Raw genomic sequence first — 55,298 nt, 5'->3', positions numbered from 1 at the left:
GGCGCCCTGCCCGCTGAGCGTGGAGGTGGTCGCCGGCCGCGCCCGCAGACGCATCGCCGCGCGGCCCCGGCCCACGGTCAGGTCGAGGTCGACGGCGTCCAGCGACCGTACGGTGAACTTCAGGGCCCGGACGGTCCCGGTCCCCGCGCGCAGCGAGACCACCCCGCGGAACCGCGCGCCGCGCAGGACGAGCCGGTCCGCACGCAGGACGCAGGGGGCCTTCGCGGCGCGCACCGGGGGCGTCGTGCCGAGCCGCTCGGCGGCAGCGCCCGCACCGCCGCCGGCCGGCCGCCCCACGTCGAGGTGCGGGAGCAGGGCGAGGCAGGTCACGGCCAGCGCGGCCGCGAGCGGCCGGGCCACCCGGCCGGGCACGAGGCGGGCGGTACCGGTGCGCGAGTCAGCCGCCACCGCACTCCTCTCCCGTGGCCGTCGGCTCGTCGGCCTGGGGCGGCAGCCAGGCACAGGCCAGGGAGCCGCCGACGAGGCCGGAGGCCACGCCGAGGAAGAGGCCGCCGAAGTTCGCGACGGGGAAGGAGACGAGGGCGAGCAGCAGGGTGGCGATCCCGGCGAACACCCGCAGATGGGGGCGGCAGCAGAGCCCGATCCCCAGAGCCAGGAGCAGGGTTCCGATCAGCAGGGACCCGGCGCCGGAGGCGGTCGACAGGGCGAGCGGGATCCCGCCCAGGGACAGGTGGGCGTACGGCCAGTAGAGGATGGGCAGCCCGGCGGCGAAGGTGAACACCGCGGCCCAGAAGGGGCGTTCACCACGCCAGGCGCGGAACCCGCGCCGGAACGCCGGTGCCCCGTCGAGCAGTCGTCGGCCGCTGCCCCGGAGGCGGGTGAGCACAAGCCTTGTCCTGGCCGCGGGGGTCAGAAGCATGGGTGGTCGCCCTGTTCGAGCCGCACCCGCAGGCCGGGGACGCTGAACGTGCCGGCGGAGACCGCGACCGCGCTCACCCGCACGTCGTTCAGGGTGGTCGACAGCGCCTGCTGGGCGACGGCGTCGGGGTCGAAGAACTGCGAGTTCCGGTCGCCGGACCTGACCGGGCCCTTGGTGAGGGCTCCCTGGGCGACGCCGACGTCGAGGCCGCTGAAGTTCGCGTCACCGACCGACTCGGCCGTCGCGTCGATGAAGAAGTCCGAGGTCTCGACCGGCCGGCCGCCACCGCCGGTGAGCCGCAGGGTCTGCGTGCCCAGCACCGGGACGTCGACGACGACGGACTGGCACAGTCCGTCGATCGTGGCATGCCGGAACCCGGTGACCACGACGGGGACGAGTTCGTGTCTTCGCGTCACGTCGACCATGCCGTAGAGACTGAACCCGCGGGCGGTCAGGGTGTCGGCGGCGAGCTGGAACTGCCGGCCGGAGATGAAGAACGAGGCGGCCAGGACTCCCTGCGCCATGGCGACGCCGACGGCCGCACAGGCGCCGACGCTGGGCACCAGGACCACCGCGAAGCGTCTCCAGCGGGTTCTTCCGGCGCGGTACGACACCCGTCTCCTCCGGTCGTGAGGTCCGTCCACCCAAGCCGGCAAGGCAGCCGCCCCGCGGTTCGTCCGGGGACGGATCCTAGGCTCCCCGGCGCGCCGACCGGCCGCACGCCGGGCCCGCCGGACGGGTGACGTGTGCTGCGCTGCTCCCTTCGGGCGACCGCGTCCCGGTCACAGCCGGCGGAGCAGGGTGCTCAGCGTCTCGATCTCCGCCGCGGAGAGCCGGTCCGTGAAGTGGCGGCGCACCGCGGCTTCCAGGCCGGGATGCACGGCGGCGACGGTCCGGCACCCGGCGTCGGTGAGGGCGACCGTGACGCCGTCGCCGCGCTCCCGGGCGACCAGTCCGCGCTTGGCCATGCGGGTGAGCTGGTGGGAGATGCGGGTGCGGTCCCAGCCGAGCGACGCGGCGAGTTCGCTCTGGCGCAGGGCGCCGCCCGCCTTGTGGAGGTTGACGAGGATCGTCAGGTCCGGTTCGGACAGGCCCGCCGCCTCGGCGGTGTCCGCGACCACCCGGGTGCGGACGAGTTCGTGGGCGCGCTTGAACGCGGACCAGAGCTCGACGGGTTCCGGCAGGGCACCGGCCGATGACGTTGACATATCAACACACCTCTTTCTAGTGTTGAGATGTCAACGCTAGCAGTCGGCGGCAGCGCCCCCGCGTCGCCCCTGCTCGACAGCGAGCGCGGCACACAGCCGCGAGAAGAGGTCTCCGCATCATGAACACATCCGGTTCACCGCTCGCCGAGCTGGCCATGTCCGGCAAGCCGATCGGAGTCGGCATCGTCGGACTCGGCGCACACGGCAGCTGGGCCGAACGCTCGCACCTGCCGGCTCTGCGCGCGGTACCCGGTTACGAGCTGAGGGCACTGAGCACGAGTGCGAAAGACTCGGCCGAGCGCTCCGCAGAGGTGCACGGGGTGCCCCGTGCCTTCGGGTCGGCCGCCGAACTGGCCGCCTGCGACGAGGTGGACCTCGTGGTGGTGGCGGTGAAGGTGCCGCACCACCGGGAACTGGTGCGGACCGCGCTCGACGCCGGCAAGAGCGTGCTGTGCGAATGGCCGCTGGGCAACGGGCTCGCCGAGGCCGAGGACATGGCGCAGCGGGCGCGGAGCCGCGCCGTGTCCACCGCGGTCGGGCTCCAGGCTCGCTCGCACCCGGCCCTGGTCCACGCGCGCCGTCTCGTCGCCGACGGTTACGTCGGAGAGGTGCTGTCGACGACGGTCGTGGGGTCGGGCGGCGCCTGGGGCGCGACCGTGAGCGCCCGCGACCACTACGTGCTCGACCCCGCGAACGGCGCGACCCTGCTGACCGTTCCGTTCGGCCACCTGCTCGACGCCCTCGCGTGGGTCCTGGGAGAGCCCGAGGAACTGCGGATCCGGCAGACCCGCCGGCGTACGTCGGCCGTGGACCGCGAGAGCGGCGACCGCGTGCCCATGACGGCCGCGGACCAGGTGGTGGCCTCGGGACGGCTGCCGGGCGGCGCGGTCGCCACCGTCCACTACCGCGGTGGGATGTCCCGGGGCACCAACTTCCGCTGGGAGATCAACGGAACCGAGGGCGACCTCGTCCTCACCGCTCCGGTCGGCCACCTCCAGCTCAGCCCGGTCACCCTCGAAGGCGGCCGCTCCCCGTCCACCGACCTGGCTCCGCTGCCGGTGCCCGGCTCCCTCACCCGCGTCCCCGCCCTGGACGCCCGGACCGACGCCCCGGCCTACGCGGTCGCCCACGCCTACCGGCAGTTCCTGGACGACCTGCGCACCGGCGGGACACCGCTCGTGCCCGACTTCGCGCATGGCGCCGCCCGGCACCGCAGCATCGAGGCTGGCCTGGCCGCACCCTGACGAGGCGGCAGCCGCCGGGCGCACCCGCCGGACCGCACCCCTCAGGACGCGAACGGCACCTGCGCCGCGGACGCCTCGCCCGTCCCGGCGGGGTGCCGCCACACGCCCTGCGCGGCCAGCCGGGGCAGCACCCCCTCCCCGAACCAGTACGCCTCCTCCAGGTGCGGGTACCCGGACAGCACGAACTCCTCGATGCCCAGCGCGGCGTACTCCCTGATCCGTTCGGCGACCTCGTCGTGCGAACCGACCAGGGCGGTCCCGGCGCCACCCCGTACCAGGCCGATCCCCGCCCACAGGTTCGGGTGGATCTCCAGCGCGTCCCGCCGGCCGCCGTGCAGCGCCAGCATCCGCCGCTGCCCCTCGGACTCGCTGCGGGCGAGCCCCGACTGCACCGACCGCACGGTCTGCGGATCGAACCCCTCCAGCAGCCGGGCCGCCTCGGCCCACGCCTGCTCGGCCGTGTCCCGGGTGATGGCGTGCAGCCGGATCCCGAACCGCAGGGTGCGCCCCCGCTGCGCCGCGAGCCCCCGGATCCAGGCGATCTTCTCCGCCACCTGGGCCGGCGGCTCCCCCCAGGTCAGGTACACGTCCACATGGCGGGCCGCGACCTCGCCCGCGACCGGCGAGGACCCTCCGAAGTACACCTCGGGCACCGGCTCCGGCAGCCGGGCCAGTCTGGCGTCCTCGACCCGCAGGTGCGCACCGTCCAGATCGACCGTCCTGCCCTCCCACAGCCCGCGCACGATCTCCAGGAACTCACCGGTACGGCGGTACCGCGCGTCCTTGTCGAGGAAGTCCCCGTAGGCCCGCTGCTCGTGGCTCTCGCCCCCGGTCACCACGTTGAGCAGCAGCCGGCCGCCGGACTGCCGCTGGAAGGTGGACGCCATCTGGGCGGCGAGCGTCGGCGAGACGAACCCCGGCCGGAAGGCGACCAGGAACTTCAGCCGCTCGGTGTGCCGGCTGACCATCGCCGTGGTCAGCCATGCGTCCTCGCACCAGGCGCCGGTCGGGGTGAGTGCCCCGACGAAGCCGAGGTCCTCCGCCGCCCTCGCGATCTGGCTCAGATAGGCCACCGTCGGCGGCCGGTCCCGTCCGGAGGCCGTCGCCGGGGTGCCGTGGCCGCCGCCGACGACATGCCGGCTGTCCCCGTTGGTGGGCAGGAACCAGTGGAAGGTGAGGGACACGAGGGGGTCTCCGTTCGTGAGTGCGCGTCAGAGCAGGCCGTGGCGGGGCGGCAGGGTGCCGCTCAGGACGTACCGGCCGATGTGCTGGATCTTCCAGCGGGCCGGATCGTGCAGGGTGTGCGTGCGGGCGTCCCGCCAGTGCCGGTGCAGGTTGAGGGAGTTGAGGGCCGAGCGGGTGCCGGACACCTCGAAGAGCGCCCCGGCGACGGTCACGGCCGTCTCGGCCGCCTGCACCTTCGCGGCGGCCACCGCGACGGACGCCTCGGCGGCCGAGCCGTCGGTGAGTTCGGCCCCGGCCGCGTCGACCGTGCGGGCGGCCTCCCGCAGCAGTGCCTCGGACGCCCTGGTCCGGACCGCGAGTTCACCGAACCGCTGGATCAGCAGCGGGTCCTCGGCGGCGGTCTCCGCCCCGCTCTCGAACCAGGGCCGGCTCCGGGTCCGTACGAACTCCGCGGCCTCGGCCAGCGCTCCCTGGGCGATCCCCACGTCGATGGCGGCGTGCAGCAACTGGGCGACGGCGCCGTGCAGCTGGGGCCCCCGGAAGGTCAGGTGGTGCGGCAGCACGCGGTCGGCGGGCACGCCCACGCCGTCCAGCCGGACCGTGCCGCTGGCGGTCGTCCGCTGCCCCATGCCGTCCCAGTCGTCGACGACGGTGAGGCCGGGGGCGTCCCGCGGGACGTACGCCACGTGCAGTTCGTCGTCCTCGGCGCGGGCCAGGACCGGGATCCAGTCGGCGAAGAGGGCGCCCGTGGAGTAGTGCTTGACTCCGGTCAGCAGGTGGGAGCCGTCGGGCCGGCGCTCCAGCCGGGTCCGGATGTCCTGCACGTGCCGGGTACCGGCCTCGGACTGGGCGTTGCCGAAGCGGCGGCCGGCGAGCAGTTCGGCGAAGAAGAACTTCCGCTGTTCGTCGGTCCCCTGACGGCGGATCACGTTGACGTACACGAAGTGGCTCTGCGGGATCTGGGCGAGGCTGCCGTCGGCCGAGCCGAGGACGCGGAAGATCTCCGCGAGGGTCAGGGCGTCGACGTCGGCGCCGCCGTACTCGGCCGGCACGGTGACGCCGAGCAGCCCCGAGGCCGACAGGCGGTCCAGCTCGGCGCGGGGCAGCCGGCGTTCGGCGTCCCGTTCGGCGGCCCCGGCCCGGAACTCGTCGGCCAGGGCCGCCGCCACGGCGAGCGCCTCGGTGTCGTCGGCGATGACGTGGGCGGGCATCGGATCAGCTCGCCGCGGCCAGGACCGGCGTGCGGCCGAGGAGCGCCGCCGAGAACTGGTCGACGACCGGGGCGAGTGCCTCGGCCGCGGCCGGTGCCAGGAGCAGCGTGCCGTCCTCCCCCACGGTGATGTCCTTGTCGAGGGTGAACCAGCCCTGGACTATGTGGGCGGCGCCCATGGAGGTGAGGACCGGTCGCAGCGCGTAGTCGATGGCGAGGACGTGCGCGACGGAGCCGCCGGTGGCCAGCGGCAGCACGGTCTTGCCGCTGAGCGCGTACTGCGGGAGCAGGTCCAGCAGGGCCTTGAGGACACCGGAGTACGACGCCTTGTAGACGGGGGTGGCGACGACGACCCCGTCGGCGCGGGCGAACAGTTCGGTGGCCTCGACGATCGCCGGGTGCCGGAAGTCTGCGCCGAGCAGGGCTTCGGCGGGGACGGTGCGGACGTCGAGCGGGATCACCTCGTGGCCCTGGGCGGCCAGCCGCTGGTCCAGGTGGCGCAGCAGGCGGCCGGTGCGGGAGGAGGCGGAGGGACTGCCGGAGACGGACAGGACGGTGGCCATGGAGCTGCCTCTTTCGTGACGTCGCAGGGGGTCAGGCGTGGGCCGGGGCGGGCTCGGGCGCGCCGTCGGGGAGTTGGGCCTCCAGTTCGCGGACCAGGGGCAGTACGCGCCTGCCGAAGTACTCGACCTCCTCGTGGTAGTGCAGGAAGCCGAGCAGGAGGAGGTCGACGCCGAGCTTCTTGTAGGCGACGATCCGTTCGGCGATCTGTTCCGGGGTGCCGATCAGGCCGGTGCGGAAGCCGTCGTTGTACTGGACGAGGTCCTCGAAGGTGGAGTCCTGCCACATGCCCTTGCCGTCGGCGGCGGACCGGCCGGCCTGCCTGACGGCGGCGCCGAAGCCCTCGACGGCATCGCGGTCGGCCTTGGCGATGATCTCGCGGAGGGTGTCGCGCGCCTCGGCCTCGGTGTCGCGGGCGATGAGGAAGCCGTTGAGGCCGAACTTCGGTGCGGTGCGGCCCGCTTCGGCGGCGGACGCGCGGACGTCGTGGAGCTGCTCGACGACGCCGTCGATGTCCTTGCCGTTGGAGAAGTACCAGTCGGAGACGCGGCCCGCCATGGCGCGGGCGGCGGTGGAGTTGCCGCCCTGGAAGATCTCCGGGTGCGGGCGCTCGGGGGTGCTGAGCGGCTTGGGCTTGAGGGAGAAGTCCCGCAACCGGTAGAAGTCACCGGCGAGTTCGGTGTGGTCCTCGGTCCAGATCTGGCGCAGCGCGCGGATGAACTCCTCGGCCCGCCGGTACCGTTCGTCGTGCTCAAGCCAGGGCTCGCCGAGCGCGGTGAACTCCCCCTTGAACCAGCCGGACACGACGTTGACGGCGAAGCGGCCGTTCGACAGGTGGTCGGCGGTGGCGCCGAGTTTGGCGAGGACGCCGGGGTGCCAGAGGCCGGGGTGGACGGCGGCGATCACCTTGAGGCGCTCGGTGGCGAGCAGCAGGGCGAGGCTGAAGCTGGTCGACTCGTGCTGGTACTCGGCGCCGTAGCTGGCCATGTAGCGGACCTGGCTGAGCGCGTAATCGAAGCCGTTGTTCTCGGCGAGGACGGCGAGTTCGCGGTTGTACTCGTATCCCCAGTCGGTGCGTTGCTCGATCGTGCTGGTGACGAGTCCTCCGCTGACGTTGGGAACCCAGTAGGCGAATTTCACGGGCGCGGCGGGCATGCGGAACTCCTGTCGCGGGTTTCGGGCACGCCGGGATCCGGAAAGGGGTGCGCGGCGCGTCGAAAGCGCTGGCACGGTGAATTCCGGCGGCAGGAAGAGGAAGGGGGGAGAGAGCGGCGGATCTCGGGGAGGCGATCAGGCCGCGGCGCGACAGGAGGCGCTGGAGACGCGCGCGAGGTCGACGTGGCGTCGCCGCGTGAGGTCCAGTCGCATCTTCATGCCGTCGATGGTGGCAGTCGGTACGGAAGACCGTCAAGGAAAACCCGACCGTTCTCGCATCGCGGACCATTGAATTTCACGAACGTGTGACAGGGAAACCCTTGAACGCGCCCCGGACGACGGCGCAATCTGCCGGGGTGCGGACCGAACAGCTGGAATACATTGCGACGGTGACCCGGCTCGGCTCGCTGCGCCGGGCGGCCGACGAACTGCGCCTGTCGCAGCCCGCGTTGAGTGAGACCGTGCGGAACCTGGAGCGGGAGCTCGGTGTCGACCTGCTGGAGCGCAAGCGCACCGGCGCGACGATGAGCGCGGCGGGGCAGGAGTTGATGCCGCACATCGTCCAGGTGCTGGAGGCGGTGGACCGGTTGCGGGTGGCGGCGGGCGAGCAGCACCGCATCAGCCGGATGGTGCGCGTCGGCACGGTCAACGCGGCGACCGTGCCGCTGCTCATCCCGGTGCTGCGGGACTTCCGGGCCACGCATCCGGTCACCCAGGTCGAGGTGGTGGGCGCGCAGCAGACGGAGATCCAGCGGGGCCTCGCCGAGGGCGGTCTCGACCTGGGGCTGGTGAACCATCTCGACGGCGACGACGTGCCGGCCGGCTTCGAGGCCACCGAACTGCTGCGCGGACGGCCGGTGGTGTGCGTACGGCCGGACAGCCCGCTGGCCCGCCGGGCCGAGGTGTCGGCCGACGACCTGCTCACGGTGCCGCTGATCGCCATGCGCACCGGCTATGTGATGCACCGCTATGTGCACCGGCTGCTGGCGGACCGCACCCCCGTCTTCTCGTACTCGACGGACGGTGCCGAGATGGGCAAGCTCATGGTCGCGGAGGGGCTGGGCGCGACGGTGCTGCCCGACTTCAGCGTGGTCGGGGACCCGCTGGAGCGTGGCGGGACGATCGTGTGCCGGCCGCTGGCCGGGGACGCCACCGAGGTGGTGCTGATGCTCCAGCGCCGGCGGGCGGAGTCGGTGCCGCGGGCCGCGGGGGACCTGTACGAGACGTTCGTGCGCCGGGCGGCCGACCTGGGCGGCACGGTACCGCGGCAGCCGTGATGCCGGCGGCCCGCCCGGGGCCGGTTCGCCGCGGTGGCCGGGTCAGTGGTCGCGGGCGGCATGACGGGTTCCCTCCGGGCGGTGCGTCTGTCTCTTGCCTTGCGCCTGCGGCGGGGGACTTCCCGGCGTCTGCCCGGACGCTCGTGGGAGCCCTGCCGTCACCAGCACCATGATGGCGGTCAGCAATTCCCCGGTGGTGAGAATGTCTTCGGATTTTTCCATGCCATTCCCGGCGTCGTCGAATACCGACCGTTTCCTTCGGCACATCCGCCCGGAGAAATCTACCTGCCCGCAACAGTAAGCCGCCTCACTCTTTCTCACGAGATACGGGACAGGCCAGAAAGCCCACACAACGGACCATTAGAACGACTAACAGCCCACCGCCTGTCCTATTTTATGCAGAACTCCGGCCGGTACCCCCGGAGAGGCGAGCGGACCCGCCCATTATTCCAGCCATCCGAAAGGGGAAGTCCATCCGCGCCTCGCACCGGCTCATCGGCGGACCGGCGTCACTCAGCGGGCCCCGGGCGAGGTGATCCAGCCCAGTGACCGTTCGACGGCCCGCTGCCAGTTGTCGTACTCGGACTCCCGGTGGCCGGGGTCCATGGCCGGCAGCCAGCGGGCGGCCGGGTGCCAGTTGCGGCGCAGGACCTCCAGGTCGGACCAGTAGCCGGCGGCGAGCCCGGCGGCGTAGCCGGCCCCCAGGGACACCGTCTCGGAGACCATGGGCCGGACGACGGGCACGTCGAGCACGTCGGCGACGAACTGCATGAGCAGGTTGTCCGCCGTCATGCCGCCGTCCACCTTCAGCTCCTTCAGGGCCACCGAGGAGTCGGCGTTCATGGCGTCGACGACCTCGCGGGTCTGCCAGCCGGTGGCCTCCAGGACGGCTCGGGCCAGGTGCCCGCTGGTGATGTAGGAGGTGAGGCCGACGATGACGCCGCGCGCGTCGCTGCGCCAGCGGGGCGCGAACAGGCCGGAGAAGGCGGGGACGATGTAGCAGCCCCCGTTGTCCTCGACGGTCCGCGCGAGCGTTTCGATCTCCGGCGCGCTGCTGATCAGTCCCAGCCGGTCGCGGAACCACTGGACCAGCGCCCCGGTGACGGCGATCGACCCCTCCAGGGCGTACACCGGCGGCCGGTCCCCGATCTGGTAGGCGACCGTCGTGAGCAGTCCGTGCCGGGACCGTACGACATCGGTACCGGTGTTGAGCAGCAGAAAGCTGCCCGTTCCGTAGGTGCACTTGGCTTCGCCCGGGGAGAAGCAGGTCTGGCCGAAGAGCGCCGCCTGCTGGTCGCCGAGCGCCGCCGTGATGGGGACCCCGGGAAGCAGCGCGCGGGCCTCCCCGTAGGTCTCCGCGGAGGGCCGGATCTCGGGGAGCATCGGACGGGGCACGCCGAAGAACGCGAGGAGCTCCTCGTCCCAGCCGAGCGTGTGGATGTTCATCAGCATGGTGCGGCTGGCGTTGGTGGCGTCGGTGATGTGCAGACCGCCGTCGGCGCCTCCGGTGAGGTTCCAGACGAGCCAGCTCTCCATGGTGCCGAACAGCACCTCGCCGTCCTTGGCGCGCTCTTCCAGGCCTTTGACGTGGTCGAACAGCCAGCGGATCCGCAGCGCCGAGAAGTAGGTGGAGGGCGGCAGGCCGCACCGGTCGAGGAAGAACTCCTCGCCGGGCCGCCGCCTGAACTCCTCGACCAGCGGCGCCGTGCGCGTGTCCTGCCAGACGAGGGCCCGGCCGAGCGGGGTGCCCGTGCGGCGGTCCCAGAGCACCGTCGTCTCCCGCTGGTTGGCCAGGCCGATGGCGGCGATCCGCGACCCGTCGACCGTCGCACCGGAGCCGGTCAGCACCTCGGAGACCACGCGTCGCACGTTGTTCCAGATCTCGACGGCGTCGTGCTCGACCCAGCCGGGCCTGGGGAAGTGCTGCTGGTGTTCGCGCTGCGCGACGGAGACCAGTCGGCCGCCCTGGTCGAACAGGATGCAGCGCGTGGAATTTGTGCCCTGATCGATGGCCATCACATAACGCTCCACCATGATCGGGTCCGCCTTCCGATGGGTCGCGGAGGAAGCCGGCGCCTACCAGCGTGCGGCGCCCAGGTCTCTGGAGATCGCCCGTGCGGCCTCCCGGATCAGTGTGACGAGGCTGGGCCGGGGGCGCCCCTGGCCGTCGCAGATCCGCTCGACCGGCCCGGACAGCCCGATGGCGCCCACGACCAGGCCGCCGTGCCCCCGGATCGGGACCGCGAGCCCCGCCTCGCCCATGCTCATCTCCTGGTTCTCGACCGCCCAGCCCTGTTCCCGGACCTCGGCGAGTGCCCGGGTGAGCTGTGCCTCGGTGACCAGGGTGTGCCGGGTGTAGGCCTCCAGCCCGGATTCCACGGCGGAGTCCAGGGGCGCGGTCCCGTAGGCGAGCAGCACCTTGCCCAGCGAGGAGGCGTGCAGGGGCAGCAGCGCACCCACGTCCAGGGTCTGGAGGGTGTCGTCCGGCCGGAACACGTGGTGCACGACCAGGACCATGCCTTCCAGGGGGGTGCCCAGGCGTACGGCCTCCCCGCTGCGGGCGGCCAGTGCGTCGGCCCAGTTGATGGACCGGGACCGCAGCTCGTTGACGTCCAGGTAGCTCGTGCCGAGATGCAGCAGAGCGGCTCCGAGCTGGTATTTCCCGGTAGCCGCGTCCTGCTCCACGAAGTCCACGTGCTGGAGCGTGCGAAGGATGCCGTGCGCGGTTCCCTTGGCCAGCCCGAGAGAAGCCGCCACCTCCCCGAGCCCGAGTCGGCGAGGCCCACCGGCGAGCAGGCGCAGAATCGCGGCCGCCCGTTCGATCGACTGGACCGGACCGGTCATGAAGCGAGCTTATTACCGTCCGGGGCGGTCTGCCGTACGGGCTCGATGCGCCCTGACACGCGAGGGGAGGGCGGCGTTCGGTAATGCCGACCGCCATTCATTGACCGGCCCGGCGCCGGTCCCTAGCGTGCATGGAGGCCTGGCAACGTGCCGAGGCACGAGATGCCGGGCCGGTGACACGGACCCCTGGAGACACGAGATGGCGGTACAGCTCAACACGCGGGTGCGGGGGACAAGCGAACACGTCTTCCCGATGCCGCCCGTCGCCGGTGCCGTACCGGACGTACGGCGGCGCGCGGGCGCGGTCCTGGCTGCCTGGAAGGTGTCCCCCGACGTCGTCGAGGACGCGCTGCTGGTGGTGTCGGAACTGCTCACCAACGCGATCGTCCATGCGCTGCCCCCGGCGGTGCTGCGGCTCTCGTGGCAGCGGGACGGCGGACTCGGCACCCTGCGCATCGAGGTCACCGACGCGGGACCCGCGCGTACGGCGGGACAGCCGCCCGCGGGCATCGACCCGGACGAGCACGGCCGGGGCGAGGAGATCGTCCACGCGCTGGCGACCCGTTACGGCGTGGAGACGCGTTCGGGTGCGGTCACCCGGTGGGCCGATCTCGTCGCGGTGTGACCCGACGCACGACGCCCGGCGATCACCCGGTGCGATCCGAGGGGACGTCGTCCGGTCAGCGGCCGGTCACCGCCGAGAGCACGGTTCTGGTCCGTCCGGCCGGCCCGCTCGTGCCGGCGGCGGCCGGGTCGCACGGCACCCCGGCGTCGGCCCCGCCCCCGTCCTGACCTTCCTGACCGCCCTGGACCTCCGGTTCCAGGGCGGTCTTCCGCTGTGCCTGCGGTGCGGTGAGGACCTGCTCGCCCGCGGCCTGCATGCGGAGCAGGAGCAGAGCCGCGTCGTCGTGCAGGCGGCCGCCCACATGGGCCAGCAGTTCGTCGTGGACCGCGGAGAGGACCTGCTCCGGCTCGTCGGACACATGGCGGGCCACCCTCTCGGCCAGCGGGTAGAACGCGCGGTCGCGGTCGCGGGCCTCGATGACGCCGTCGGTGTAGAGCAGCAACTGATCGCCCTCGGAGAAGGGCAGGGTCTCCAGGCAGGGGGGCTCGGCGACGAGGGCGCGCAGGCCCAGGGGCGGAGCGGGACGGGTTGCCTCGACCGCGACGACCTCCCCGCACCGGGATATCAGCAGGGGCGACGCGTGTCCGCAGTTGACCATCTCCAGCTGCCCGGTTCCCGGGTGTCCGACGACCACCGCGGTGACGAAGTCGTCGGGCCCGAGGTTGCGCGCCAGGCTCCGTTCGATCCTGCCGACGACGGCGAGGAGATCGGGCTCGTCGTAGGCGGCCTCGCGGAAGACGCCGAGGACGAGTGCGGCGATCTCCACCGCCGGCAGCCCCTTGCCGCGTACGTCACCGACGATCAGCCTGACCCCGTGCGGGGTGGACACCAGGGCGTAGAGATCACCGCCGATCCGGGCCTCGGCCGCCGCCGCGCTGTAGCGGACCGCCACCTGGAACGGGCCGACGGTCTGCGGGATGGGCTTGAGGACGGCGTGCTGGGCGGCCTCCGCGACCGAGCGGACGGCGGCGAGCACCCGTTCGCGGCGCCCGCGCAACGCGCTGGCCAGGGTGCTCGCCAGGGTGACGGCCAGCAGCGCGGCGATCACGGCCGCCAGTTCGTGTCCCCGGCCGCCCTGCCTGGCGCCGAGGACCGTGCCGAGCACCGCCGCGAGGGATCCCACGCACAGGACGCCCCGGGGGCCGTTGGTGCTGGCCGCCAGGGCGGGTCCGGCGGCCAGCAGCGGCAGCCAGAACATCCCCGAGCCGACGCAGATGTCGACGAGCGCGACGCAGGAGACGATCAGAACCGGGGCCACCGGCATTCCGGCGGCCAGTTGCGAGGCGGCACGCCTGGGGGCCGGTGCCCCCGGGCCGGCCCCTGGTTTCCTGAGCGACCGCAACGGCCAGTGGTTGCCACCATGGTCTCGCGCCTGCCTCATGTCTGTGACCGCAATCCTCACCTGTACGGGCCCTAAGCCCGACTTATCCGTTTCATCCAGCAAAAGGGTTCGGTCGGCGAGCCACAAGGAGCGGGATTTCAGATAGTGAGCGAGAGGCCTCTGGTCACGCGGTCCGCCGTCAGGAGCAGCCGGCCCCGGACCTCCGGCAGGCGGGAGAGCCGCTCCGCCGGGAGGGAGACGCCGAGCGAGCCGAGCACCTCGCCGCGGTACACGGGGACGGCGACACAGACCGTGCCCAGCGCGTACTCCTCGAGGTCCGTGACGGCCGGCGCCAGGGGCGAGGAGTCGATGTTCCGGAGCAGCTCGGGGAGACTGGTGATGGTCCGCGGCGTCAGGTCGGCGAGATCGTGCCGGGAGAGGTAGTCGCGGCGGGACTCCTCGTCCAGTTCGCGCAGGACGGACTTGCCGAGCGCGGTGGCGTGTCCCGCGTCCTCGAATCCCACCCAGAGGTCGACGCGGGGCGCCCGAGGGCCGTCGACGATCTCGGCGACACTGATCTCGCCGCCCTCGTAGAAGGTCAGGTAGGTGGCGGTGGTCAGCTCGTCGCGCAGTGCGGCGAGCGCCGGCCGCACGCGGCTGAGCAGCGCCTGGGTGTGACCCGAGGTGTGCAGCGTCTGCACCTTGTCACCGAGGACGAAGCCGCCGTCGGCCAGTTTCCGGAGATACCCGTCGTGGACCATCGTCCGCAGCAGGTGATAGGCGGTGGCCAGGGGCAGCCCCGTCTCCCGCGCCAGCTGTTTCGCGGGCGCGCCGTTCTCGTGCGCGCTCACCGCCTCCAGCAGCCGGAAGGCACGCTGCACGGACATGATGAGCGTGGGGCCCTCGGGAACGCTCATGCCACCAGCGTGCGCCCGACACGCCGTGTAGGCAAGGCGCGCGCCCTTCACGACCGGTGCCGCGACCCGCGCCCGTCCGCCCACGGCGCCGGCGCGGGCCTCGTCGGGACCTCGGGACAGGGGACGGCGGCTGGTCCGCTCGGCGTCGGGACCTGCGCTTCTCCGTGAATTCCGACCCCAGGAGTCGGCACGGAAACGAACAGGTCCCGGGCGAGCCGCCGAGCGTCCGACCGGATACGGACACAACCGCCACAGACCAGGTGTATCGGCCTGAAGCGCGGCACAGACGACGGAAAGGCGGCCCGAGAAGGGCATGACACTTTTCTCCGACAGGGCCCCACGCCGTATACACCCCCTCACCTGAGAGCGGTATAGTTCAGCCGTCAACTGCCGCTGCCCGCGCGCCGTTTCCCCTTTCTTCCTCAGAGCGGAGGCCAGGTGTCCTTGGTGCGTCGCGTGCCGAGCGCGGATGCGACCCGGGCCACCACGGACTGCATAGAACAGCCCTCACGAGCATCTGCCGCAGCCTGGTCCATTCCACACATGCATTTCCACGCAGGTGACCGGGACCTCACCGTTCCCTCCCGATACATCTCATCGAAAGTCTCCCTCTTTCGTGGCCATCACCGTGCGCGAGGACCGGCCCGTCGGTCGGCATGCCGCCATTCCGTCCGGCAGTCTTTTTCGGCGGATATATGCTCCGCGCGCGTGTGACGCGCTGGCATTCTCCATGGCGACGTACGCCATGCCTCTCCTGGTCCTGACAATTACCGGTTCCGCCTCTTTGACCGGCCTGGCGTTCGCGCTGGAGTGGACTCCGCGGATCGCGGCGTTCGTCCCGGCCGGCAACGCGGTGGACCGCCGGGGTGCCGCGATCGTCTGTTTCATCGCCTCGCTCAGCCGGGCCACGGTGGTGGCGGTCGCGGCGGTCGCCCTGTTCGTGCTTCCACGGGGCACCGCCGAGACCGCGGTGGTCCTGGTCCTGGCAGCCGTGACCGGCACTCTCTCCCAGTTCGGTTTCGTCGCCAACGAGGCCGTCGGAGCGATCGTCACCCGCCGGGACCGAGCCCGGCCGCAGGGGATACAGGCAGTCCTCGTCGGCATCGACCAGACGGCCACGGTCATGGGTCCGCTGCTCGCCGGCTTCCTTCTCCTGGCGGGACCGGGGTGGATGCTCGGGTGCCTGAGCGCGGTGTCCCTGGTCGCCGCCGTGCTCGGCCTGCAGACTCCGCCGACCCCGCTGCGCGCCGCACGCGCCGAGGCCGCGGGACATGACAGCGCGCTGCGCCTCGGCCTGCGTACCTTGCTGAAGCTGCCCGCCCTGGGCTGGCTGGTGGCCGGGCTGGCCTGTTCCAACCTCGCGCTCGGACTGCTGCAGTCCGCCAGCCCGGTGATCGTGGTGGAGACCCTCGGGCGCTCTTCCGCCGACGTCGGCGCCATGTGGTCCGCCGCCGCCGTGGCCACCCTGCTGGCCATCACGTGCTGCCGACTCGTGCTGAGCCGCATCGACCTCTGGGGCGTGGGCATGGTCTCCGCGACTCTCGCGTCCGCCGCGTGCCTGGCCCTCACCCAGGCTCCGTCGTTCGCCTCCTACACCGTCCTGATTTCGATCTTCATGGCGGGAGACGGCGGCCTCACGGTCGTGCTGCGCACGGTGCGCTCGCTGATCATCCCCACCACGGCGCTCGGTGCGACGCTCTCCCTGACGATGCTCCTCCTGCTGCTGCCCTTCCCCGCGGCGGGCGTCCTCGTGGCGCTCACCCCGCCATCGCGCCTCGGCACCGTCATCCTGGCCTGCGCTCTGGTTCAGGCCGCCGCTCTGGTCGTCACCTTCACGAGGCTCCGCAACGAACCGACCCTGCGCATGGTCGCCGGCCAACGGGGGCGCGGACAGTGAGTCCGCCGGTCATCACCCGCCGGGCCGCGGGGGCCGCACGGGATCCGCGGACGGCCGGTCGCCCGTTCGGGTGAACGCGTCGCCGTCGGACCGGTCCGGCACGCCCCGCTCGACGCCCTTGGCGGGCTACCAGATCAGGCACCAGTAGTCACCGTAGTGCCCGATGCCGATACGCCGGACGTGCGGCACGAGGCCAGGGTTCGGCTGCCCCACGGCCGACAGCGAGCAGGCCGGGTCGCCGACCGCATGGGCAGCCGCCATCCGCTTGGCGGCCGCCACGGCTTGGGACGACGTGACCCAGGTGGTCGTCACCGGACCGGTGCCGGGGATCGTCGGGACCGGAGTGATGGGCCCTGGTGTCGGCGAAGGCCGCGCGGTGAGCGGGGGCGGGCTCGGCCGCGTCGTGGTGGGGGACGGCGGGGTCGGGGCCGGCGAAGGCGGGGTCGGGGCCGGGCGTGTTGTCATGAGGGACGGCGGAGGCGGAAGTGCCGTCGGCCGCGCCGTCGTGGCGGACGGCGAAGGCGGGAGCGGGGACGGGACCGGGCGCGTCGTCGTGGCGGACGCGGAGGGCGGGGGCGGAGGCGGGACCGGCCGCGTCGTCGTGGCCGACGCGGAGGGTGGAGGTGGCGAGGGCGGGACCGGCTGGCGTGGGGTCACGGGCGGTCTGGGCGTCGGCGTGGGGGCCGGTGCCGTCTTGGTGGTCGGCGTGGGGAGCGGGAGTGGGGGAAACGGGATCGCCGGGCGGGGCGTCGGCCCGATGGCGGTCGGCAACGGCGGTACCACCCCGGTCGGCCGGGGCGCGGGGGTGAGCGGGGGACGCGGCGTCGACGGGGCGGACGGACTCGGGGCCGACGGCCGCGGGGCCGACGGCCGCGGCGAAGGGGACGGGGAGGGGCTCGACGTCGACGGCGACACCGTGACCGAGCGTGACGGTGTCGCGTGCGGGGCGGTTCCGCCGCCTCCGGACGACAGCAGAGCCCAGGCCGCCAGGCCGCCCCCCACGGCGACCACGGCCGCCCCTCCCGCGATCCAGGGAGCCCGCCGTGATGGCTGCCGGTGCCGGTGCCGGTTCATGACTCACACTGTCCATCCGATCACCGACAGCCTCAAGCCGAGCGCGCTCGGTCACGGCATGGGCCGGGACTACCGGAAACAGATCTGTGCCGCGAGCGGCACGGCCGTCACCGCCGCATGGCGTCAGTCGGTGTCGAGGCCGTCGACCAGGCGGTTGAGGAACCGGGTGAAGGTGGCGTCGGGCGTGAGGGGACGCCCGGGAGCGGACAGGGCTTCGGCGAGTTCCGGGTGGCGGCCGTCGGCGGCGACCGCCGCGAGATAGCGGGCCTCGGCCGCGGCCCGTTCCGGCGATCGTGTGACGTCGGCCTGCGCGATCTCATGGGCGACGTGCCCGGCCACGAACGCGGTGATCTGGGCGAAGACCTCCAGCTTCGCCGCACCGTCCAGCCCGGTGGGCCGCAGGACGGCGAGCACGCGCTCCAGGAAGGCCAGCGTGTTGGGGCCCGGAACGCGGCGGGTGGACAGGGCGGCGGGCAGCCAGGGGTGGCGCAGCATGTGGGCGCGCTGCAGTCGGGCGACGGTCTTCAGGTCGGCGCGCCAGTCGCCGCTGAGCGGGTCCGGGAGCGTGAGTTCGCCGCTGACGTGGTCGACCATCAGTTCCAGCAGCGTCTCCTTGTCGGGTGCGTAGCTGTAGAGCGACATGACGCCCGCTCCGACCTCGGCGGCCACCCGCCGCATGGTGACCGCGTCGAGTCCTTCCGCGTCCGCCACCGCGACGGCCGCCGCGGTGATCGCCTGCCGGCTGAAGGAGGGCCTGCGGCCCCTGCGGGGCTCGGCGGGAGGCAGCCAGAGCTGTTCGGGGTCGACGCTCTCGGCACCGGACTTTCCGTCACTGGACACGACCTCGCGCTCCTTGCCCTGTTTGTCGGGTCGACTGTTGCCGAGGTCATCCAAGCATCCTCTATTCTCGTACCACGTACGAGAATAGAGGAGGGGCACGATGCCTTCACGCACGCCCGACGCCGTGACCGGATCGACCTGGGTGCCGCCCGCCGGCAAACCGCCGCTGTCCTCGCGGATGATGAGAGCGACCTGGCGGGGTCTGCCGGCGAGACGGCACGAGGCCGGATGGGAGCCGGGTCTGTCGGTGCCGGCCGCCGACGGCAGCCCGCTGCTCACGGACCACTATTTCCCGCGCGCCCACGGCGACTTCCCCACCCTTCTGGTCCGCTCGCCCTACGGCCGTGGCCTGCCGTGGTCGCCCCAGTACGGCCTGCTCTTCGCCGAACAGGGCTTCCACGTGGTCCTGCAGAGCTGCCGCGGCACCGGAGGTTCCGGCGGCGCGTTCGATCTGTGGCGCAACGAGGCCGCCGACGGCCAGGCCACGGTGTCCTGGCTGCGCGAACAGCCCTGGTTCGACGGAACACTGGGGACGGTCGGCCCCAGTTACCTGGGCTACGTGCAGTGGGCCCTCGCCCTGGACCCGCCGCCCGAACTCAAGGCGATGGTGGTGCAGGTCGGGCTGCACGACCCCCACGCCCTGTTCCACGCGGACGGTGCGCTGCGCCTGGAGAACGCCCTCGCCGTGGGCCTGGGCATGACCTACCAGCACCAGGGCATGGCACCGTTCCTCAAGGCGACGCTGCGGCTGCAGCGCCACCTGCGCGACATCACCACCGCGCAGCCCCTGCTCGGGGCGTACCGGTCCGCCTTCGGCACCGAACTGCCCTGGCTGGACGACGTGATGACACATCCGGACGCCGAGGACGCCTACTGGCAGGGCGCGTCGCCGGCCGCGTCGGCGGAACGGCTTTGTGTGCCCACGGTTCTGATCACCGGTTGGCACGACGCACTGGCCGACCAGACCTTCGAGCAGTACGACCGGCTGCGGCGCGCCGGATGTGAGACCGCCCTGCTCGTCGGTCCCTGGACCCACACGTCCGCCCTGCAGCAGGGTTGGCCGGAAGTGTTCACGGAGAGCCTCGCGTGGCTGCGCGCCCACCTGTGCGCCGCCCCCTCCGGCCTGCGTCCCACCGCGGTGCGTGTGCACATGGGGGGCGAGAACGCCTGGCGGGACCTCGCCGACTGGCCCCCGGCCGCGACCACCACCTCGTGGTACCCCGTCCCCGGCGGGCATCTCACCCAGCAGCCTCCCACGGGCCGCGCACCCGTGGCGGCGTTCCGCTACCACCCGGCCGACCCGACCCCCTCCCTTGGCGGCGCACTGCTCTCGCGCACCGCCGGGACCCGGAACAACGCCACCCTGGAGGCCCGGGACGACGTCCTGACCTTCACCGGCCCGCCGCTGACGGAGCACCTGGACATCCTGGGCCCGGTCTCCGCCCGGCTGAGCGTCTCCACCGACACCGGACACGCCGACGTCTTCACCCGCCTGTGCGACGTGGACCCCCACGGCCGCTCCGTCAACATCTGTGACGGGTTCAGCCGGCTCCGGACGGCCGACCGGGCGGCCTCGGAGGTCACCGTGGCGATGAGCGCCACCGCCCACCGCTTCCTCGCCGGACACCGCATCCGCTGGCAGATCAGCGGAGGCGCCCACCCACGCTACGCCCGCGGCACCGGAACCGGTGTGTCACCGGTGCACGCCACCACCTTCACACCGGTGCGGATGACGCTCCACACGGACTCGGCGCTGATCCTTCCCGGCAGGTCGGAGCTCGCCTAGTTCGCCTGTCCGCGGCTCCCCGTGCCGAGTCCGCCGCCGATGGTCGAAGCCACGTGCGCGGCTGCACCGCCGACTCGACGGTCATGAGGAGGAGTCGGTCCGCTGAGCCCGCGCCGCTGGTCCCGCCGGGGTCAGCGGCGCTCCGGCCGCGCCCCCAGCCGGTGCAGGCGCAGGGCGAGCTGGATCTCCAGGGCGCGGGCGGGGCTCTGCCAGTCGTCGCCGAGCAGTCGGGCCACCCGGTCCAGCCGCTGGGCCACCGTGTTCACGTGGACGTGGAGCTCGTCCTTCGTGCGGGCCGGGCTCATTCCGCAGGCGAAGTAGGCGTCGAGGGTGCGCACCAGTTCCGTGCCGCGCCGCGTGTCGTAGGCGACGACCGGGCCGATGGTGCGCGTGACGAACGCGGCGACGTCCCGTTCACCGGCGAGGAGCAGGCCGAGGAATCCCAAGTCCTCGGCGGCGGCGCCGTCTCCGGCCCGGCCCAGGACATGCAGCGCGTCGAGGCAGCGGCGGCCCTCGGCGTAGGCGACGGCCACGGTGTCGGGGCGGGAGGCGAGGTCGGCGACGGGGCCGGAGGCACCGACGGTCACCGGCTGGCGGACGGCGCTGCCGAGGTGGCGGGCGGTGCGCCGGGCCAGCTCGGTGGCCGTGTCGCCGGGGCCCAGCGGCAGCAGCAGGACGGTGCCGCCGTCCCGGGCGGCGGCGAGGCCGTGCCGGGCGGCGGCGAGACGGGAGGCCGCCGACCACAGCCGGCGGCGGGCGGCCGCCTCCGCCTCGGCATCGGCCGCCGGGCCGTCCGGGCGGGCGGCGAGCACGACGTGGGTGGCGTCCAGGTCGGCGTGCAACCTGGTGGCTCGGTCGCGCAGTTGGCGCGGCTCGCGGGCGCGGGCGTCCAGCAGGTCGTCCAGCAGTTCGCCGCGCACCCGCTGTTCGGCCTCGGCAGCGGAGCGTCGGGCGAGCAGGAGCAGTGAGGTGACCATCGCAGCACGCTCCAGGGTGCGCTGGTCGACGGGGTCGAGGCCGGGGCGGCCGCGCAGCACCAGCGCGCCGAGGAGTTCGCCGCCCGCGGCGACCGCGGCGATCCAGTCGTCGCCGTGCCGTACCGCGTGCCCCTCCGTGCGCGACGTCGTGAGCGACCGGGGGTCGGCGGCGTCGGTGAACTCGACCGTGCCGCCGAGGACCTCGGAGACGACGGCGGCCACGTCGTGGACCTGGCCGCCGCGCAGCACGAGTTCGGCGAGCCGGTCGTGGATGTCCGAGGCGCGTTCGACGGCCGCGCTGTGGTCCTTGATGATCTCGTTGGCCCGTTCCAGGCCGGTCATGGCCGAGCGGGTCTCGGTGAGCAGGTTCGCCGTGTCGATGGCGGCCGCGGCGAGCGCGGCGAAGGAGCCGAGCAGCGCGATCTGCTCCCGCTCGAAGACACGTGCCCGCCGGTCCGCCGCGAACAGCACCCCGATGACGTGCGGTCCCAGCATGAGCGGCACGCCGAGGATGGCGACCAGGCCCTCGTCGCGCACCCCGGCGTCGATGGAGAGCGTGTGCCGGAAGCGGTCGTCCCTGAAGTAGTCGTCGGTGACGTACGGCCGCGCGGTCTGTGCGACGAGTCCGCCCAGCCCCTCCCCCATGCCGAGCCGCAGTTGCTGGAAGCGGGCCGCGACCGAACCCTCGGTGACCCGCATGTAGGTGTCACCGCGCTCCGGGTCGTTCAGGCTCAGGTAGGCGACGTCCGTGCCGAGCAGGGAACGGGCACGCTGGACGATGGCCTGGAGCACGGCGTCCACGTCCCGCAGTCCTGCCAGGTCGTGGGCGGTCTCGAACAGGGCGGACAGTTCGGCCTCGCGGCGGCGTCTGCCCTCCAGCTCCGCGCGCACCCGCAGCGCGAGGAGTTTGGCCCGCTCCAGGGCGGCGATCCGCTCCGGCGGCCGGTTCTCGGCGCGGGCCAGCAGCACCGGCTGCTCGTACGCCTCCGCCGAGGCGCCCCTGGCCAGCAGTTCGAGGTACGCCGGCTCGGCGCCCCCCAGGACGTCGGCGCCCAGATCGAGGGCGCCGGCCACCGGAGCCGGGGCCGGCCGCCGGACGGACTGCACGTGATCGCGAGACATGGTCACAGGATTCCGCATCGCCGCTCGGGCCCGTCGGGCCTGTGGAAAACTCGGGGCCGACGGGCGCCCGGTCCGTCAGTGGGCCGTCCAGCCGCCGTCGAGCACCAGCGAGGTGCCCGTGACGAAGGACGCCTGGGGGGCACACAGGTAGGCCACGGCCTCGGCGACCTCCTCCGGTTCGACGAGCCGCTTGACGGCACTGTCGGTCAGGAGCACCTCGGACAGGACCCGCTCCTCGGGGATGCCGTGGGCGCGGGCCTGGTCGGCGAGCTGCTTCTCCACCAGCGGGGTGCGCACATAGCCCGGGTTCACACAGTTCGAGGTCACCCCATGGGGTGCTCCCTCCAGCGCCGCCGTCTTGGACAGGCCTTCCAGACCGTGTTTGGCGGCCACATAGGCGGACTTGTAGGCGGAGGCGCGCAGCCCGTGGACGGAGGACACGTTCACGATCCGCCCCCAGCCCTGTTCGTACATGTGCGGAAGCGCGCCCCGGATCAGCCGGAACGGGGCCTCCAGCATCACGGTCAGCACGGTGTGGAAGACGTCCGGCGGGAACTCCTCGATGGGACGCACCAGTTGGAGGCCCGCGTTGTTGACGAGGACGTCGGTGCCGGCGGCGGCGCGTTCGGCCGCGTCCAGGTCGGTGAGGTCGAGGACGTACGGTTCGACGGCGCCGTCGCCCGTGGGGCCCGGGGTGCGCCCGGCGAGGTCGACGAGTTCGGCCAGCCCCGGCTCGTCCCGGTCGACGGCTCTGACGCGGGCCCCGGCCGCCGCGAGACGCAGGGCGCAGGCCCGTCCGATGCCGCCCGCGGCACCGGTGACGAGGGCGGTGCGACCGTGCAGGTCGAGGGCGGGGGCGGTGGGGGTGCTGGGCGAACTCATGGGTCGACCCTAGGGGGCACCCACCCACTCCCCCATAGCGTCAGCACACATACTTCAGCTGAAAGCCGTAGGGTCGAACCATGTGGGTGCATCCGACATGGCCTGTTTGATCCGGAACACCCCGAACTCGTTCAGCTCCGGCAGGGCGTCCACGTCGAACCAGGCCACGTCCAGTGACTCGTCGTCGTTCACGCGGGCCTCGCCGCCGACGGCGCGGCAGCGGAAGGTGATGTCCATGTACTGGCAGACGTCCGCGTTCGGGTAGGTGACAGGCTCCAGCGCCTGGACCAGGACCACCCGCTCGGCGACGCAGCGTACCGCCGTCTCCTCGAAGACCTCGCGCACCGCGCAGGCCGCGGGCTGCTCCCCGGGCTCCGGAATGCCGCCGATGACCGACCACTTACGGGTGTCGGTGCGGCGGCCCAGCAGCACTCTGCCGTCGTCGTCGAAGACGATGGCGGTGATCCCGGGCAGCCAGAGCAGTTGGTGCCCCGCGGTGGCCCGGATCGTGCGGATGAAGTCAGGAGTAGCCATGAGCCGACCCTAACCGTCCGGTTCCCGGCCCACGGCCACAGCCACAGCCACAGCCACAGCCACAGCCACAGCCACAGCCACGGGGCGTACAGCGGGTGTACGGCTACGCGTCACCGGCGCGCCGACCGCGCATCCCGGCCCCGATCGCCCAGCCGACCCCGCCGGCCGCGACCAGCACCAGCGCGATCTCGGGCAGGATGCCCAGCCGGGTGGCGGGCGTCTCGGAGGTCCGCAGCGGTACCTTCTGGACCAGGTAGGCGGGCACGAACATGCCGGTCCGCTGGGTGATCTTCCCGTCCGGCATGATGATCGCGCTGACGCCGCTGGTCACCGGCACGGTGACGGTCCTGCTGTGCTCGACCGCGCGGATCCGGGACATGGCGAGCTGCTGGTAGGTCATCTCGCTGCGGTCGAAGGTGGCGTTGTTGCTCGGCACGGAGATCATCTCGGCGCCGTGCGTGACGGTGTCCCGCACGTCCCAGTCGAAGGCGGCCTCGTAGCAGGTCGCGAGGCCGACCCTGGTGCCGTCGATGTCGAACACGCCGGGCTTGGCGCCCCGGCTGAAGTCCTGGCGGACCATGCCGGTCCAGTCCTTGTTGATGGCGCCGACCAGTCCGCGCAGCGGGAGGTACTCACCGAAGGGCTGGATCTGCCGCTTGTCGTACGTCGCCGTCGGGCCCTTGACCGGGTCCCACAGGATCTGCTCGTTGAGCAGCTTGCCGTCCCGCTCGACCACCCCGCCGACCGAGACGGGCACGCCCATCGCCTTGGCGGCCTCGTCGATCACGGCGGCGGCGTCGGCGTCGGCGAAGGGGTCGACGTCGGAGGAGTTCTCCGGCCACAGCACGAAGTCCGGCTTGGCGACCTTGCCCGCCTTGACGTCGGCGGCCAGCTTGAGCGTCTCCTTCACGTGGTAGTCGAGCACCGCCTGCCGCTGGGAGGCGAAGTCCAGGCCCGCGCGCGGCACGTTGCCCTGGATGGCCGCGACGGTGACCGAGCCGTCCTCGGCCTTGTCGCTCACCAGCGTCCGCGCGGCGATGGCGCCCACCACCGGCACGGCCACGCTCAGCAGGGCCGCGGCCGCCGCTCCCCGCCGGAGCTCGCGGGTACGCCGGCCCTCGACGGCCATCCGCACCGCCTCGTACAGACCGAACCCGCACAGGACGACGCCGAAACCCAGCACCGGGGTGCCGCCCACCGCGGCCAGCGGCAGGAAGACCCCGTCCGCCTGGCCGAAGGCGATCTTGCCCCAGGGGAAGCCGCGGAAGGGCACGCGCGCGCGTGCGGCCTCGCCCGCGATCCACAGGGCGGCCGCCCACACCGGCCAGCCCGGCAGCTTGGAGACGGCGGCCACACCCACACCGACCAGTGCGACGAAGATCGCCTCGATCGCCACCAGCGCCAGCCACGGCCCGGGGCCGACCTCCACACCCGTCCACACCAGCAGGGGCAGCAGGAAGCCGAGCCCGAAAAGGTAGCCGAGACCGAGCGCCGCCTTCCAGGAGCGGCCGCGCAGCACCCACCCCAGTCCGGCGAAGGCGGGCAGGGCCAGCCACCACAGGGTGCGCGGCGGGAAGCTGACGTACAGCAGCACTCCGCTGAGCGCGGAGGCGGCGGCCGGGACCAGGCGGCGGAGCAGCCGAAGGGCGCGTGCGCGGGGCGCGGGACGCGGCGTGAGCTGGTCCGACGGGTCCACGGAAGTTGCGGTGACGGTCACTCGGGGAGTGTACGGCGGTTGACTTTGTGGTCGACAGCGCGGTCTCGGGATGGATGAATCACACGGTTCCCGCGCGAGCGACGGTCTCGGCGGGGGCGGGCCTGCTCGCGGGCCTGGCGACGGCACGCCCCTGGGAGGCGGGGGCGCCGGGCAGTCGCCCCGGGGGCTGAACGGCGCGGACTCAGGTGCGCCGAGCCCATGTGTGAGGCCTGCGCCAGTACGCCGAGCCCATGTGTGCGGCCTGCGTCAGTACGCCGAGCCCATGTGTGCGGCCTGCGTCAGTGCGCGGTGCCCGGTGTGATCGTCCGCAGGCGTTCCCTGATGACGCGCACCGCCGACTCGGCGTTGTCCACGGTGATCGTGAAGGTGTGGCCGTCCCACAGGCGCAGGACGATGCCCTCGCCACGGCGGACGACGACGGCCGTGCCCTTCTCGGGGCGCCAGCGGTAGCCCCAGCCACCCCAGTGGCGCGGCGTGATCTGCGCTGAGAAGTCGGCGCCGACCACATGGGAGAGCGGAATACGCCGACGCGGTACTCCTATGTGTCCGCAGCGGATCTCCAGGCACTCCCGGTCGAGCTTCAGGTCGACATGCACGAAGGCGAGGGTGCCGAAGAGGACCAGCAGTCCGGCCGCGATGCAGCCGACGACCGACATCACCAGCGGGGCGACCCCCGAGGTCCAGGCGGAGTCCACGGCCAGTTCGATGCCGAGCGCCATGCAGGCCGCGCCGACCAGCGCCAGCAGCCACTGGACCCGGTTCGTGGCGCGCCCCGTCCAGACGTCCGGGTGCGAGGCGCCCTTGTCCGGAGAGGGGTCGCGGGGGTGGTCCCTCATGTCTACGAGACTACTCAGGTTTCGCTGCGCGGGTACCGCGTCGCGGAGGGTGACTGCTCACATCGGCGGTGTCCGCTGCCGCGCAGGCGTCACGGGGAGGCGGCAGGACTGGCCGCGCGGAGCAGGCGGGCCTCGGCGTAGCCGAGCGCGGCCTGCGGCAGGTCGCCCTCGCGGCCGTTGAGCAGCACGGTCACCGTGCCGGTGGCCGGTGCGTCGGGCGCCGGCTGCGCACCGATCCGGCGCAGCGCCTGGGCGGCCACCGCACCGGCGGAGCCGTGCAGGGCCAGAGGGGCGGCGCCCGGGCGCTGGACGGCGGCGCGGATGCGTTCCGCCAGGAGTTCGTAGTGGGTGCAGCCCAGGACCACGGTCGTCACGTCGTCGGGGGTGAGCCGGGCCGCCGCCGTCACGGCGGCGTCGATGGCGGCCCGGTCGGCATGCTCGACGGCCTCGGCCAGCCCCCAGCAGGGCACCTCGGTGACCGGCACGCCGCCGGCGAAGTCCTCGATGAGGCCCCGCTGGTAGGCGCTGCCCGTGGTGGCGGGGGTCGCCCAGATGGCGACGTGGCCGCCGCCGGCGGCGGCCGGCTTGATCGCCGGGACCGTGCCGATGACCGGGATGCCGGGCTCCAGGCGGGCGCGGAGCGCGGGCAGGGAGTGCACGGTGGCGGTGTTGCAGCCGATGATCAGCGCGTCGGGCCGGCGGGCGGCGGCGGCCTCGGCGACGGCCATGGCGCGCTCGGTGACGCCCTCGGGGGTGCGCGGACCCCAGGGCATGCCCGCGGGGTCGAAGGAGAGGACGAGATCGGCGTCGGGGCGCAGCCGTCGTACCGCTGCGGTGGCCGCCAGCAGGCCGATTCCGGAGTCGATGAGCGCGATCTTCACCCGGCCACGATAGACGATGGGCCGTTGGGAGCAGGCCCCATGGGGCAGACTGCGCGGGTGAGCGCCATCGCGTGGATTACCGCCGTATCGCTGGCCGCCTGGCTCTGGCTGCTGCTCTGCCAGGGCTTCTTCTGGCGCACCGACGTCCGGCTGCCGCCCCTGCGCGAGCCCGCCCGGTGGCCGGACGTGTGCGTGGTGGTCCCGGCCCGCGACGAGGCGGCCGTGCTGCCCCTGAGTCTGCCGTCCTTGCTGGCGCAGGACTATCCGGGGCGGGCGGAGGTGTTCCTGGTCGACGACGGCAGCAGCGACGGCACCGGCGAGCTGGCCCGTGAGCTGTCCGCGCGCCACGGCGGGCTGCCGCTGACCGTGACCTCGCCCGGCGAACCGCCGGCGGGCTGGACGGGCAAGCTGTGGGCGGTGCGGCACGGCATGACCCTGGCACGCGCGCGTGACCCCGAGTACCTGCTGCTGACGGACGCCGACATCGCGCACGAGCCGGACAGCCTGCGGCTGCTGGTGGCGGCCGCCCGCACCGGGGGCTTCGACCTGGTCTCGCAGATGGCCCGGCTGCGTGTGGCGAGCCTGTGGGAACGGCTCGTGGTGCCGGCCTTCGTCTACTTCTTCGCCCAGCTGTACCCGTTCCGGCGGATCGGGCGGAAGGGGTCGCGCACGGCGGCAGCGGCGGGCGGCTGCGTCCTGCTGCGCACCGACGCGGCGGCGCGGGCACGCGTCCCGGAGGCCGTCCGGCACGCCGTGATCGACGACGTGGCGCTCGCCCGCGCGGTGAAGGGCACCGGCGGGCACATCTGGCTGGGGCTCGCCGACCGGGTGAACAGCGTGCGTCCCTATCCGCGCCTGCACGACCTGTGGCGGATGGTCTCGCGCAGCGCTTACGCGCAACTGCGGCACAACCCGCTGCTGCTGCTCGGCACGGTCGCCGGTCTCACGCTGGTGTACCTGGTGCCGCCGGCGGCGGTGGCGGCGGGGGCGGTCGCCGGCGACCCGGCGGCGGTGCTCCTCGGCGCCGCGGCCTGGCTGGTGATGACCGCGACGTATGTGCCGATGCTCCGCTATTACCGGCAGCCGCTCCGGCTCGCTCCCCTGCTGCCGTTCACCGCGTTCCTCTACCTCCTCATGACCGTCGACTCGGCGGTGCAGCACTACCGGGGGCGCGGCGCCGCCTGGAAGGGCCGCACGTACGCGCGTCCGGACACGGTCGCCGACGAAGGCTGACCGTCCGGTGGGTCACTTGCGGCCGGGCGTCCAGTTCATCCCCCAGCCGTAGGCGCGGTCGACGGTCCGCTGGGGGCTGACTCCGCGCTCCGGGACCAGATAGCGGGCCTCGCGCCGCACGACGAGGTCGCCGCCCGTGTTGGTGAGCAGGGCCAGCGCGCACACGGTCGAGGGAACCGTGCACTCGTCCAGGGAGAAGTCGACCGGGGCGCCGTGCTGGGGCTGGAGGGTGACCGTGGCGTGCAGGTCGGCGAAGGAGGAGGCACCCTGGTAGATGGTCACGAAGACCAGGATGCGCCGGAAGTCCCGGGTGTGATCGAGGTTGACGGTGAGGTTCTCGCCGCTCGACACGGCGCCGGTACGGTCGTCGCCGTCGAGATGGATGTACGGCGGCCGGTTCACGGAGCCGAAGGCGTTGCCCAGCGCCTGGACGACGCCCTTGCGGCCGTCGGCGAGTTCGTACAGGGCGCACAGGTCGAGGTCGAGGGCGCCCGATCCGCCGGGCCGCCCGCCCCAGCCGGGGAGCTGCTTGCGGACCTGCCAGTTGAGGTTGACCCGCAACGCCCCCGAGGTGCCGCCCTGCTTGGCCAGCGAGACGGAGGGCGCCGCCTTGGTGAGCGTCACCTTGGACAGCCGTACGGGCGCGGTCGGCGGGGGCTGCGGACCGGGGGAGACCGGTGCCGGGTGCTGCGGCAGGACCGGGCCGGCGGGGTGCGGCGGGGCGAGCGGACCGGGGGCCGCGGGGCCGGCCGGGACCGGGTCCGACGGGGTGAGCTGCGGCATCGGAGGCGGCGTCGGATGCTGCGGCTCGTCCACCGTGATCCCGAAATCGGTGGCGAGCCCCTCCAGCCCGCTGCTGTACCCCTGTCCCACCGCGCGGAACTTCCAGCCGCCCTGACGCCGGTACAACTCCCCCAGTACGAACGCGGTCTCCACCGTGGCGCCGGTGCTGTCGAAACGGGCGACCACGCGCGCGTCCACCGCGTCCCGGACCTCGATGTAGAGGCCGGGGATCTGCCCGAACGTTCCGCCGTCGGCCGAGGCCGCGAGGACGATTCGCTCGATCGGGGTCTCCACGTGCGCGAGGTCGACGAAAAGGGTGTCCGTGACCAGGTCGCCCGAGCGCCGCTTGCCCTCGTGGCGGACCGCGCCGGAGGCGTGCTCAGGCTGGTTGTAGAAGACGAAGTCGCCGTCGGAGCGGACCTTCCCGGCCACCAGCAGCAGCGCCGAGGCGTCCGCGTCGGGGACACCCGGACCGGAGCGCCGGCCCAATTCGACACGCAGGGCCGTGGCCGGCACCGGCGTATTCGATCCTTTCGGCATTGACATGTCCGCCCCCATCGCGTGTCGGCATGCCGGGCGCGTCCCGGCGGTCCCGCATCTTCCCTACCCGCACAACCTATTCCCGGGGACAGGGATCACCCATGAGCGGCACAGCAAGATCCCTGGCCAACTGGCGGTAACCGGCTCGGAACTCGGCCTTTACACGATCAGAACGCTGATTGCCGTCCTTTTTTGCCGAGTTCGCTCGGATTAGGGATCCAGCGTCACCGCCGACACGGAAAACAACCCTCTTATCGGTCTCCCCAACCAGCACATCGTGGGCTTAACTTATGTGCCATGACCTCCCCCCGCTCCACCTATGGCGGCGGCTACTACTCCGCCTCCTTCCCGGACACCCCGATCTACGACTCGCTCGTGGCCGAGCGGGGCACCCCGCAGATCGCCCCGATCCGGGTCCCTCCCGCCTACGACGCGCCCAGCAGCTTCAGCAACCTGCCCGCGCTGCCGTCGGCTCTGCCCGCCCTCCCGGCGGGGCCCTCCCAGCCGGCCGCGGGCTATGGCTACCCGCAGCAGATGCAGCAGCCCGCACCGCTGCAGCAGGCGCCCACGGCGTACATCCCCCAGCAGGCGACGGGACCGCGCGGCTACCCCGCGCAGCAGCCGCAGCCGCCCCGGCCGATGATGAGCGGCTCGGGTTACGAGGCGATGCGCCCGGCCGCTCCGCGCCCCGCACCGGCGGCTCCGTACCAGGACCCGTACAACAACCAGCAGCAACAACAGCAGTACCGCGGCTACTGATCGGCACCCCCGATGTCCGTGCGGCCTGGCACGATGGCGTCATGGGGAAGGCCGAACTGCAGTCCATTCACGTTCATCCGGTCAAGGCGCTCCGGGGCTTCTCGCCCCGGGAGGCCGCCGTGGAGCCCTGGGGGCTGGCCGGTGACCGACGCTGGGTCCTGATCGACGACGGGGGAAAGGTCGTCACCCAGCGGGAACAGCCGCGCCTCGCGCTGGCCGCTGCCGAGCTGCTGCCCGGCGGCGGCGTACGTCTGTCCGCGCCCGGATGCCCGCCCTTGACCGTGCCGGTCCCTCAGCCGGGGAGCACGGTGCCGGTGGACATCTTCGGAACCAAGGTGGAGGCGGTCCTCGCGGCGGACGCGGCACACGCGTGGTGCGGCGCGTATCTGGAGGCCGACGTCCGCCTCGCCCACATGGACGCCCCCGCGAGCCGCCGCCCGGTCGACCCGCACTACGCGCTGCCGGGCGAGACCGTGAGCTTCGCCGACGGCTTTCCCCTGCTGGTCACCGCACAGGCGTCGCTGGACGCCCTCAACGCCCTGATCGCGCAGGGGGAACACGCCGACGAGGGCCCACTGCCCATGAACCGGTTCCGGCCGAACGTGGTCGTGCGCGGCACACAGGCCTGGGCCGAGGACGACTGGAGCCGGATCGCCATCGGCGAGGTGGAGTTCCGGGTCGCGAAGAGGTGCGGGCGGTGCGTGGTGACCACGACCGACCAGGCCACCGCAGAGCGCGGCCGAGAGCCGCTGCGGACACTGGCACGGCACCGCAGATCCGGCAACCAGCTGATCTTCGGCCAGAACCTGGTCCCGCACTCCCCCGGCACGATCCGGGTGGGCGACCCGGTCCGGATCCTCGGCTGAGATTCCGAAGGCCCGTCGACGGACCGACGGCGCCGGCGGACCGGCGAAGTCGGCGGACCGGCGAAGTCGGCGGACCGGCGAAGTCGGTGACCGGCGAAGTCGGTGACCGGCGAAGTCGGTGACCGGCGAAGTCGGTGACCGGCGAAGTCGGTGACCGGCGAAGTCGGTGACCGGGCGCCGCCGTTGGCCAGTCGCATCGGCGGCGAGGGTTCCAGCGGCCGAACGGCTCGACGGCCGAGCGGGGGCGGCCCACGCCCCAACCGGCCGCACCCCGACCGGCCGCACCCCGACCGGCCGCACCCCGACCGACCTCTCACCGGCCGCCTCCGACCGCGTCGCCCCCGCGCCTCGGGCGATCTCCGCGACCGCGCGGGAACCCCCGCCCGCGTCCCGGTCGTTGGGGTCGTGAGACGTTCGTGTGAGGCCTGGGCCGGGGTGATTTCGCTCTCTCTTCGGCCGACGGCTCGGGCGAACGGGCCGGGCGGGGTTATCACGGAGCGGGAAGGGGGTGGTGGCCGGTGCGAGCGATCCGCGGCCTGTGGCGGTGGCGGCACAACCCGCTGCGCCGCGCGACCGACCTGGTCGAGGCCTGGGTGGCCCTGGTGACTCTGGTCCTGATCGTGGTGGCCGCGCCGGTGCTCGGCTCGTTCGTCGGCGCCGCCGCCCAGGGCACCCTCCAGCGCTCGGTCCGGCAGCAGCACCACGACCGGCACCTCGTCCTGGCCACGGTGGTGCGCCGGCTCGGCGGCGCGCCGGTGGAACCCGACCCCGACGCCACCAGCGCCCACGACAACCGCAGCCGGGTCCTCGCCGACTGGACCGCGCCGGACGGCACCCGGCGGCACGGCCCGGTCCTGACGACCCTCGCCTCCCCGCACAAGGGCGACCACTTCGATCTCTGGGCGGACCGGCACGGCGTCATCACGGGCCGCCCGCTGGACTCCGCGACGGCCACCACGCACGCCGTGCTGGCCGGGTTCGGCGCGGCGTTGCTCACCGCGGGACTGGTCGACGGCGTCAGACGGATGATCGTCTGGCGTATGGTCCGTCGCAGGTACGCACGGTGGGACCAGGCCTGGGAACGGGCGGGCCCGGACTGGGGCAAGGCAGGCACGGGCAGCTGACGGCCTTTCCGTCTCTGGTCGGTCCACCACCTCGGCGCACGCTACGGTGGACCGGCCGAAGCGCATTCGGCATCGACCCGCGCGCGAGCGGACCACAGGAGGCCGGGCACCGTCCACGGTGGCCGCCCCGACGGCGAGCCGGCGATCTGTACGACGAGGTGGGGGCACGGCAACGCCATGGCACAGGGCACGGTCCAGGTGACGCACACCGGCACATCGCGGTGGCGGCGCCGCACAGGTGAGTACGCCTCGCTCGCCGCCGCCCTGGAGGCCGCAGCCGACGGCGACGTCCTCACCGTCGCACCCGGCACCTACCGGGAGAACCTCGTCGTCCAGCGCGCGGTGACGCTGCGCGGTCCGGAGGGCTCGCCGGGATCGGTGCGCATCGCCCCGGTGGACGGTGTCCCGCTGACCGTGCGCGCCTCGGCGGTCGTACAGGACCTGCATGTCGAGGGTCAGGACGCGGCCGCGCCCGCGCTGCTGGTCGAGGAGGGCACGCCCGAGCTGCTGGACGTGCGGATCGTCACCAGGTCCGCCGCCGGCATCGAAGTGCGCGGCGGAGCCCGGCCGACCGTCCGGCGGTGCACCGTCGACAATCCGGCCGGCATCGGCATTGCCGTACTGGACGGCGGCGGGGTGTTCGAGGAGTGCGAGGTCGTGGCGGCCGGGCAGGCCGGCGTGGCGGTGCGCGGCGGCGGCCACCCGCGGCTGGAGCGCTGCCGGGTGCACCACGCGTCGGGCACGGGCATGACGGCGACCGGGGAGGGCTCCGCGCTGGAAGCCGTGGGGTGCGAGATCTACGAGGTGCGCGGCTCCGGTGTGCAGGTCAGCGCGCGGGCGACGGCACACCTCACCGACTGCGACGTGCACCGCACCACCGCCGACGGGGTCACGCTGGACACGGACGCGGTGCTGACCCTCGCGGACTGCCGGATCCACGACATCCCGGAGAACGCGGTCGATCTGCGCTCGCGGTCGGTGCTGACGCTGACCCGGACGACGGTGCGGCAGTTCGGGCGCAACGGCCTGTCGGTGTGGGACCCGGGCACCCGGGTGGACGCCAACCAGTGCGAGATCTTCGACAGCACCGGCGACTATCCGGCGGTGTGGGTCAGCGACGGCGCCACCGCGGTGCTGGACTCCTGCCGGGTGCACGACGTGCCGGACGCCCTGTTCGTGCTGGACCGCGGCTCCCGCGCGGACGTGGTCGACAGCGATCTCTCCCAGGTGCGCAACACGGCGGTGTCGGTGAGCGACGGCGCCACCGCGCAGCTCGACGACTGCCGGATCCGGGACGCGGCCACCGGTGCCTGGTTCCGCGATCACGGCAGCGGCGGCACCCTCAACAACTGCACGGTGGACGGCACCCAGACCGGCGTGATCGTCACCAAGGGCGCCGACCCCACGATCGAGCGGTGCACGGTCGACTCCCCGGCGGAGGCGGGCTTCTACGTGTCGGCGGGGGGCCGCGGCACCTTCGAGAACTGCCGGGTCACCGGCAGCGGCGGCTACGGCTTCCATGTGATCGACGGCTGCCGCACGACGCTGCGCAGGTGCCGTACGGAGCGGTGTGCGCGCGGGGGTTACGAGTTCGCGGACGGCGGTCCGGACGCGGGGACGGGCACCGGCCCGGTGGTGGAGGACTGCACCAGCGACGAGAGCGGCAGCCTGCGGCCGCCCGCGGCGCGCGAGACCGCCGTACAGACCTCGCAGCAGTCCCCCGGTCTGCTGGGCGCGATCCCCGGCCAGCGCAGCGCCGAGCAGGAGCCGCTCATCACCCCGGCCGCGCCCGCGGAACCGGCCCGGACCTCCCAGGCCGTGCTGGGCGAGCTCGACGCGCTGGTCGGCCTGGACAGCGTCAAGCGCGAGGTCCGTGCGCTGACCGACATGATCGAGGTCGGCAGGCGCCGCCGGCAGGCCGGTCTCAAGGCCGCCTCGGTCAAGCGTCACCTGGTGTTCACGGGCTCCCCCGGCACGGGCAAGACGACGGTCGCCCGGCTCTACGGCGAGATCCTCGCCTCCCTCGGAGTACTGGAGAAGGGCCACCTGGTCGAGGTGTCCCGCGTCGACCTGGTCGGCGAGCACATCGGTTCCACGGCGATCCGCACCCAGGAGGCCTTCCAGCGGGCGCACGGCGGGGTGCTGTTCATCGACGAGGCGTACGCGCTGTCGCCGGAGGACGCCGGGCGGGACTTCGGCAAGGAGGCCATCGACACGCTGGTGAAACTGATGGAGGACCACCGGGACTCCGTCGTGGTGATCGTCGCGGGCTACACGGAGGAGATGGAGCGGTTCCTTTCGGTCAACCCCGGTGTGGCGTCGCGGTTCTCCCGGACCATCACCTTCAGCGACTACGGTCCGGAGGAGCTGCTGCGGATCGTGCAGCAGCAGGCCGACGAACACGAGTACCGGCTGGCGCCGGGCGCCGGTGACGCGCTGCTGAAGTACTTCACAGTGCTCCCGAAGGGCCCCGCGTTCGGCAACGGCCGTACCGCCCGGCAGACCTTCGAGGCGATGGTGGAACGGCACGCGAGCCGGGTCGCCCAGCTCGCGGACCCGAGCACCGACGACCTCACCCTGCTGTACCCGGAGGATCTTCCCGAACTCCCCTGACCAGCCGACCGCGGTCGCGCCCGCTGCCCGGGAAGCTCCGGCCGCGGCCGGTCCGGCGCCCGTACCGGAAGCCGGGGCTGCCCAGGGAGGTGCGGCCGGGCTCCAGGGCGTGGGCCAGGGGGCCGATCGAGGTGGTCGCCGGGTCGGGACTCGGCGTCGGTGTCGTCGGCAGGCCGGAAGTCGGCGGCGGTGTCGTCGCCGGTGATCCGCACCGTGCGCGGACCACCGGCATCTTCTCGGGTGGTGCCGCCGACCCCGTGGACCAGGAGCCCAGGTCGGTCTCCGGTGCGGCGGGCCGCTCGGCGGGACGCTGGTCCGTCTGGGTGCGTACCTCAGGATCGCCCGGTTCCGGTGTGACGCACACCACTGGTCACGCCACTGGTCACGCCACTGGTCACGCCACTGGTTCTGGATTTCCCTGGGGTGTGTGACATCCAGGGCAACACATGGTGTCCAGATGACATGTGTGCGCGGCCACAGGGAGTGGCGCAACCTGTGTGGTCCCGTGAAAGGATGGGGCGCCCGCGCACCGGGGCCGGTCGGAATGTCCTGGTCGGGGCCGGTTGGCAGGGCGTGTCGGACGGTTTGAGGCGAGAGGACCGGAGCGTACGTGAGTGAGAACCAGAACCTCCTCGCGGAGCAGCGCCGCGCCCTGATCCTGGACGAGGTCCGGCGCCGGGGCGGCGTGCGGGTGAACGAGCTGACCCGCAAGCTCGGTGTGTCGGACATGACGGTGCGCCGCGACCTGGACGCGCTGGCTCGCCAGGGTGTGCTGGAGAAGGTGCACGGCGGCGCTGTGCCGGTGGTCGAGGCGAGCACCCATGAGCCCGGGTTCGAGGCCAAGTCGGGGCTGGAGCTGACCGCCAAGGAGGACATCGCGCGAGCCGCGGCCGAGTTGGTGGTGCCGGGCACGGCGATCGCCCTGTCCGGCGGTACGACCACGTACGCGCTGGCCCATCATCTGCTGGAGGTCCCCGACCTGACGGTGGTGACGAACTCGGTGCGGGTCGCCGACGTCTTCCACGCGGCCCAGCGGGTCTCCGGGCCGCGGCAGGGCGCGGCGGCGGTGGTCCTGACCGGCGGCGTGCGCACCCCGTCCGACTCGCTGGTCGGCCCGGTGGCCGACCAGGCGATCGCGGCGCTCCACTTCGACCTGCTCTTCCTCGGGGTGCACGGCATATCGGTCGAGGCCGGTCTCTCCACGCCGAATCTCGCGGAGGCGGAGACCAACCGCCGCCTGGTGCAGTCGGCCCGCCGGGTGGTCGTGGTCGCCGACCACACCAAGTGGGGCACGGTGGGCCTGAGTTCGTTCGCCAAGTTGGAGCAGGTCGACACGCTGGTCACCGACGCGGGTCTGCCGGCCTCGGCACGTGCGGAGATCTCGGAGCATCTGCGCCGGCTGGTGGTGGCCGGCGCGGCGGAGGGCTGATCGCGTCGGCGGTGCAGACATCTGACGGACCGCCAGTTATCGTGGCGAGGCTGGTCAGCCGCCTTCTCGCTCAAGGGGGTTCTCGTCCATGACGCGCCGACTGCGCCCGGTGGGGCTCGACTTCGTCGAGACCGCGCCGGTACGTCTGGTCTTCGCACGGGAGATGTCAGCGCCGCCCGAGCGGGTCTTCCACGCCCTCAACGACGACGTGCCCGGCTGGGCGGAGTGGTTCTCCGCGGTGACCCGTGCGGAGTCCGTCGACGACGGCGCGGGCCGCGACGTCCGGCTCAAGGGCGGCGGGCGATTCCGGGAGACGGTCATCGCGGCCGAGGCCGCCGAGGTGTACGCCTACCGGGTGGACGCGACCAACGCGCCCGGCGTGCACGCCATCGCCGAGGAATGGCGGCTCGCCCCGTCCGGCGGCGGCACCCGCGTGCAGTGGACCTTCGCCGTGGACGGCACCGTGCCGTTCCGCCTCGCGGTCAGGATGGCACGCGCGGGGCTGGGCCGGGCCTTCCGGGGCGCGGTCGGCGAACTGGACCGGCGCCTCGCGCGGTAGCGGCTCAGCCGGGCCAGACCCCCGTCGCCAGCAGGGAGTCGATCGCGGCCGCGTAGGGCGTGATGTCCAGGTCCTGCTCGGCGAGCCACGTGTCCGAGTAGTACTTGTCGAGGTAGCGGTCGCCCGGGTCGCACAGCAGGGTCACCACGCTGCCCCGCCGCCCCTCGGCCACCATCTCGGCGACGATCTTCAGCGCGCTCCACAGACCGGTCCCGGTGGATCCCCCGGCCTTCCGTCCGATGGCCCGCTCCAGCGCACGTACCGCGGCCACGCTCGCCGCGTCCGGCACCTTCATCATCCGGTCGACGGCGCCCGGCACGAAGCTGGGCTCCATCCGCGGCCGGCCGATGCCCTCGATGCGGGACCCGCAGTCGCACGTGACGTCCGGGTCGCCGGTGGTCCAACCCTCGAAGAAACAGGAGTTCTCGGGGTCGGCGACACAGATCCGGGTGTCGCGCTGGGTGTAGTGGACATAGCGCGCGAGCGTCGCCGACGTGCCGCCGGTACCGGCGGTGGCGACGATCCAGGCGGGCTCCGGGAACCGCTCCAGCTCCAGCTGGCGGAAGATGGACTCGGCGATGTTGTTGTTGCCGCGCCAGTCGGTGGCCCGTTCGGCGTAGGTGAACTGGTCCATGTAGTGGCCGCCGGTCTCCACCGCGAGGCGCGCGGACTCCTCGTACATCTTCCGCGAGTCGTCCACGAAGTGGCACCGACCGCCGTGGAACTCGATGAGCCGGCACTTCTCGGCGCTGGTGGTGCGCGGCATGACGGCGATGAACGGCACGCCGATGAGCTTGGCGAAGTACGCCTCGGAGACGGCCGTCGAGCCGCTGGACGCCTCGATCACCGGTCGGCCCGGCCGGATCCAGCCATTGCACAGGCCGTACAGGAAGAGCGAGCGGGCCAGCCGGTGCTTGAGGCTTCCCGTGGGATGCGTCGACTCGTCCTTCAGGTACAGGTCGATGCCCCAGGCCTCGGGCAGCGGGAAGCGCAGCAGGTGCGTGTCCGCCGACCTGTTCGCATCGGCCTGGACCTTGCGGACGGCCTCTTTGAGCCAGTCGCGGTAGGCGGCGTCGCTGCGGTCGACGTCGAGGGTGGCGCCGGTCCGGATCTGCGGGGTGGTGCTCACGGCGGGACTCCTTACGCTGCGCGCCGACGACGTCCGAACTCGGTCGACGCCTCGATCATAAACACCTTCCGCACGCTTCTCACCTGCATAAACTCATCTTTGAGCGACCCAAAGGCACCCCTGGGGAACGGCTCCGAACGGTGGCGCGAACGCGTCGGGGGCGCATCGGGGCGAGTGCTCCGATGCGCCCCCCGCCCGACGCTCCCCGCGTACTGGTGCTCCGCGCCGAGGGCGGGCAGACTGCCACCGGACGGGACGAACGTCTCGAACGGGGGCGCACACTGGATCACAGCACGAGTCGGAGCACGCCGGGCCGGGGCCGCAGGCTTCGGGGCGGCGACCGAGGTACTCGAAAAGGGGCGGGGCAGGATGGCGGAGCCGGAGTTCACGGCGAAGGGCGTGCGGATCGACAAGCGACTGCGTTCGCTCACCCGGGCCGGGCAGGTCCGGATAAGGGACGGCAGGCTGCAGCTGCTGACGAGCTACGGCAGCGAGATCGACAGCGCACCGGTACAGGCCGTACGGGCCTCGAAGCCGTGGTTCGCGTCGCAGGACCGGGCCCTGGCCGACCTCAACGGCCAGCGCTACTCACTCACCCTCGGTGACCAGGATCCGGCGCCGGGCGAGCCCGGTCCGCCCACGGCACGCCGCTTCATCGAGGCGGTACGGCGGGCCGCGGGGCGCGATCACTGAACCCCGCGGGCGGCGGGGCACGGCCACCGGACCACGGCGAGTTGCGGGACCGTGTGCGCCGGGTCACGCTTGTCTCACGTCACTCTGGGTCTACCGGCGATAACGCTGCGAACCAGCCCGCCGGTCACGACAGCAGGCGGCCCCATGGACGGCGGCACCCTGCTGGATCCGTTCTCCGTGTTCTTCCGGACCTCACGTCGGGGAGTCGCAGCCGTGATCAAACACCCAAGCAGACACTGCTCGGTGGAGCTCCAAGCATTGCCCTCGCGGATCGGCCAGGTCCGCAGAATCGTATCTGCGCAGTTGCGTTACTGGCGTCTCGATCCGTTGATCGACCGGGCCGCGCTCGGCGTGACGGAGTTGCTGACCAACGTGCACCGGCACGCCCAGCCCGACAAGAACTGCACGGTGGAGATCGAGCTGCAGCTCGACCGTCTCACGGTGTCGGTCCGTGACCACGATCCACGCCTGCCCGTCGTCGAGGACGGGACGGACATCGCGCCGATGGCCACCTGCGGCCGGGGGCTCGCGATGGTGGCCGCGGTCAGCGAGAGCTGGGGGGTGCGGCCGCACGACGACGGCAAGGTCGTGTGGTTCACCCTGCCCGCGCCGACGGCCACGGCGAAGGCGGCCCGCCCGCAGCGCCGGCTCGCCGAACCGGCACCCCGCCGGATCATCGAGCCGGAACCCGCGACAGCGGGCGCGCCGGTCCCCGCACACGCCACCGCGCACGCGCCCGCCCCCGCACACGCCACCGCCGCCCTCCCCGGCGCCGCGCACGCTCCCGCCCGCTCGGCTGTCGCCAGTTGAGCGGGCGGTGAGTCTCCTCGCCGAGTCTCGCCGCCTGTTCACTCCTCGCCGGATCCGCGGCACGTCCCGGCGCGGCGGGCGGTCATGCCGCGCCGGGCTTGCCGAGGCGGCCGAAGTGCTCCTCCAGGACGGACAGCCGGCGCCAGTACTCGTCCTCGTCGATCTCGCCGGCGGCGAAGCGGCGGCCGAGGACCACGAGCGGTGAGTCGCCGGACGGACGTCCCGCGTCCGCCGGACGCCAGGGTCCGCCGCGGGCGCGCCACGCGGTGCGGCGCAGGAACGTGACGCCGCCGATCACGACGGCCGCCCAGATCAGCGGGAAGAACAGGATCCACGGGCCGGGTCCGCCGTCCCAGTTCGCCAGGTTCTGCATCTTGGTCCAACTCCTCCGTCAGGAAGGTCCGGGTGTGCTGACCTGAGCCTGACTCCGAGGCGGGGTCCGGGTCGTCCTGCGGCCGACGGCAGTCGCCGTACCTCGCGGGGAGTACGCGGTGGCGGGCACGCTCCTCCGCCCGCGGGGACGGTTGACCGCGTCCTGAACGCGCGGGCGGCGAGCCGGACAGGGCGGTCGCGGGGACGGCCCCGTGCCCCGGACGGACGACGCGGAGACCGACGCCGTTCCGGCCTCAGGCGCCCGCTGGTGGCGGCGTCGTGGGGACTGGCGGCGCGGTGGTGGGCGGCGGGCAGGTCACCGAAGTGCCCCCAGCGGGTCGTCCAGCACCGGCTGCCAGGCCAACTCCGCGGCCCCCACGAGGCTGTTGTGGCTCAGCGTGCACGGCAGGATCGGCACGCTGCCGCTCTGGCCCCACAGGCTGCGGTCGGCGACGACGGCGCGCAGCCGTTCCGGGTCGGCGTCCAGGAGGGTGCGGTGCAGGCCGCCGAGGATGATGCGGTCGGGGTTGAGGATGTTGACCAGCCCCGCAAGGCCCAGACCGAGCCGGTCGACCAGGGCCTCGGTCGCCCCGCGGACGGTCGGGTCCGCGTAGTGGTCGCGGATCAGGTCCTCGGCCTGCCGGAGCAGTGACACCTCGGGGCCGGGCTCGCGGCCCGCCTCGACCAGCAGCGCCAGCGGATCGGCCTCCACGTCCAGACAGCCCCGGCTGCCGCAGTGACAGGGGCGGCCCTCGGGGTTCACGGCGAGGTGACCGACCTCCAGGGCGAGGCCCGAACTCCCCGTGTGCAGACGGCCGTCCAGGACCAGCGCGCCGCCGACGCCTCGGTGCCCGGTGGCCACGCACAGCAGGTCCCGGGCGCCCCGGCCCGCGCCGTGCCGGTGTTCGGCCAGCGCGGCCAGGTTCACGTCGTTGCCCGCGAACGCCGGACCGGTGATCCCGGCCGCCCGCACGCACTCCGCGAAGATCCGGCGCACGGGTGCCCCGACCGGCCAGGCCAGGTGCAGGGGGTTGAGGGCCAGGCCCTCCGGTTGGGCGACGGCGGACGGCACGGCGAGACCGGCGCCGACGCACCGGAGGCCGGTGCTGCGCAGCAGGTCGGCGCCGGCTTCGACCACCGAGCCGAGCACCTTCGCCGGGTCGGCGTCGACGGTCTCGCAGCCGGGCGCGGTCGCGACGATGCGGCCGCCCAGACCGACCAGCGCGGCGCGGAAGCCGTCGGCATGGACCTGGGCGGCGAGGGCGACGGGCCCGTGCTCGGCGACCTCCAGGCGATGCGAGGGGCGGCCCTGCGAACCGGCTGCGGCGCCGGGGTGGGCGTCGACCCTGATCAGGCCGAGCGCCTCCAGTTCGGCGGCGACGGCGCCGGCCGTGGCCCGGGTGACGCCGAGCTCCGCGGTGAGCACCGCGCGGGTGGGGGCGCGGCCGGTGTGGACGAGTTCCAGGGCGGGGCCGAGTGCGCCACGTCCCCTGTCCAACCGGGGTTTCGAGGTTCCGTTCCCCGTCGGGCCGGGGGCCGCCTTTCCGCTCATGGGAGGGAGTCTGCCATGATCCGCAGAAGCGGCCGCAGGGAAGGTGCGGCGCCGTCGGGGCCGGTAGCGCCCACGCCGCGGCAGCCCCATGTCGACCGCGCCCCGCGCCTCTTCGACCGCGCCCCGCGCCTCTTCGACCGCGCCCCGCGCCTCTTCGACCGCGCCCCGCGCCTCTTCGACCGCGCCCCGCGCCTCTTCGGGTGCGCTCCGGCCGGGGCCGGTCACCAGCCGCTGACGCGCAGCGTGACATTGAGCCGGCCGGCCAGGCCCAGCTCCGGCGGTCCCGTGCCCGGGTACACCCTCGGCACTCCGTGGTGGGCGCGCCGGGACTCGCCCCCGAACACGAACAGGTCACCCGAGCGCAACCGCACGTCCGTGTACGGCTTGCCCCTGCTCTCCGTGTTGCCGAAACGGAACACGCAGCTGTCCCCCAGGCTCAGCGACACCACCGGTGCGTCCGATTTCTCGTCGGCGTCGCGGTGCATGCCCATGCGGGCGTCGGCGTCGTAGAAGTTGATCAGGGCGATGTCGTACGACAATCCGGCGACCGCTTCGGGGCCGAGGGCGTCGGTCACCGCGCGGCGGCCCAGTTCGCCGAGCCAGGGCGGGAACGGCTTCACGGGGCCACCGTCACCGTCGACGGCCGTGCGGGCGTAGGTGTACGGGTACCAGTGCCAGCCCAGGCACACCTGGCGGGCGGTCATCGTGCCGCCGCCGGGGGTGCGGACCGTGCGCAGGCCGGCCGGGGGCCGGGCCCAGTCGCGGCAGGCGGTGAGCAGCGCGCGCTGCCGGTCCGCGTCCAGCCAGTCGGGGACGTGCACGGCGCCCGGCGCGATGCGGGCGCGCGCCCTGGGGAACAGCTCATCCTCCATGCCCCCCATCCTGCCCGACCGGGCCTGATCTGCGGTTCGGCTAGCCTGGACGCACGATGAGCGACCGTATGACGACTGCCTGGGGCGAGTTCGAGCTGTCCCGTTTCCCGGAGGATCCGCGCGACCGGCTGCGTGCCTGGGACGCCTCCGACGCGTACCTGCTGCGGTACCTGGACCGGGAGCGGATCGGTCTGTCCGGCGCGGTGGTGGTGCTCGGCGACCGCTGGGGGGCGCTGGCCACGGCGCTCGCGGAGCACCGGCCGGTGCAGGTCACCGACTCGTACCTGAGCCAGGAGGCGACCCGGGTCAACCTGGCGCGGGCCGGGGTCGAGCCGGGCGCGGTGCGGTTGCTGACCACCCAGGACCCGCCGCCGGAGCGGGTGGACGTGCTGCTGGTCAGGGTGCCCAAGAGCCTGGCGCTCCTTGAGGACCAGCTGCTGCGGCTGGCGCCCGCCGTGCACGCGGGCACGGTCGTGGTCGGCACCGGCATGGTCAAGGAGATCCACACGTCGACGCTGCGGTTGTTCGAGCGGATCCTCGGGCCGACCCGGACCTCGCTGGCCGAGCAGAAGGCCCGACTGATCCACTGCACGCCGGATCCGGCCCTTGAGCGCCCGGCGAACCCGTGGCCGTACAGCTACGCGCTGCCCGACGGCATCGGCGCGGTGTCCGGGCGTACGGTCGTCAACCACGCCGGCGTCTTCTGCGCCGACCGGCTCGACATCGGTACCCGGTTCTTCCTGGCGCACCTGCCGGAGGGGGGCCGGCGGATCGTGGACCTCGGGTGCGGGAACGGGGTCGTGGGTACGGCGGTGGCGCTGGCCGACCCGACGGCCGAGGTGCTGTTCGTGGACGAGTCGTTCCAGGCGGTCGCCTCGGCGGAGGCCACCTACAAGGCCAACGGGGTGCCCGGACACGCGGAGTTCCGGGTCGGGGACGGGCTGGCCGGGGTCGCCGACGGCAGCGTGGACGTGGTGCTGAACAACCCGCCGTTCCACTCCCACCAGGCGACCACCGACGCGACGGCGTGGCGGATGTTCAGCGGGGCGAAGCGGGCGCTGCGGCCGGGCGGCGAACTGTGGGTGGTCGGCAACCGGCACCTGGGGTACCACGTCACGCTGCGCCGCCTGTTCGGCAACTGCCGGCTGGTGGCGGGCGACCCGAAGTTCGTGGTGCTGAAGGCCGTCAGGCGCGGCTAGTCCCGCCGGCCAGCACGCCGATGATCCTGGTCACCTCCCGGGCCATGGCCTGCCTGCCGAGGTCGAGGGGGGCTCGGGGGTCGACGGCCTCGGGATGCTCCGTGAGGAAGCGGCGGACGGACCCGATCATCGCCATGTTGAGCGCCGTGCCGACATTGACCTTGGCGATGCCGTCGGCGACCGCGGCGGTCAGGCCGGTGTCCGGGACTCCGGAGGAGCCGTGCAGGACGAGCGGGACCGGCACGACGCCGGCGAGGCGTCTGAGCAGCTCGTGGTCGAGGGTGGCGGTGCGCGTGGTCATGGCGTGCGCGCTGCCGATCGCCACGGCCAGTGCGTCGACACCGGTGCCGGCCACGAAGTCCCGCGCCTCGTCCGGGTCGGTCCGTGCGCCGGGTGCGTGCGCGTCCAGCGCCGGCCGGCCGTCCTTGCCGCCGACCTCGCCCAACTCGGCCTCGATCCACAGCCCTTGGGCATGCGCCCAGTCGACGGCGGTCGCGGTCGCCGCGAGGTTGTCCGGGTACGGCAGCCGGGACGCGTCGTACATCACCGAACTGAACCCGGCGTGGGGTGCCTCGCGGAGCAGGGTGTCGCTGCGGACGTGGTCCAGGTGCAGGGCGACCGGCACCTCGGCCTGTTCGGCGGCGGTGACGGCGGCGCGGGCCAGCGGCAGGAGGCGTCCCTGGCGGAACTTCACCGCGTTCTCGCTGACCTGGAGGACGACGGGCGAACCTGCCGCCTCGGCGCCGGCGATGACGGCTTCCACGTGTTCCAGGGTGATGACGTTGAACGCCGCTATGGCTGACCGGGCTTCGGCGGCCCGGGTCAGCAGCGCGCCGGTGGCTGCGAGAGGCACGCTCACTCCCCGTCGGAGGGGGCGAGGATCACCGAGCGGGTGAGATGGCGCGGCCGGTCCGGGTCGAGGCCCCGGGCGGCGGCGACGGCGACCGCGAGGCGCTGGGCGCGGACGAGTTCGGCGAGCGGGTCGAGGGTGCCCTGCACCCACAACCCCCCGGTGGCGCCGACCTGTTCCGCGAGTCCGGCCGGGGCCGGACCGAACATCCAGGTGGCGGTGGCGCGGGTGGTGATGCTGATCGGGCCGTGCCGGTACTCCATCGCCGGATAGGCCTCGGTCCAGGACAGCGCGGCCTCGCGCATCTTGAGTCCGGCCTCGTTCGCGAGTCCGACGGTCCAGCCGCGTCCGAGGAAGGTGAACTGCCCGCATTCGGCGAGCCCTGGGGGCAGGGGTACGGAGAGGGCGGTGCGGGCGTCGGCGACCACGGCGTCGGTGTGCAGGCCGAGGTGGGCCCGGAGCAGGGTGAGGGCGCTGGTCGCGAAGCGGGTCTGGACGACGGAGCGTTCGTCGGCGAAGTCCAGGACGACGAGGTCGTCCGCGGCATCGGCCACGGGCGTGCCGGGGTCGGCGGTGATCGCGGCGGTGCGCACCCGCCCCTTCAACTCGCCTAGAAGGCTCAGTACTTCGGTGGTGGTACCGGACCGGGTGAGCGCCAGGACCCGGTCGTAGGACCGCCCGTACGGGAACTCCGAGGCGGCGAAGGCGTCCGTCTCGCCGTGCCCGGCGGACTCACGCAGGACGGCGGCGGCCTGGGCCATGAAGAAGGAGGTGCCGCAGCCGACCAGGGCGACCCGCTCGCCCGGTGCCGGGAGCGCGTGGGCTCGGCGGGTCGCCTGGCCGGCGGCTCGCGTCCAGCACTCGGGCTGGCTGTTCAGCTCCTCAGCGATATGTGACATATCACTACCCTCCCCGTGGTGATTGTTCTTGCAAGATAGAGCGCGATATCAATCACTATCAAGCATCCGACCGCCTGCGCAGGTGCGCTAGGGTCACCGGAAGATCGAGGAGACCGAGGGCCGACAGGACCGGGGAACGGAGGCGGCCGATGTCGCGCGACGCGCGCTGGAAGGCGCTGCTCGAGCTGCTGGTCGAGCGCGGCCGCCTCGAGGTCGAGGAGGCGGCGACCGAGCTGGCGGTCTCGGCGGCCACCATCCGCCGCGACCTCGACCAGCTCGCCGAGCAGCAGCTGCTGGTGCGCACCCGGGGCGGGGCGGTGGTGCACGGGGTCTCCTACGAACTGCCGTTGCGTTACAAGACGGCCCGGCAGGCCTCCCAGAAGCAGCGGATCGCCAAGGCGGTGGCGGAGCTGGTCGCGCCGGGTGAGGCGGTGGGGCTGACGGGCGGCACGACCACCACGGAGGTGGCCCGTGCGCTGGCCGTGCGCGGGGACCTCGGCACCGGCACACCGGCGCTGACGATCGTCACGAACGCGCTCAACATCGCCAACGAGCTGGCGGTACGGCCCCAGTTCAAGATCGTGGTGACGGGCGGGGTGGCCCGCCCGCAGTCGTACGAGCTCGTCGGTCCCCTCGCGGACGGGGTGCTGGGGCAGATCAGCCTCGACGTGGCGGTGCTCGGCGTGGTCGGCTTCGACGTCGCGCACGGGGCGGCCGCCCATGACGAGGCGGAGGCCGCGGTCGACCGGCTGCTGTGCGAGCGTGCGGCCCGCGTGATCGTCGCCGCCGACTCCGGCAAACTGGGCGCGCGGGCGTTCGCCCGGATCTGCCCGGCGGACCTGGTGGACACGCTGGTCACGGACGCGGCGGCGGCGCCGGCTGTGGTGCGCGGGTTCGAGGAGGCGGGAATCCGGGTGCTGACCGTCTGACGCGGTGCGTCCGGCCGGCCCGGTCCCCCGTCACCTCCCGCTGGTGTCCGCGCTGACGAAGCCCGCGCCCCGCTCGTCGTTGCAGCCGAACACGGGCCGGTCGGCCGGGTCGGGCCAGCTCTGCTGGGCCTGGAGGGCGACGCTCACCAGGGTCAGCAGCAGGTCGACGTCGCTCGCCGCGTCGAGCCGGAGGGTCACCCACTGGGAGCCCGGGACGATCCGGATCGCCCCCGTGCTCTTGAGGTTCTTGGCGAAGTGCCGGATGGCGTGGGCGGTGAGCCGCAGGTCCACATCGCGTTCGGAGTGGAAGTGCGCGATCTCGCCCTGGGCGGAACGGACGGCCTGACCCAGCCCGCAGCTCGGTACGGCCTCGGTCAGGTCGGGCCAGGTCGCCAGTTGCGCCAGAGCACGCGCGGCCAACGTCATGGGGCCATCATGGACCGCTCACTCTCCGGTAACCAACCAGCGGGCAGTTATTAACCGAGCTGTTGCCGGTCTCCGTCCGAACACGGACACCGGGGACGAGCGAACATCCGAAGGAGGGTTGCCCAGTGTGCCGAGGCTCGGCAGTTGTCACCGGTGGAGCCGCATGAGCCGGCAGAAGGGCCGGCCCGAAGCAGCCGGGTTGTCACCCGGGAGGCGGGCCGCTTGCCAACAGCCGCTGCTTCACGTTTTCCTGACGGTGAGGGGTTCCTGCCCCGGATCGCCCTGCGTTTGCGCTGGTGAGGCCTCCGGCTCCGGGCCGGGTTGTTCAGTGCCAGTAGCTGGGCGTGTCCCCGCCGGGCTGCTGCCACGCCCACACGCCCAGTGCGATCACGGCAGCGATGACGACCACGGCGAGCAGGAAGCAGCCGAGGCCGCCGCGCCGGTTACGGCGAGTGAGGTGGTCCACAGGTCCCCCCCGAGGAGTCGAGATGGCTCTGCGTCCGAGCGTGGCCGGGACCGGGGCTGCTGGGCAAGACCGCACCAGGGCCTGGAGCTGCTTGTCACCGCCGCCCACGCGGCATCCGTTCCGTCGCAGGTCGAAGGGTGAGGGACGACGGGCACCGGCCGGGCCGAGGACGAACGCCGAGCTAGGCCCGCCTGACACCCGTGGCCGCGAACGCGTCGGCGACGGCGAGGTCGAAGTCCCCGTGGTCGCTGCCGAGCCCCTGGGCGACCAGTGCGGCCACGGCGTTGCCGAGGACGGCGGATTCGTACGGGGTGCGGCCCAGCCCGATGCCGTAGACGAATCCGGCCGAGAAGGCGTCGCCGCAGCCAGTGGTGTCCACGACGTCGATCTCGAAGGCGGGCACCGGCTCGGCGCCCTCGGCGGTGACCAGCAGCGCGCCGTCGCCGCCCCGGGTGACCGCCACCAGCCCGGCGCCGGCGCCGACCAGCTTCTTCGCGCCCGCGAGCAGATCGTCCTCGCCTGAGAAGCCCCGCACCTGGTCGTCGTTGGGCAGGAGGTGGTCCACGTACGGCAGCGCCGCGGCGATCTGCTCGAAGCTGCCGAGCACGCCCGGCGCGAGCAGGTCCACGGAGGTCGTCACCCCGTGCTCCTTGGCGAAGTGCAGGATGCGCGCGGCGACGTCCACGCCGATCAACTCCGGTCCGCCCAGGTGGAGATGACCGGCTTCGGCGAGGGCGTCCCAGGGCACGTCGTCGACGCCGTAGGTGATGTTGGCGCCGAGCAGGTGCAGGGAGGGCCGGTCGCCGTTGGGCCGGATGGGCAGCACGCTCGCCGAGGTGGCGGTGTCGGTACGGCGGACGAGGAAGCCGGTGTCGATCCCGGCCTTCCCGAGCAGCTGCACCAGCATGTCGCCGGTCGCGTCGGCGCCGATGGCCCCGGCGCTCTGCACGGTGGCGCCGAGCTTGGCGAGGCTGAGCGCGGTCCCGCCGGCGGTACCGGCGGCGGTCATCCTGATGTCCTCGACCAGGGTGGCGCCCTGCCCCTCGGGTATCGCGTCCACCGGCCGGACCAGCACGTCCAGCACGTGCACGCCCATCGTGACGACTCTCATGGCTTGCCCTCCTGCAGGGGTTGAGTGGTGCCGTAGTTCCGGGCGATCGCCGCCTCGATCACCGCGAGTTGCTGCCGCTCGTCCAGGACGCGAGGGGTGCCGAGGGCCGCCGCGTGCCGGTACACACCACAGGCCCATTCGAGCAGCAGAGCGTTCTCCGCCGCCTTGTCGAGCGTCGGGCCGACGGTGACCGAGCCGTGGTTGGCCATCAGGGCGGCGCTGCGGCCGTCGAGCGCGGTGAGGACCGACTCGGCGAGTTCCGGGGTACCGAAGGTGGCGTACGGAGCCACCCGCACGGTGCCACCGAGCGCGAGCAACTGGTAGTGGATGCACGGTAGTTCGTCGAGCACGCAGGAGAGCGCGGTGGCCATCGGGGCGTGCGTGTGGACGACCGCGCCGGCACCGTGACGCCGGTAGACCCCGAGGTGCAGATCGAGTTCGGAGGTGGGTCGCAGGGTCCCGGCGACGACCTTGCCGTCCAGGTCGACCACCGTCACCTGACCCGCGGTGAGCTGGGCGAGCACGGCACCGGTCGCGGTGACCGCGACCCGGTCCCCCACCCGCACGCTGACGTTGCCCGCCGTCCCGATGAGCAGGCCCGCCGCTCCCAGGCGACGGCAGACGTCCGCCACCGCGGCCCGCTCCTGAACCAGAGCGGAGCTTGAGTCCGTCATGGCCGCGACGGTAACCTAAACCTGAAACAAAGTCACGTTCAGATTCAGGAGCCGCAGGTGCGCGAGCCGACCGACGAGGAGACCGGGGCCGTGCTCCGCCGCACCCCTCAACAGGCCCGCAGCAGAGCCCGGTTGGCGCGAGTACTGGAGGCCGCGGAGCGCGTGCTGGTCAGCGAGGGCGTACCGGCCCTGACCACCACCCGGGTCGCGGAACAGGCCGGGGTGTCGGTCGGCTCGCTGTACCAGTACCTGCCCGACCGGGACGCGATCATCGACGCGCTGGCCGCGACGTACTTCTCCCGGCTGGAGGCGGTGATGGAGGAGTTCGTGCGCAGCGCGGCGACGGAGCGCTGGTCCGACCCGGTCGGCGTGCTGATCGACACCTACGCCGGGCTCTACCGCACGGAACACGGCTTCAGGGCGCTGTGGTTCGGCAGCGGCCTGACCGACCGGACCCGGGCGGCGGACCGCGAGCACAAGCACCGGATGGCCGACGGGGTGCGCCGGGTGCTGCTCGCGCTCGGGGTCGCCGGCGACACCCAGGGGCTCGGACCCGCCTGCCATGCCGCGGTCCTCGCCGCCGACGCGCTCGCCCAGGAGGCCTTCCGCCGCGACCCCGAGGGCGACACGGCCCTCCTCGACGAGGCGAAGGCCATGCTGCGCGGCTACCTCACGGACGTCACGGGAAGGCAGGACCGGCGGGGCGGCTGAACACCGGCCGTCACGAGCGGCCGCTCAGTCCAGCAGTCCCGGTTCCGGCACGGACTCCAGCAGCCCGGCGAGCCGTGCCGTGTCCGCGGCCGTCCATCCGGGCGGGCTCGTGATCCGCGCCCAGGCGCTCGTCGGCAGGGTTCCGTACCGGTGGCCGTATCCGTCCGGCACGCTGTCGGCGCCCGCCAGGTCGCAGGCCACCTGCCAGAACGTCAGGAGCGGATACCACCGCATCGCCGGTGAGACGTCCCTGGCCCGCGGCCGGTCCAGCCAGTCCGGCCGGTGGAGGGCGAGGCCGGGCGACCACCAGACGACCGGATCGGAGCCGTTCTGCAGGTAGACCGCGCGGGGCTCGCCCCAGGGCGCGTCCGGAATTCCGTAGTCCGCCGGCACCTGGGCGAAGCGCACCCGCGCCCCGTCGGCGACCACCGGCCGCCACTCGGGGCTGCCCGGCTGCCTATGGACGGTGACCGTCTTCCACAGCGGGTTGTCGTAGGTGGGCCCGACGAAGAGCGCGCCGCCGGTCTCGGCGACGAGCGTGGCCAGGGAGCCGTTCAGGGCGGACTCCATGGAGAAGGAGCCGAGGCTCTCGCCGTAGACGACGAGCCGGGGCCGGGAGCCGGCCGGGAGGGTCCGCCACTTGGCGTAGACGGCGTCGAAGAGGGCACGTCCGGTGGCGGCGGCCTCGTCCTCGGTGAGCGCGGAGACCCAGCTGGGCAGGTAGGAGTACTGCAGGGCGACCTCGGCGGTGTCGCCGTCCCACATGTACTCCAGGGGTTTGCTGCCCTGACCGTTGATCCAGCCGGTACCGGTGGTGCCCATGACGGCGAGGACCCTGCGGGAGAAACCGCCGGTGCGGTCGAGCTCGCGGACGGCCAGGGCGGCGCGTTCGTGGAGGGTACCGGCGGAGCGCAGGCCCACGTACACCCGTACCGGATCCCGCGCCGGGCGGCCGGTGAAGGCGGTGATGTCGGCGCGGGGCGTGGCGGTGGCGACGAAGTCGCGGCCCTTGGCGCCCAGCGTGTCCCAGGGGGCGGCGGAGTCGGGGCTGCCGGAGAGGGTGGACAGGCGGGGCTGGTGGACGCCCTCGGTGGTGCCCTGGTCGGCGAGCGAGGCGCCGCTCTCGATCGCGTCCAGCGCGGCGCGCAGCAGGAAGCCCTGGACGACGCCGACGATCACGAAGGCGGCCAGGACCACCCCGGTGGCGTAGGCGACGGCGCGCGGGAGGAGGACGTCGAACACGTGGGCGACGACGCGGGTGCACAGCCGTGCCGTGCGGGCGGCCAGCAGCAACAGCGTCCCGACCAGCGCCGCCACGAACGGGACCAGCGTCCACTGCCACCAGACGAGGTGCGGGGGCAGGGTCACCGCCCGGCGGACCTGTCCCTCCCAGCGGACGCTCCATGCGGTGACGCAGACCACCGCGACGGCGCCGAGCACGCCCAGGGCGGCCCAGAGAACACGACGGACCCGCGGGCGGACACGGAAGCCGGCCCAGCGCAGCAGCAGCCGGGCGAGGCTCTCCAGCACGGCACCGACGGCGTAGCCGACGGCCGCCGAGACGCCGGCCACGAGTCCCTGGAGCCACCAGGCGCGCGGGAGCAGGGAGGGGGTGAGGGACAGGCAGTAGCACAGGACCGCCACCCCGAGGCCGCCCCAGCACGGCCGCCGCCGGACCACCCGCTCGGGACCCGCGTACCGACGCACCCGCTCCGCCGTCCGCCGGGTCCAGTCCTTCGTACGTCTCAGAGCCCTGCCCGCACCACTCACTTGGCCACCTCGGGACCACGATCGGGCACCGTACCCGCCCCCGCATCCCGAAGATCCCCCAAAGACGCACCCCTCTTCGGAAAAGGTGCGGAGCGTCACGGGATGTCCCATCGTGGTGGGCATGGTGCAGGCCCGGACGACCGAGAACCCCGGCTCCACGCCGCGGCCGACCCGCCGGCCGACCCGCCGGCCGGTGCCCGGCCGGCTGCCGCGCGACCCGGCCGGGTCCTGACCCCGCGCCCGCCATGCCGCCCCCCCGGCTTCCCACCCGCGGCGCCCTGGCGGCGGTGGTGGCCGTGCTGGTGTCGGCGAATCTGCTGGACAACCGCTGGGCCGCGTCGTGGAGCCTGCTCACCGCGGTGGTGACCTCGGCCGTTCTGGTGGGGCTGCTGTTCTGGGCCGGGGGCACCTGGTCGGAGCTGGGGCTGGGGCGTGACTCCCTCGCGGAGGGGGCGCGTTGGTCGGTCGCCCTGATCGGGATCGTCGCGGCGGTCTACCTGTGCGCGGCGTTGCCGCCGGTCACCCGCGGGCTCTTCGCGGACCAGCGGACGGACGCGCTGAACGGCCCGGAGATCGCCTTCAAGGTGCTGGTCGCGGTGCCCGTGGGGACGGTACTGCTGGAGGAGACGGCCTTCCGCGGGGTGCTGTTCGCCCTCCTGCTCCGCCTGCGCACGGCCACGACGGCGGCCGTCCTCTCCTCCGTGCTCTTCGGCCTCTGGCACATCCTGCCCTCGCTCCACCTCGACCAGGACAAGCCGATACTGGGTTCGCTCTTCGGGCACTCGGTCGCCGGGGCGGCCCTGGTGGACGTCGGCGCGGTGCTGTTCACGGGCGTGGCGGGCTGCCTGCTGTGCTGGCTGCGCGATCGCAGCGGCTCCCTGCTGGCGCCGATGGCCCTGCACTGGGCGGTCAACGCGCTGGGATACGCGGTGGGGTTCCTGCTGCGCTAGCCCCGGCCTGTCGGCACCCGCGCCTGCCGGGGGCAGCCGGTACCGGAGCCATTCGGCGTGCCGGCCTCGCGGCAACCGGTACCGGTGCCGGTCGGCGTGCCGGCGCGGAGCAGCCCGTGTCGGGGACGGTCGGCGTGCCGGCCGCAGGGCCGCCGGGGCCGGGGCCGACCGCGGGCTGTGGCCCGCATCCGGCAGACTCGCGGCATGGAGACTGCCGAGTTCCTCGAAATCCTCGACCGGGAAGGTCGCTTGCTGGCCACGGCCGCCGCGAAGGCGGGGCTCGACGCCCCGGTGCCCGCCTGCCCCGACTGGCGGGTGCGCGACCTGCTGCGGCACACCGGAACGATCCACCGGTGGGCCGCCGGTGTCGTCGCCGACGCGGAGACCTCGCCCCGCCCCATCCCGGACCCGCCGGACATCGACGGCACCGAGCTGACCGCCTGGTACCGGGAGGGCCACCGCCGGCTCGTCGCCACCCTGGGCGGTGCGCCGCGGGACGTGACCTGCTGGACCTTCCACCCCGCCCCGGTCTCCGCACCGCTGGTCTTCTGGCTGCGCCGGCAGGCGCACGAGACGACCGTCCACCGGTACGACGCCGAAGCGGCGGCGGGCGGCCCGGTGTCCCCGATCGGCACGGCCTTCGCGGTCGACGGGATCGACGAACTGCTGCGCGGCTTCCACGCCCGAGCGCGCAGCCGGGTCCGCAGCGCGCACCCGCGGGTGCTGCGGGTGCGCGCGGTGGCCGGGCACACGGACCCGGCCACGGCTGCCACTGACATCGACGCGGACACCGCATGGACGGTACGGCTGTCCGCGCAGCCGCCGGTCACGGAGCTCGGTGGCGCGCCGGACGACCCGGCGGCCGAACTCTCCGGCCCCGCCGACCGGTTGTACCTGGCCCTGTGGAACCGGATGCCGGTGCCGACGGTGAGCGGCGACCCGGAGGTGGCCGACCTGTGGCTGACGAACTCCGCCGTCTGAGCAGCCGGTTCAGCCACCCGGCGGGTCTCAGCCCGGTTCCGCGGCCAGCATCCGGGTGAGCACCGCGCGCTGCACCGGCAGCACCTCGCCGTGCAGCGCGCGCCCCTTGCGGGTGAGCGCCACCCGCACACCGCGCCGGTCCTCCGGACACATGGCCCGCTCGACCAGGCCGTCCTTCTCCAGGCGGGCGATCAGCCGGGACAGCGCGCTCTGGCTGAGGTGCACCCGCTCGGCGATCTCCTGCACCCGGTAGCTGTCCGCGCCGTCCGCCGCCGGGCCGTCGGAGAGCAGGTCGAGGACCTCGAAGTCGCTGGCGCACAGGCCGTGGCCGTGCAGGGCACGGTCGAGCTCGCACTGGGTGCGGGCGTGCAGGGCCAGGATGTCCCGCCATCGGTTCACGAGCGCCTGCTCGGGCTTCTTCGCCGCCATCGGGGCACCCTAGCAGAGGACCGGCTTTGTTGCATCGTAATTAAATGCATTTGCATTCGATGCGTGCGCATGTAATGTCTGCGGTCATGACCTCTCCGCTCACCGCCCCGGCCGCCGGGGGACGCTGGACTCCCCGGCTCTGGGGCACGCTCCTGGTGCTCTGCGCCGCCATGTTCCTGGACGCGCTGGACGTGTCGATGGTCGGCGTCGCCCTGCCGTCCATCGGCTCCGACCTGCACCTCTCCACCTCGACGCTGCAATGGATCGTCAGCGGCTACATCCTGGGTTACGGCGGCCTGCTCCTGCTCGGCGGCCGCACCGCCGACCTGCTGGGCCGACGCCAGGTGTTCCTGGTCGCCCTCGGTGTCTTCGCGCTCGCCTCGCTCCTCGGCGGTCTGGTCGACTCGGGCCCGCTGCTGATCGCCAGTCGCTTCGTGAAGGGCCTCAGCGCGGCCTTCACCGCCCCGGCCGGCCTCTCGATCATCACCACCACGTTCCCGGAGGGCCCGCTGCGCAACCGCGCCCTCTCGATCTACACCACCTGCGCGGCCACCGGCTTCTCCATGGGCCTGGTGCTGTCCGGCCTGCTCACCGAGGCCAGCTGGCGCCTGACCATGCTGCTGCCCGCGCCCATCGCCCTGATCGCGCTCCTCGCCGGGCTCCGGCTGCTGCCGCGCAGCTCCCGCGAACGCGACCACGACGGTTACGACATCCCCGGCGCGATCCTCGGCACCGCCGCCATGCTGCTCCTGGTCTTCACCGTGGTGGAGGCGCCGCGGACCGGCTGGGCGTCCGCCCGCACCCTGCTGTCCTTCCTCGCGGTCGCCATCCTGCTCACCGTCTTCGTCCGGGTCGAACGGCGCTCCCCCGGCCCGCTCATCCGCCTCGGCGTGCTGCGCTCGGGCAACCAGGTCCGTGCCCAGCTCGGCGCGATCGCGTTCTTCGGCTCGTACGTCGGCTTCCAGTTCCTGACCACCCTCTACATGCAGTCCCTGCTCGGCTGGTCCGCGCTGCACACCGCGCTGGCCTTTCTGCCGGCGGGCGCACTGGTGGCGGTGTCCTCGACCAAGGTCGGCGCGGTCGTGGACCGCTTCGGCACCCCCCGGCTGATCGCGGCCGGCTTCGCGTTCATGGTCCTCGGCTACGCCCTGTTCCTCCGGGTCGACCTGAGCCCGGCCTACGCGGCGGCGATCCTGCCGTCGATGCTGCTGATCGGCGCGGCCTGCGCCCTGGTCTTCCCCTCCCTCAACATCCAGGCCACCAACGGCGTCGACGACCACGAGCAGGGCATGGTCTCCGGGCTCCTCAACACCTCGGTGCAGGTGGGCGGCGCGATCTTCCTGGCGGTCGTCACGGCCGTGGTGACCGCGGGCGCGCCGGCTCACGCGACCCCGCAGGCGGTGCTCGACAGCTACCGCCCCGGCTTCCTGGTGGTCGCGGTCGTGGCCCTCGCCGGGCTGCTGATCACGCTCACGGGGCTGCGCACCCGGCGCCCGCAGGAGACCGTCGTGATCGCCAGGTCCGTCGCGCCCGAGACCGAGCGGGTGCCCGCACGCGACTGAACGGGACGCCCGCGGACGCGCCCGGCGGGGCCGG

The 55,298-nt window shown here is 73.1% G+C and carries 54 protein-coding genes (1 of these 54 running past the window's edge); 20 read left to right on the top strand and 34 right to left on the bottom strand.

Annotated elements, in window-relative coordinates; all coding sequences use genetic code 11:
* From AB0M11_RS19655 to AB0M11_RS19640, 4 genes are all read right to left on the bottom strand, one after another.
* Positions 1–408: the 5' portion of a hypothetical protein gene (locus tag AB0M11_RS19655; protein ID WP_365707066.1), read on the bottom strand. Its footprint begins 261 nt before the window's first position; the window shows 408 of its 669 coding nt (coding positions 1–408); the start codon lies at positions 406–408; its stop codon lies beyond the left edge, outside the window.
* Complete coding sequence (locus tag AB0M11_RS19650; protein ID WP_365707064.1) at positions 398–847, bottom strand: DUF6114 domain-containing protein; 450 nt, start codon at positions 845–847, stop codon at positions 398–400. The genes AB0M11_RS19655 and AB0M11_RS19650 overlap by 11 nt, the downstream gene beginning before the upstream one ends.
* A gap of 23 nt (positions 848–870) precedes the next feature.
* On the bottom strand, positions 871–1,494 hold the full coding sequence (locus AB0M11_RS19645; RefSeq protein WP_365707062.1) for a DUF6230 family protein: 624 nt from the start codon (positions 1,492–1,494) through the stop codon (positions 871–873).
* 168 nt (positions 1,495–1,662) lie between these two features.
* Positions 1,663–2,088, bottom strand: a complete 426-nt coding sequence (locus AB0M11_RS19640; protein ID WP_365707060.1) for a MarR family winged helix-turn-helix transcriptional regulator — start codon at positions 2,086–2,088, stop codon at positions 1,663–1,665.
* Positions 2,089–2,207: 119 nt separating this feature from the next.
* Here AB0M11_RS19640 and AB0M11_RS19635 point away from each other — a divergent pair, with 119 nt between their 5' ends.
* The gene (locus AB0M11_RS19635) at positions 2,208–3,332 is read left to right on the top strand and encodes a Gfo/Idh/MocA family oxidoreductase (protein WP_365707058.1); all 1,125 of its coding nucleotides are present in this window, start codon (positions 2,208–2,210) and stop codon (positions 3,330–3,332) included.
* A gap of 41 nt (positions 3,333–3,373) precedes the next feature.
* Here AB0M11_RS19635 and AB0M11_RS19630 read toward each other — a convergent pair whose 3' ends face one another.
* The 5 genes from AB0M11_RS19630 to AB0M11_RS19610 form a co-directional block, all read right to left on the bottom strand.
* Positions 3,374–4,516, bottom strand: a complete 1,143-nt coding sequence (locus tag AB0M11_RS19630; RefSeq protein WP_365707056.1) for an LLM class flavin-dependent oxidoreductase — start codon at positions 4,514–4,516, stop codon at positions 3,374–3,376.
* 27 nt (positions 4,517–4,543) lie between these two features.
* The gene (locus AB0M11_RS19625) at positions 4,544–5,728 is read right to left on the bottom strand and encodes an SfnB family sulfur acquisition oxidoreductase (protein WP_365707054.1); all 1,185 of its coding nucleotides are present in this window, start codon (positions 5,726–5,728) and stop codon (positions 4,544–4,546) included.
* A gap of 4 nt (positions 5,729–5,732) precedes the next feature.
* Positions 5,733–6,290: an NADPH-dependent FMN reductase gene (ssuE, locus tag AB0M11_RS19620; RefSeq protein WP_365707052.1), complete on the bottom strand. Its 558-nt coding sequence runs from the start codon at positions 6,288–6,290 to the stop codon at positions 5,733–5,735.
* 31 nt (positions 6,291–6,321) lie between these two features.
* Complete coding sequence (gene sfnG / locus AB0M11_RS19615; RefSeq protein WP_365707050.1) at positions 6,322–7,443, bottom strand: dimethylsulfone monooxygenase SfnG; 1,122 nt, start codon at positions 7,441–7,443, stop codon at positions 6,322–6,324.
* A gap of 135 nt (positions 7,444–7,578) precedes the next feature.
* Positions 7,579–7,656 (bottom strand): putative leader peptide, encoded by a 78-nt coding sequence (locus AB0M11_RS19610; RefSeq protein ID WP_351405193.1) that lies wholly within the window; start codon positions 7,654–7,656, stop codon positions 7,579–7,581.
* Between the two features lie 143 nt (positions 7,657–7,799).
* On the opposite strand from AB0M11_RS19610, the gene AB0M11_RS19605 reads away from it, so the two are divergent.
* A complete protein-coding gene (locus AB0M11_RS19605) occupies positions 7,800–8,720 on the top strand; it encodes a LysR family transcriptional regulator (RefSeq protein ID WP_365707048.1) in 921 nt (306 codons plus the stop codon).
* Positions 8,721–9,233: 513 nt separating this feature from the next.
* On the opposite strand, the gene glpK is transcribed toward AB0M11_RS19605, so the two are convergent.
* Positions 9,234–10,754: a glycerol kinase GlpK gene (gene glpK / locus AB0M11_RS19600; RefSeq protein WP_365707046.1), complete on the bottom strand. Its 1,521-nt coding sequence runs from the start codon at positions 10,752–10,754 to the stop codon at positions 9,234–9,236.
* A gap of 42 nt (positions 10,755–10,796) precedes the next feature.
* Positions 10,797–11,564 carry an IclR family transcriptional regulator gene (locus tag AB0M11_RS19595; protein WP_365707044.1) on the bottom strand — a complete coding sequence of 256 codons (768 nt, stop codon included), beginning with the start codon at positions 11,562–11,564 and terminating at the stop codon, positions 10,797–10,799.
* 199 nt (positions 11,565–11,763) lie between these two features.
* Here AB0M11_RS19595 and AB0M11_RS19590 point away from each other — a divergent pair, with 199 nt between their 5' ends.
* Positions 11,764–12,189, top strand: a complete 426-nt coding sequence (locus tag AB0M11_RS19590) for an ATP-binding protein (protein ID WP_365707042.1) — start codon at positions 11,764–11,766, stop codon at positions 12,187–12,189.
* A 55-nt stretch (positions 12,190–12,244) separates the two neighbouring features.
* Here the strand turns inward: AB0M11_RS19590 and AB0M11_RS19585 are convergent, their stop codons facing one another.
* Complete coding sequence (locus tag AB0M11_RS19585) at positions 12,245–13,453, bottom strand: PP2C family protein-serine/threonine phosphatase (RefSeq protein WP_365707129.1); 1,209 nt, start codon at positions 13,451–13,453, stop codon at positions 12,245–12,247.
* A 215-nt stretch (positions 13,454–13,668) separates the two neighbouring features.
* Positions 13,669–14,427, bottom strand: a complete 759-nt coding sequence (locus AB0M11_RS19580) for an IclR family transcriptional regulator C-terminal domain-containing protein (protein WP_365707040.1) — start codon at positions 14,425–14,427, stop codon at positions 13,669–13,671.
* Positions 14,428–15,043: 616 nt separating this feature from the next.
* Between AB0M11_RS19580 and AB0M11_RS19575 the strand changes: the two genes are divergently transcribed.
* The gene (locus AB0M11_RS19575) at positions 15,044–16,324 is read left to right on the top strand and encodes an MFS transporter (protein WP_365707038.1); all 1,281 of its coding nucleotides are present in this window, start codon (positions 15,044–15,046) and stop codon (positions 16,322–16,324) included.
* Positions 16,325–16,450: 126 nt separating this feature from the next.
* Here the strand turns inward: AB0M11_RS19575 and AB0M11_RS19570 are convergent, their stop codons facing one another.
* Both AB0M11_RS19570 and AB0M11_RS19565 read right to left on the bottom strand, forming a co-directional pair.
* Positions 16,451–16,636, bottom strand: a complete 186-nt coding sequence (locus tag AB0M11_RS19570; protein WP_365707036.1) for a hypothetical protein — start codon at positions 16,634–16,636, stop codon at positions 16,451–16,453.
* Between the two features lie 885 nt (positions 16,637–17,521).
* Positions 17,522–18,238 carry a TetR/AcrR family transcriptional regulator gene (locus tag AB0M11_RS19565; protein ID WP_365707034.1) on the bottom strand — a complete coding sequence of 239 codons (717 nt, stop codon included), beginning with the start codon at positions 18,236–18,238 and terminating at the stop codon, positions 17,522–17,524.
* 181 nt (positions 18,239–18,419) lie between these two features.
* On the opposite strand from AB0M11_RS19565, the gene AB0M11_RS19560 reads away from it, so the two are divergent.
* Positions 18,420–20,024: a CocE/NonD family hydrolase gene (locus AB0M11_RS19560; protein ID WP_365707127.1), complete on the top strand. Its 1,605-nt coding sequence runs from the start codon at positions 18,420–18,422 to the stop codon at positions 20,022–20,024.
* A 131-nt stretch (positions 20,025–20,155) separates the two neighbouring features.
* Here the strand turns inward: AB0M11_RS19560 and AB0M11_RS19555 are convergent, their stop codons facing one another.
* From AB0M11_RS19555 to AB0M11_RS19530, 6 genes are all read right to left on the bottom strand, one after another.
* Entirely contained in the window at positions 20,156–22,123 is a 1,968-nt protein-coding gene (locus tag AB0M11_RS19555; protein WP_365707032.1) for a GAF domain-containing protein, read from the bottom strand.
* Positions 22,124–22,198: 75 nt separating this feature from the next.
* Positions 22,199–23,005, bottom strand: coding sequence for a 3-hydroxybutyrate dehydrogenase (locus AB0M11_RS19550; protein WP_365707030.1), 807 nt, complete (start codon positions 23,003–23,005; stop codon positions 22,199–22,201).
* Between the two features lie 54 nt (positions 23,006–23,059).
* Entirely contained in the window at positions 23,060–23,539 is a 480-nt protein-coding gene (locus AB0M11_RS19545; protein WP_365707028.1) for an NUDIX domain-containing protein, read from the bottom strand.
* 103 nt (positions 23,540–23,642) lie between these two features.
* A complete protein-coding gene (lnt, locus tag AB0M11_RS19540; protein WP_365707026.1) occupies positions 23,643–25,256 on the bottom strand; it encodes an apolipoprotein N-acyltransferase in 1,614 nt (537 codons plus the stop codon).
* Between the two features lie 278 nt (positions 25,257–25,534).
* Positions 25,535–26,092, bottom strand: a complete 558-nt coding sequence (locus tag AB0M11_RS19535) for a hypothetical protein (RefSeq protein ID WP_365707024.1) — start codon at positions 26,090–26,092, stop codon at positions 25,535–25,537.
* An 89-nt stretch (positions 26,093–26,181) separates the two neighbouring features.
* Positions 26,182–26,973 carry an aspartate/glutamate racemase family protein gene (locus AB0M11_RS19530; protein ID WP_365707022.1) on the bottom strand — a complete coding sequence of 264 codons (792 nt, stop codon included), beginning with the start codon at positions 26,971–26,973 and terminating at the stop codon, positions 26,182–26,184.
* Positions 26,974–27,012: 39 nt separating this feature from the next.
* On the opposite strand from AB0M11_RS19530, the gene AB0M11_RS19525 reads away from it, so the two are divergent.
* A complete protein-coding gene (locus AB0M11_RS19525; protein WP_365707020.1) occupies positions 27,013–28,206 on the top strand; it encodes a glycosyltransferase in 1,194 nt (397 codons plus the stop codon).
* A 12-nt stretch (positions 28,207–28,218) separates the two neighbouring features.
* Here AB0M11_RS19525 and AB0M11_RS19520 read toward each other — a convergent pair whose 3' ends face one another.
* Complete coding sequence (locus AB0M11_RS19520) at positions 28,219–29,547, bottom strand: TerD family protein (protein WP_365707018.1); 1,329 nt, start codon at positions 29,545–29,547, stop codon at positions 28,219–28,221.
* A 279-nt stretch (positions 29,548–29,826) separates the two neighbouring features.
* Between AB0M11_RS19520 and AB0M11_RS19515 the strand changes: the two genes are divergently transcribed.
* From AB0M11_RS19515 to AB0M11_RS19490, 6 genes are all read left to right on the top strand, one after another.
* The gene (locus AB0M11_RS19515; RefSeq protein ID WP_365707016.1) at positions 29,827–30,288 is read left to right on the top strand and encodes a DUF6643 family protein; all 462 of its coding nucleotides are present in this window, start codon (positions 29,827–29,829) and stop codon (positions 30,286–30,288) included.
* 41 nt (positions 30,289–30,329) lie between these two features.
* Positions 30,330–31,154 carry an MOSC N-terminal beta barrel domain-containing protein gene (locus AB0M11_RS19510; RefSeq protein ID WP_365707015.1) on the top strand — a complete coding sequence of 275 codons (825 nt, stop codon included), beginning with the start codon at positions 30,330–30,332 and terminating at the stop codon, positions 31,152–31,154.
* 518 nt (positions 31,155–31,672) lie between these two features.
* On the top strand, positions 31,673–32,278 hold the full coding sequence (locus AB0M11_RS19505) for a hypothetical protein (RefSeq protein ID WP_365707013.1): 606 nt from the start codon (positions 31,673–31,675) through the stop codon (positions 32,276–32,278).
* Between the two features lie 177 nt (positions 32,279–32,455).
* On the top strand, positions 32,456–34,891 hold the full coding sequence (locus tag AB0M11_RS19500) for a right-handed parallel beta-helix repeat-containing protein (protein WP_365707011.1): 2,436 nt from the start codon (positions 32,456–32,458) through the stop codon (positions 34,889–34,891).
* 610 nt (positions 34,892–35,501) lie between these two features.
* Positions 35,502–36,320 carry a DeoR/GlpR family DNA-binding transcription regulator gene (locus AB0M11_RS19495; RefSeq protein WP_365707009.1) on the top strand — a complete coding sequence of 273 codons (819 nt, stop codon included), beginning with the start codon at positions 35,502–35,504 and terminating at the stop codon, positions 36,318–36,320.
* A gap of 88 nt (positions 36,321–36,408) precedes the next feature.
* Positions 36,409–36,879, top strand: a complete 471-nt coding sequence (locus AB0M11_RS19490; protein WP_365707007.1) for an SRPBCC family protein — start codon at positions 36,409–36,411, stop codon at positions 36,877–36,879.
* Between the two features lie 4 nt (positions 36,880–36,883).
* Here the strand turns inward: AB0M11_RS19490 and AB0M11_RS19485 are convergent, their stop codons facing one another.
* Positions 36,884–38,008: a PLP-dependent cysteine synthase family protein gene (locus AB0M11_RS19485; protein ID WP_365707005.1), complete on the bottom strand. Its 1,125-nt coding sequence runs from the start codon at positions 38,006–38,008 to the stop codon at positions 36,884–36,886.
* Between the two features lie 369 nt (positions 38,009–38,377).
* Here AB0M11_RS19485 and AB0M11_RS19480 point away from each other — a divergent pair, with 369 nt between their 5' ends.
* Positions 38,378–38,701 (top strand): hypothetical protein, encoded by a 324-nt coding sequence (locus AB0M11_RS19480; protein WP_365707003.1) that lies wholly within the window; start codon positions 38,378–38,380, stop codon positions 38,699–38,701.
* Between the two features lie 213 nt (positions 38,702–38,914).
* On the top strand, positions 38,915–39,511 hold the full coding sequence (locus AB0M11_RS19475) for an ATP-binding protein (RefSeq protein WP_365707001.1): 597 nt from the start codon (positions 38,915–38,917) through the stop codon (positions 39,509–39,511).
* A gap of 82 nt (positions 39,512–39,593) precedes the next feature.
* On the opposite strand, the gene AB0M11_RS19470 is transcribed toward AB0M11_RS19475, so the two are convergent.
* The 3 genes from AB0M11_RS19470 to AB0M11_RS19460 form a co-directional block, all read right to left on the bottom strand.
* Positions 39,594–39,884 carry an SHOCT domain-containing protein gene (locus AB0M11_RS19470; RefSeq protein ID WP_365706999.1) on the bottom strand — a complete coding sequence of 97 codons (291 nt, stop codon included), beginning with the start codon at positions 39,882–39,884 and terminating at the stop codon, positions 39,594–39,596.
* 315 nt (positions 39,885–40,199) lie between these two features.
* The gene (locus tag AB0M11_RS19465; RefSeq protein WP_365706997.1) at positions 40,200–41,435 is read right to left on the bottom strand and encodes an ROK family protein; all 1,236 of its coding nucleotides are present in this window, start codon (positions 41,433–41,435) and stop codon (positions 40,200–40,202) included.
* A gap of 221 nt (positions 41,436–41,656) precedes the next feature.
* Positions 41,657–42,307 carry an alpha-ketoglutarate-dependent dioxygenase AlkB gene (locus tag AB0M11_RS19460; RefSeq protein ID WP_365706995.1) on the bottom strand — a complete coding sequence of 217 codons (651 nt, stop codon included), beginning with the start codon at positions 42,305–42,307 and terminating at the stop codon, positions 41,657–41,659.
* A gap of 68 nt (positions 42,308–42,375) precedes the next feature.
* Between AB0M11_RS19460 and AB0M11_RS19455 the strand changes: the two genes are divergently transcribed.
* On the top strand, positions 42,376–43,506 hold the full coding sequence (locus AB0M11_RS19455) for a methyltransferase (protein WP_365706993.1): 1,131 nt from the start codon (positions 42,376–42,378) through the stop codon (positions 43,504–43,506).
* Here the strand turns inward: AB0M11_RS19455 and AB0M11_RS19450 are convergent.
* Positions 43,493–44,359: a class II fructose-bisphosphate aldolase gene (locus AB0M11_RS19450; RefSeq protein ID WP_365706992.1), complete on the bottom strand. Its 867-nt coding sequence runs from the start codon at positions 44,357–44,359 to the stop codon at positions 43,493–43,495. The genes AB0M11_RS19455 and AB0M11_RS19450 overlap by 14 nt on opposite strands.
* Before the next feature lie 2 nt (positions 44,360–44,361).
* Positions 44,362–45,255 (bottom strand): SIS domain-containing protein, encoded by an 894-nt coding sequence (locus AB0M11_RS19445; protein WP_365706990.1) that lies wholly within the window; start codon positions 45,253–45,255, stop codon positions 44,362–44,364.
* 149 nt (positions 45,256–45,404) lie between these two features.
* Here AB0M11_RS19445 and AB0M11_RS19440 point away from each other — a divergent pair, with 149 nt between their 5' ends.
* Positions 45,405–46,184, top strand: coding sequence for a DeoR/GlpR family DNA-binding transcription regulator (locus AB0M11_RS19440; RefSeq protein WP_365706988.1), 780 nt, complete (start codon positions 45,405–45,407; stop codon positions 46,182–46,184).
* Positions 46,185–46,214: 30 nt separating this feature from the next.
* Here AB0M11_RS19440 and AB0M11_RS19435 read toward each other — a convergent pair whose 3' ends face one another.
* From AB0M11_RS19435 to AB0M11_RS19420, 4 genes are all read right to left on the bottom strand, one after another.
* Positions 46,215–46,610, bottom strand: coding sequence for a luciferase family protein (locus AB0M11_RS19435; protein WP_365706986.1), 396 nt, complete (start codon positions 46,608–46,610; stop codon positions 46,215–46,217).
* A gap of 325 nt (positions 46,611–46,935) precedes the next feature.
* Positions 46,936–47,076: a hypothetical protein gene (locus AB0M11_RS19430; RefSeq protein WP_365706984.1), complete on the bottom strand. Its 141-nt coding sequence runs from the start codon at positions 47,074–47,076 to the stop codon at positions 46,936–46,938.
* Between the two features lie 181 nt (positions 47,077–47,257).
* On the bottom strand, positions 47,258–48,187 hold the full coding sequence (locus AB0M11_RS19425) for a carbohydrate kinase family protein (RefSeq protein WP_365706982.1): 930 nt from the start codon (positions 48,185–48,187) through the stop codon (positions 47,258–47,260).
* Positions 48,184–48,861, bottom strand: coding sequence for a class II aldolase/adducin family protein (locus tag AB0M11_RS19420; RefSeq protein ID WP_365706980.1), 678 nt, complete (start codon positions 48,859–48,861; stop codon positions 48,184–48,186). Before AB0M11_RS19420 ends, AB0M11_RS19425 begins: the two co-directional genes overlap by 4 nt.
* Before the next feature lie 57 nt (positions 48,862–48,918).
* Between AB0M11_RS19420 and AB0M11_RS19415 the strand changes: the two genes are divergently transcribed.
* Complete coding sequence (locus tag AB0M11_RS19415) at positions 48,919–49,572, top strand: TetR/AcrR family transcriptional regulator (RefSeq protein WP_365706978.1); 654 nt, start codon at positions 48,919–48,921, stop codon at positions 49,570–49,572.
* Between the two features lie 24 nt (positions 49,573–49,596).
* On the opposite strand, the gene AB0M11_RS19410 is transcribed toward AB0M11_RS19415, so the two are convergent.
* Positions 49,597–51,342: an alpha/beta-hydrolase family protein gene (locus tag AB0M11_RS19410; protein ID WP_365706976.1), complete on the bottom strand. Its 1,746-nt coding sequence runs from the start codon at positions 51,340–51,342 to the stop codon at positions 49,597–49,599.
* Between the two features lie 245 nt (positions 51,343–51,587).
* Here AB0M11_RS19410 and AB0M11_RS19405 point away from each other — a divergent pair, with 245 nt between their 5' ends.
* Together AB0M11_RS19405 and AB0M11_RS19400 are read left to right on the top strand one after the other, a co-directional pair.
* Positions 51,588–52,292 (top strand): CPBP family intramembrane glutamic endopeptidase, encoded by a 705-nt coding sequence (locus AB0M11_RS19405; protein WP_365706974.1) that lies wholly within the window; start codon positions 51,588–51,590, stop codon positions 52,290–52,292.
* Between the two features lie 204 nt (positions 52,293–52,496).
* Complete coding sequence (locus tag AB0M11_RS19400) at positions 52,497–53,273, top strand: maleylpyruvate isomerase family mycothiol-dependent enzyme (protein WP_365706972.1); 777 nt, start codon at positions 52,497–52,499, stop codon at positions 53,271–53,273.
* A 27-nt stretch (positions 53,274–53,300) separates the two neighbouring features.
* On the opposite strand, the gene AB0M11_RS19395 is transcribed toward AB0M11_RS19400, so the two are convergent.
* A complete protein-coding gene (locus AB0M11_RS19395; protein WP_365706970.1) occupies positions 53,301–53,702 on the bottom strand; it encodes a MarR family transcriptional regulator in 402 nt (133 codons plus the stop codon).
* A gap of 86 nt (positions 53,703–53,788) precedes the next feature.
* Between AB0M11_RS19395 and AB0M11_RS19390 the strand changes: the two genes are divergently transcribed.
* Entirely contained in the window at positions 53,789–55,264 is a 1,476-nt protein-coding gene (locus tag AB0M11_RS19390) for an MFS transporter (protein ID WP_365706968.1), read from the top strand.
* Positions 55,265–55,298: the final 34 nt, after the last annotated feature.

It is taken from the genome of Streptomyces sp. NPDC051987 (assembly GCF_040680735.1).
Taxonomy (GTDB): Bacteria; Actinomycetota; Actinomycetes; order Streptomycetales; family Streptomycetaceae; genus Streptomyces.
This window is presented reverse-complemented; position numbering and strand designations above follow the sequence as displayed.

What these genes read in the sequence shown, in the direction of transcription:
- AB0M11_RS19500 (WP_365707011.1), top strand. Translation starts at nt 32,456, where the DNA reads ATGGCACAGGGCACGGTCCAGGTGACGCACACCGGCACATCGCGGTGG.
- AB0M11_RS19480 (WP_365707003.1), top strand. Translation starts at nt 38,378, where the DNA reads ATGGCGGAGCCGGAGTTCACGGCGAAGGGCGTGCGGATCGACAAGCGA.
- AB0M11_RS19515 (WP_365707016.1), top strand. Translation starts at nt 29,827, where the DNA reads ATGACCTCCCCCCGCTCCACCTATGGCGGCGGCTACTACTCCGCCTCC.
- AB0M11_RS19435 (WP_365706986.1), bottom strand. Translation starts at nt 46,610, where the DNA reads ATGACGTTGGCCGCGCGTGCTCTGGCGCAACTGGCGACCTGGCCCGAC.
- AB0M11_RS19590 (WP_365707042.1), top strand. Translation starts at nt 11,764, where the DNA reads ATGGCGGTACAGCTCAACACGCGGGTGCGGGGGACAAGCGAACACGTC.
- AB0M11_RS19635 (WP_365707058.1), top strand. Translation starts at nt 2,208, where the DNA reads ATGAACACATCCGGTTCACCGCTCGCCGAGCTGGCCATGTCCGGCAAG.
- ssuE (WP_365707052.1), bottom strand. Translation starts at nt 6,290, where the DNA reads ATGGCCACCGTCCTGTCCGTCTCCGGCAGTCCCTCCGCCTCCTCCCGC.
- AB0M11_RS19560 (WP_365707127.1), top strand. Translation starts at nt 18,420, where the DNA reads ATGAGAGCGACCTGGCGGGGTCTGCCGGCGAGACGGCACGAGGCCGGA.
- AB0M11_RS19580 (WP_365707040.1), bottom strand. Translation starts at nt 14,427, where the DNA reads ATGAGCGTTCCCGAGGGCCCCACGCTCATCATGTCCGTGCAGCGTGCC.
- AB0M11_RS19440 (WP_365706988.1), top strand. Translation starts at nt 45,405, where the DNA reads ATGTCGCGCGACGCGCGCTGGAAGGCGCTGCTCGAGCTGCTGGTCGAG.
- AB0M11_RS19545 (WP_365707028.1), bottom strand. Translation starts at nt 23,539, where the DNA reads ATGGCTACTCCTGACTTCATCCGCACGATCCGGGCCACCGCGGGGCAC.
- AB0M11_RS19525 (WP_365707020.1), top strand. Translation starts at nt 27,013, where the DNA reads ATGGGGCAGACTGCGCGGGTGAGCGCCATCGCGTGGATTACCGCCGTA.
- AB0M11_RS19520 (WP_365707018.1), bottom strand. Translation starts at nt 29,547, where the DNA reads ATGGGGGCGGACATGTCAATGCCGAAAGGATCGAATACGCCGGTGCCG.
- AB0M11_RS19455 (WP_365706993.1), top strand. Translation starts at nt 42,376, where the DNA reads ATGACGACTGCCTGGGGCGAGTTCGAGCTGTCCCGTTTCCCGGAGGAT.
- AB0M11_RS19510 (WP_365707015.1), top strand. Translation starts at nt 30,330, where the DNA reads ATGGGGAAGGCCGAACTGCAGTCCATTCACGTTCATCCGGTCAAGGCG.
- AB0M11_RS19550 (WP_365707030.1), bottom strand. Translation starts at nt 23,005, where the DNA reads ATGAGTTCGCCCAGCACCCCCACCGCCCCCGCCCTCGACCTGCACGGT.
- AB0M11_RS19625 (WP_365707054.1), bottom strand. Translation starts at nt 5,728, where the DNA reads ATGCCCGCCCACGTCATCGCCGACGACACCGAGGCGCTCGCCGTGGCG.
- glpK (WP_365707046.1), bottom strand. Translation starts at nt 10,754, where the DNA reads ATGGTGGAGCGTTATGTGATGGCCATCGATCAGGGCACAAATTCCACG.
- AB0M11_RS19640 (WP_365707060.1), bottom strand. Translation starts at nt 2,088, where the DNA reads ATGTCAACGTCATCGGCCGGTGCCCTGCCGGAACCCGTCGAGCTCTGG.
- AB0M11_RS19490 (WP_365707007.1), top strand. Translation starts at nt 36,409, where the DNA reads ATGACGCGCCGACTGCGCCCGGTGGGGCTCGACTTCGTCGAGACCGCG.
- AB0M11_RS19555 (WP_365707032.1), bottom strand. Translation starts at nt 22,123, where the DNA reads ATGTCTCGCGATCACGTGCAGTCCGTCCGGCGGCCGGCCCCGGCTCCG.
- AB0M11_RS19395 (WP_365706970.1), bottom strand. Translation starts at nt 53,702, where the DNA reads ATGGCGGCGAAGAAGCCCGAGCAGGCGCTCGTGAACCGATGGCGGGAC.
- AB0M11_RS19470 (WP_365706999.1), bottom strand. Translation starts at nt 39,884, where the DNA reads ATGCAGAACCTGGCGAACTGGGACGGCGGACCCGGCCCGTGGATCCTG.
- AB0M11_RS19405 (WP_365706974.1), top strand. Translation starts at nt 51,588, where the DNA reads ATGCCGCCCCCCCGGCTTCCCACCCGCGGCGCCCTGGCGGCGGTGGTG.
- AB0M11_RS19420 (WP_365706980.1), bottom strand. Translation starts at nt 48,861, where the DNA reads ATGACGGACTCAAGCTCCGCTCTGGTTCAGGAGCGGGCCGCGGTGGCG.
- AB0M11_RS19400 (WP_365706972.1), top strand. Translation starts at nt 52,497, where the DNA reads ATGGAGACTGCCGAGTTCCTCGAAATCCTCGACCGGGAAGGTCGCTTG.
- AB0M11_RS19460 (WP_365706995.1), bottom strand. Translation starts at nt 42,307, where the DNA reads ATGGAGGATGAGCTGTTCCCCAGGGCGCGCGCCCGCATCGCGCCGGGC.
- AB0M11_RS19465 (WP_365706997.1), bottom strand. Translation starts at nt 41,435, where the DNA reads ATGAGCGGAAAGGCGGCCCCCGGCCCGACGGGGAACGGAACCTCGAAA.
- AB0M11_RS19535 (WP_365707024.1), bottom strand. Translation starts at nt 26,092, where the DNA reads ATGAGGGACCACCCCCGCGACCCCTCTCCGGACAAGGGCGCCTCGCAC.
- AB0M11_RS19610 (WP_351405193.1), bottom strand. Translation starts at nt 7,656, where the DNA reads ATGCGACTGGACCTCACGCGGCGACGCCACGTCGACCTCGCGCGCGTC.
- AB0M11_RS19595 (WP_365707044.1), bottom strand. Translation starts at nt 11,564, where the DNA reads ATGACCGGTCCGGTCCAGTCGATCGAACGGGCGGCCGCGATTCTGCGC.
- sfnG (WP_365707050.1), bottom strand. Translation starts at nt 7,443, where the DNA reads ATGCCCGCCGCGCCCGTGAAATTCGCCTACTGGGTTCCCAACGTCAGC.
- AB0M11_RS19390 (WP_365706968.1), top strand. Translation starts at nt 53,789, where the DNA reads ATGACCTCTCCGCTCACCGCCCCGGCCGCCGGGGGACGCTGGACTCCC.
- AB0M11_RS19445 (WP_365706990.1), bottom strand. Translation starts at nt 45,255, where the DNA reads ATGTCACATATCGCTGAGGAGCTGAACAGCCAGCCCGAGTGCTGGACG.
- AB0M11_RS19585 (WP_365707129.1), bottom strand. Translation starts at nt 13,453, where the DNA reads ATGCCGGTGGCCCCGGTTCTGATCGTCTCCTGCGTCGCGCTCGTCGAC.
- AB0M11_RS19425 (WP_365706982.1), bottom strand. Translation starts at nt 48,187, where the DNA reads ATGAGAGTCGTCACGATGGGCGTGCACGTGCTGGACGTGCTGGTCCGG.